General features: G+C 35.7%; 62 protein-coding genes, 1 tRNA gene, 1 other RNA gene and 1 other annotated feature. Of the genes, 10 read left to right on the plus strand and 54 right to left on the minus strand.

The window, feature by feature from the left end; all coding sequences use genetic code 11:
* Nucleotides 1-107: 107 nt before the first annotated feature.
* From ssrA to glmS, 11 genes are all read right to left on the minus strand, one after another.
* Nucleotides 108-475: a transfer-messenger RNA gene (ssrA, locus tag MOO47_RS00930) on the minus strand.
* Between the two features lie 76 nt (nucleotides 476-551).
* A complete protein-coding gene (locus MOO47_RS00935) occupies nucleotides 552-1,748 on the minus strand; it encodes an acetate/propionate family kinase (RefSeq protein ID WP_249512984.1) in 1,197 nt (398 codons plus the stop codon).
* A gap of 2 nt (nucleotides 1,749-1,750) precedes the next feature.
* A complete protein-coding gene (locus tag MOO47_RS00940; RefSeq protein ID WP_249512985.1) occupies nucleotides 1,751-2,779 on the minus strand; it encodes a class I SAM-dependent methyltransferase in 1,029 nt (342 codons plus the stop codon).
* A 216-nt stretch (nucleotides 2,780-2,995) separates the two neighbouring features.
* On the minus strand, nucleotides 2,996-3,433 hold the full coding sequence (locus MOO47_RS00945; RefSeq protein ID WP_249512986.1) for a ComGF family competence protein: 438 nt from the start codon (nucleotides 3,431-3,433) through the stop codon (nucleotides 2,996-2,998).
* Nucleotides 3,393-3,701, minus strand: a complete 309-nt coding sequence (locus tag MOO47_RS00950; RefSeq protein WP_249512987.1) for a hypothetical protein — start codon at nucleotides 3,699-3,701, stop codon at nucleotides 3,393-3,395. The genes MOO47_RS00945 and MOO47_RS00950 overlap by 41 nt, the downstream gene beginning before the upstream one ends.
* Nucleotides 3,685-4,158 (minus strand): hypothetical protein, encoded by a 474-nt coding sequence (locus tag MOO47_RS00955; protein ID WP_249512988.1) that lies wholly within the window; start codon nucleotides 4,156-4,158, stop codon nucleotides 3,685-3,687. The genes MOO47_RS00950 and MOO47_RS00955 overlap by 17 nt, the downstream gene beginning before the upstream one ends.
* Nucleotides 4,124-4,432, minus strand: a complete 309-nt coding sequence (gene comGC, locus MOO47_RS00960) for a competence type IV pilus major pilin ComGC (protein WP_249512989.1) — start codon at nucleotides 4,430-4,432, stop codon at nucleotides 4,124-4,126. Before comGC ends, MOO47_RS00955 begins: the two co-directional genes overlap by 35 nt.
* A 3-nt stretch (nucleotides 4,433-4,435) precedes the next feature.
* Nucleotides 4,436-5,437: a type II secretion system F family protein gene (locus tag MOO47_RS00965; RefSeq protein WP_249512990.1), complete on the minus strand. Its 1,002-nt coding sequence runs from the start codon at nucleotides 5,435-5,437 to the stop codon at nucleotides 4,436-4,438.
* Entirely contained in the window at nucleotides 5,403-6,374 is a 972-nt protein-coding gene (comGA, locus tag MOO47_RS00970) for a competence type IV pilus ATPase ComGA (protein ID WP_249512991.1), read from the minus strand. The genes MOO47_RS00965 and comGA overlap by 35 nt, the downstream gene beginning before the upstream one ends.
* Nucleotides 6,375-6,465: 91 nt before the next feature.
* A complete protein-coding gene (locus MOO47_RS00975; RefSeq protein ID WP_249512992.1) occupies nucleotides 6,466-7,197 on the minus strand; it encodes a YebC/PmpR family DNA-binding transcriptional regulator in 732 nt (243 codons plus the stop codon).
* 92 nt (nucleotides 7,198-7,289) lie between these two features.
* A complete protein-coding gene (gene glmS, locus MOO47_RS00980; RefSeq protein ID WP_249512993.1) occupies nucleotides 7,290-9,098 on the minus strand; it encodes a glutamine--fructose-6-phosphate transaminase (isomerizing) in 1,809 nt (602 codons plus the stop codon).
* A 220-nt stretch (nucleotides 9,099-9,318) separates the two neighbouring features.
* Between glmS and MOO47_RS00985 the strand changes: the two genes are divergently transcribed.
* Complete coding sequence (locus MOO47_RS00985) at nucleotides 9,319-10,140, plus strand: SPFH domain-containing protein (protein WP_249512994.1); 822 nt, start codon at nucleotides 9,319-9,321, stop codon at nucleotides 10,138-10,140.
* Between the two features lie 54 nt (nucleotides 10,141-10,194).
* Here MOO47_RS00985 and glmM read toward each other — a convergent pair whose 3' ends face one another.
* The 4 genes from glmM to murB are packed head-to-tail and all read right to left on the minus strand — an operon-like array spanning nucleotide 10,195 to nucleotide 14,304.
* A complete protein-coding gene (gene glmM, locus MOO47_RS00990; RefSeq protein WP_249512995.1) occupies nucleotides 10,195-11,556 on the minus strand; it encodes a phosphoglucosamine mutase in 1,362 nt (453 codons plus the stop codon).
* Between the two features lie 28 nt (nucleotides 11,557-11,584).
* Nucleotides 11,585-12,562, minus strand: a complete 978-nt coding sequence (locus MOO47_RS00995) for a CdaR family protein (RefSeq protein WP_249512996.1) — start codon at nucleotides 12,560-12,562, stop codon at nucleotides 11,585-11,587.
* A complete protein-coding gene (cdaA, locus tag MOO47_RS01000) occupies nucleotides 12,562-13,398 on the minus strand; it encodes a diadenylate cyclase CdaA (RefSeq protein ID WP_249512997.1) in 837 nt (278 codons plus the stop codon). Before cdaA ends, MOO47_RS00995 begins: the two co-directional genes overlap by 1 nt.
* Nucleotides 13,399-13,407: 9 nt before the next feature.
* Nucleotides 13,408-14,304, minus strand: a complete 897-nt coding sequence (murB, locus tag MOO47_RS01005; protein ID WP_249512998.1) for a UDP-N-acetylmuramate dehydrogenase — start codon at nucleotides 14,302-14,304, stop codon at nucleotides 13,408-13,410.
* Nucleotides 14,305-14,435: 131 nt separating this feature from the next.
* Between murB and MOO47_RS01010 the strand changes: the two genes are divergently transcribed.
* Nucleotides 14,436-14,972, plus strand: coding sequence for a 3'-5' exonuclease (locus MOO47_RS01010; RefSeq protein ID WP_249512999.1), 537 nt, complete (start codon nucleotides 14,436-14,438; stop codon nucleotides 14,970-14,972).
* A 17-nt stretch (nucleotides 14,973-14,989) separates the two neighbouring features.
* On the opposite strand, the gene tsaE is transcribed toward MOO47_RS01010, so the two are convergent.
* From tsaE to MOO47_RS01025, 3 genes are read right to left on the minus strand one after another with little or no spacing between them, the layout of a single operon-like run.
* Nucleotides 14,990-15,469 carry a tRNA (adenosine(37)-N6)-threonylcarbamoyltransferase complex ATPase subunit type 1 TsaE gene (gene tsaE / locus MOO47_RS01015; RefSeq protein WP_249513000.1) on the minus strand — a complete coding sequence of 160 codons (480 nt, stop codon included), beginning with the start codon at nucleotides 15,467-15,469 and terminating at the stop codon, nucleotides 14,990-14,992.
* Nucleotides 15,470-15,482: 13 nt separating this feature from the next.
* Nucleotides 15,483-16,451 carry a phosphate acetyltransferase gene (gene pta, locus MOO47_RS01020; RefSeq protein WP_249513001.1) on the minus strand — a complete coding sequence of 323 codons (969 nt, stop codon included), beginning with the start codon at nucleotides 16,449-16,451 and terminating at the stop codon, nucleotides 15,483-15,485.
* 18 nt (nucleotides 16,452-16,469) lie between these two features.
* Nucleotides 16,470-17,156, minus strand: a complete 687-nt coding sequence (locus MOO47_RS01025; protein ID WP_249513002.1) for a uracil-DNA glycosylase — start codon at nucleotides 17,154-17,156, stop codon at nucleotides 16,470-16,472.
* A gap of 50 nt (nucleotides 17,157-17,206) precedes the next feature.
* On the opposite strand from MOO47_RS01025, the gene MOO47_RS01030 reads away from it, so the two are divergent.
* Entirely contained in the window at nucleotides 17,207-18,079 is an 873-nt protein-coding gene (locus MOO47_RS01030; protein ID WP_249513003.1) for a Cof-type HAD-IIB family hydrolase, read from the plus strand.
* Nucleotides 18,080-18,088: 9 nt separating this feature from the next.
* Here MOO47_RS01030 and MOO47_RS01035 read toward each other — a convergent pair whose 3' ends face one another.
* The 14 genes from MOO47_RS01035 to MOO47_RS01100 all read right to left on the minus strand — a co-directional run bounded on the left by MOO47_RS01035 (nucleotide 18,089) and on the right by MOO47_RS01100 (nucleotide 33,540).
* Nucleotides 18,089-18,871, minus strand: a complete 783-nt coding sequence (locus tag MOO47_RS01035) for an amino acid ABC transporter substrate-binding protein (protein WP_249513004.1) — start codon at nucleotides 18,869-18,871, stop codon at nucleotides 18,089-18,091.
* The gene (locus MOO47_RS01040; protein ID WP_249513005.1) at nucleotides 18,868-19,515 is read right to left on the minus strand and encodes an amino acid ABC transporter ATP-binding protein; all 648 of its coding nucleotides are present in this window, start codon (nucleotides 19,513-19,515) and stop codon (nucleotides 18,868-18,870) included. Before MOO47_RS01040 ends, MOO47_RS01035 begins: the two co-directional genes overlap by 4 nt.
* Nucleotides 19,508-20,149 (minus strand): amino acid ABC transporter permease, encoded by a 642-nt coding sequence (locus MOO47_RS01045; protein WP_249513006.1) that lies wholly within the window; start codon nucleotides 20,147-20,149, stop codon nucleotides 19,508-19,510. Before MOO47_RS01045 ends, MOO47_RS01040 begins: the two co-directional genes overlap by 8 nt.
* A gap of 290 nt (nucleotides 20,150-20,439) precedes the next feature.
* Entirely contained in the window at nucleotides 20,440-21,249 is an 810-nt protein-coding gene (gene minD, locus MOO47_RS01050) for a septum site-determining protein MinD (protein ID WP_249513007.1), read from the minus strand.
* A 12-nt stretch (nucleotides 21,250-21,261) separates the two neighbouring features.
* A complete protein-coding gene (locus tag MOO47_RS01055; RefSeq protein ID WP_249513008.1) occupies nucleotides 21,262-21,918 on the minus strand; it encodes a septum site-determining protein MinC in 657 nt (218 codons plus the stop codon).
* 10 nt (nucleotides 21,919-21,928) lie between these two features.
* The gene (gene mreD / locus MOO47_RS01060; protein WP_249513009.1) at nucleotides 21,929-22,456 is read right to left on the minus strand and encodes a rod shape-determining protein MreD; all 528 of its coding nucleotides are present in this window, start codon (nucleotides 22,454-22,456) and stop codon (nucleotides 21,929-21,931) included.
* Nucleotides 22,449-23,309 (minus strand): rod shape-determining protein MreC, encoded by an 861-nt coding sequence (gene mreC / locus MOO47_RS01065; RefSeq protein ID WP_249513010.1) that lies wholly within the window; start codon nucleotides 23,307-23,309, stop codon nucleotides 22,449-22,451. Before mreC ends, mreD begins: the two co-directional genes overlap by 8 nt.
* Before the next feature lie 43 nt (nucleotides 23,310-23,352).
* Entirely contained in the window at nucleotides 23,353-24,354 is a 1,002-nt protein-coding gene (locus MOO47_RS01070) for a rod shape-determining protein (RefSeq protein WP_317617090.1), read from the minus strand.
* Between the two features lie 78 nt (nucleotides 24,355-24,432).
* On the minus strand, nucleotides 24,433-25,074 hold the full coding sequence (locus MOO47_RS01075) for a JAB domain-containing protein (protein WP_249513011.1): 642 nt from the start codon (nucleotides 25,072-25,074) through the stop codon (nucleotides 24,433-24,435).
* A gap of 40 nt (nucleotides 25,075-25,114) precedes the next feature.
* Nucleotides 25,115-26,380 (minus strand): bifunctional folylpolyglutamate synthase/dihydrofolate synthase, encoded by a 1,266-nt coding sequence (locus MOO47_RS01080; RefSeq protein WP_249513012.1) that lies wholly within the window; start codon nucleotides 26,378-26,380, stop codon nucleotides 25,115-25,117.
* Between the two features lie 63 nt (nucleotides 26,381-26,443).
* On the minus strand, nucleotides 26,444-29,083 hold the full coding sequence (locus tag MOO47_RS01085) for a valine--tRNA ligase (protein WP_249513506.1): 2,640 nt from the start codon (nucleotides 29,081-29,083) through the stop codon (nucleotides 26,444-26,446).
* 43 nt (nucleotides 29,084-29,126) lie between these two features.
* Nucleotides 29,127-29,326, minus strand: a binding site (T-box leader).
* 45 nt (nucleotides 29,327-29,371) lie between these two features.
* The gene (thiI, locus tag MOO47_RS01090; protein WP_249513013.1) at nucleotides 29,372-30,589 is read right to left on the minus strand and encodes a tRNA uracil 4-sulfurtransferase ThiI; all 1,218 of its coding nucleotides are present in this window, start codon (nucleotides 30,587-30,589) and stop codon (nucleotides 29,372-29,374) included.
* A gap of 10 nt (nucleotides 30,590-30,599) precedes the next feature.
* Nucleotides 30,600-31,745, minus strand: coding sequence for a cysteine desulfurase family protein (locus MOO47_RS01095; protein WP_249513014.1), 1,146 nt, complete (start codon nucleotides 31,743-31,745; stop codon nucleotides 30,600-30,602).
* A 97-nt stretch (nucleotides 31,746-31,842) separates the two neighbouring features.
* On the minus strand, nucleotides 31,843-33,540 hold the full coding sequence (locus MOO47_RS01100) for a septation ring formation regulator EzrA (protein ID WP_249513015.1): 1,698 nt from the start codon (nucleotides 33,538-33,540) through the stop codon (nucleotides 31,843-31,845).
* Between the two features lie 307 nt (nucleotides 33,541-33,847).
* On the opposite strand from MOO47_RS01100, the gene rpsD reads away from it, so the two are divergent.
* From rpsD to MOO47_RS01120, 4 genes are all read left to right on the plus strand, one after another.
* The gene (gene rpsD / locus MOO47_RS01105; RefSeq protein WP_249513016.1) at nucleotides 33,848-34,456 is read left to right on the plus strand and encodes a 30S ribosomal protein S4; all 609 of its coding nucleotides are present in this window, start codon (nucleotides 33,848-33,850) and stop codon (nucleotides 34,454-34,456) included.
* Nucleotides 34,457-34,545: 89 nt separating this feature from the next.
* Nucleotides 34,546-35,844, plus strand: a complete 1,299-nt coding sequence (locus tag MOO47_RS01110; RefSeq protein ID WP_249513017.1) for a replication-associated recombination protein A — start codon at nucleotides 34,546-34,548, stop codon at nucleotides 35,842-35,844.
* A complete protein-coding gene (locus MOO47_RS01115) occupies nucleotides 35,831-36,112 on the plus strand; it encodes a hypothetical protein (protein WP_249513018.1) in 282 nt (93 codons plus the stop codon). The genes MOO47_RS01110 and MOO47_RS01115 overlap by 14 nt, the downstream gene beginning before the upstream one ends.
* Before the next feature lie 26 nt (nucleotides 36,113-36,138).
* Nucleotides 36,139-36,591, plus strand: a complete 453-nt coding sequence (locus MOO47_RS01120) for a universal stress protein (protein ID WP_249513019.1) — start codon at nucleotides 36,139-36,141, stop codon at nucleotides 36,589-36,591.
* A 62-nt stretch (nucleotides 36,592-36,653) separates the two neighbouring features.
* Here the strand turns inward: MOO47_RS01120 and MOO47_RS01125 are convergent, their stop codons facing one another.
* From MOO47_RS01125 to MOO47_RS01215, 19 genes are all read right to left on the minus strand, one after another.
* Nucleotides 36,654-37,862, minus strand: a complete 1,209-nt coding sequence (locus MOO47_RS01125; protein WP_249513020.1) for an FtsW/RodA/SpoVE family cell cycle protein — start codon at nucleotides 37,860-37,862, stop codon at nucleotides 36,654-36,656.
* A 12-nt stretch (nucleotides 37,863-37,874) separates the two neighbouring features.
* Entirely contained in the window at nucleotides 37,875-38,111 is a 237-nt protein-coding gene (locus tag MOO47_RS01130) for a DUF2969 family protein (RefSeq protein WP_249513021.1), read from the minus strand.
* A gap of 17 nt (nucleotides 38,112-38,128) precedes the next feature.
* Nucleotides 38,129-38,413 carry a membrane protein insertion efficiency factor YidD gene (gene yidD / locus MOO47_RS01135; protein WP_249513022.1) on the minus strand — a complete coding sequence of 95 codons (285 nt, stop codon included), beginning with the start codon at nucleotides 38,411-38,413 and terminating at the stop codon, nucleotides 38,129-38,131.
* Nucleotides 38,413-38,583: a DNA-directed RNA polymerase subunit beta gene (locus tag MOO47_RS01140; protein ID WP_249513507.1), complete on the minus strand. Its 171-nt coding sequence runs from the start codon at nucleotides 38,581-38,583 to the stop codon at nucleotides 38,413-38,415. Before MOO47_RS01140 ends, yidD begins: the two co-directional genes overlap by 1 nt.
* A 15-nt stretch (nucleotides 38,584-38,598) precedes the next feature.
* Nucleotides 38,599-39,594, minus strand: coding sequence for a rod shape-determining protein (mreB, locus tag MOO47_RS01145; protein ID WP_249513023.1), 996 nt, complete (start codon nucleotides 39,592-39,594; stop codon nucleotides 38,599-38,601).
* 41 nt (nucleotides 39,595-39,635) lie between these two features.
* Nucleotides 39,636-39,866, minus strand: a complete 231-nt coding sequence (locus MOO47_RS01150) for a DUF1146 family protein (protein WP_249513024.1) — start codon at nucleotides 39,864-39,866, stop codon at nucleotides 39,636-39,638.
* A 99-nt stretch (nucleotides 39,867-39,965) separates the two neighbouring features.
* Nucleotides 39,966-40,394, minus strand: coding sequence for a F0F1 ATP synthase subunit epsilon (locus MOO47_RS01155; RefSeq protein WP_249513025.1), 429 nt, complete (start codon nucleotides 40,392-40,394; stop codon nucleotides 39,966-39,968).
* Between the two features lie 11 nt (nucleotides 40,395-40,405).
* The gene (atpD, locus tag MOO47_RS01160) at nucleotides 40,406-41,860 is read right to left on the minus strand and encodes a F0F1 ATP synthase subunit beta (protein ID WP_249513026.1); all 1,455 of its coding nucleotides are present in this window, start codon (nucleotides 41,858-41,860) and stop codon (nucleotides 40,406-40,408) included.
* A gap of 16 nt (nucleotides 41,861-41,876) precedes the next feature.
* Nucleotides 41,877-42,800 carry a F0F1 ATP synthase subunit gamma gene (locus tag MOO47_RS01165; RefSeq protein ID WP_249513027.1) on the minus strand — a complete coding sequence of 308 codons (924 nt, stop codon included), beginning with the start codon at nucleotides 42,798-42,800 and terminating at the stop codon, nucleotides 41,877-41,879.
* Nucleotides 42,801-42,815: 15 nt separating this feature from the next.
* Nucleotides 42,816-44,339 carry a F0F1 ATP synthase subunit alpha gene (atpA, locus tag MOO47_RS01170; RefSeq protein WP_249513028.1) on the minus strand — a complete coding sequence of 508 codons (1,524 nt, stop codon included), beginning with the start codon at nucleotides 44,337-44,339 and terminating at the stop codon, nucleotides 42,816-42,818.
* Between the two features lie 20 nt (nucleotides 44,340-44,359).
* The gene (gene atpH / locus MOO47_RS01175) at nucleotides 44,360-44,905 is read right to left on the minus strand and encodes an ATP synthase F1 subunit delta (RefSeq protein WP_249513029.1); all 546 of its coding nucleotides are present in this window, start codon (nucleotides 44,903-44,905) and stop codon (nucleotides 44,360-44,362) included.
* Entirely contained in the window at nucleotides 44,892-45,413 is a 522-nt protein-coding gene (atpF, locus tag MOO47_RS01180) for a F0F1 ATP synthase subunit B (protein WP_249513030.1), read from the minus strand. The genes atpH and atpF overlap by 14 nt, the downstream gene beginning before the upstream one ends.
* A 39-nt stretch (nucleotides 45,414-45,452) precedes the next feature.
* Nucleotides 45,453-45,662, minus strand: coding sequence for a F0F1 ATP synthase subunit C (gene atpE, locus MOO47_RS01185; RefSeq protein ID WP_249513031.1), 210 nt, complete (start codon nucleotides 45,660-45,662; stop codon nucleotides 45,453-45,455).
* Between the two features lie 18 nt (nucleotides 45,663-45,680).
* Nucleotides 45,681-46,394, minus strand: a complete 714-nt coding sequence (gene atpB / locus MOO47_RS01190) for a F0F1 ATP synthase subunit A (protein ID WP_249513032.1) — start codon at nucleotides 46,392-46,394, stop codon at nucleotides 45,681-45,683.
* A gap of 102 nt (nucleotides 46,395-46,496) precedes the next feature.
* Nucleotides 46,497-47,126, minus strand: a complete 630-nt coding sequence (gene upp / locus MOO47_RS01195) for a uracil phosphoribosyltransferase (protein WP_249513033.1) — start codon at nucleotides 47,124-47,126, stop codon at nucleotides 46,497-46,499.
* Nucleotides 47,126-48,154 (minus strand): L-threonylcarbamoyladenylate synthase, encoded by a 1,029-nt coding sequence (locus MOO47_RS01200; protein WP_249513034.1) that lies wholly within the window; start codon nucleotides 48,152-48,154, stop codon nucleotides 47,126-47,128. Before MOO47_RS01200 ends, upp begins: the two co-directional genes overlap by 1 nt.
* A gap of 5 nt (nucleotides 48,155-48,159) precedes the next feature.
* Complete coding sequence (prmC, locus tag MOO47_RS01205; RefSeq protein ID WP_249513035.1) at nucleotides 48,160-48,999, minus strand: peptide chain release factor N(5)-glutamine methyltransferase; 840 nt, start codon at nucleotides 48,997-48,999, stop codon at nucleotides 48,160-48,162.
* Nucleotides 48,977-50,074, minus strand: coding sequence for a peptide chain release factor 1 (gene prfA, locus MOO47_RS01210; protein WP_249513036.1), 1,098 nt, complete (start codon nucleotides 50,072-50,074; stop codon nucleotides 48,977-48,979). Before prfA ends, prmC begins: the two co-directional genes overlap by 23 nt.
* Entirely contained in the window at nucleotides 50,067-50,669 is a 603-nt protein-coding gene (locus tag MOO47_RS01215) for a thymidine kinase (RefSeq protein ID WP_249513037.1), read from the minus strand. The genes prfA and MOO47_RS01215 overlap by 8 nt, the downstream gene beginning before the upstream one ends.
* A gap of 149 nt (nucleotides 50,670-50,818) precedes the next feature.
* On the opposite strand from MOO47_RS01215, the gene MOO47_RS01220 reads away from it, so the two are divergent.
* A complete protein-coding gene (locus MOO47_RS01220) occupies nucleotides 50,819-52,174 on the plus strand; it encodes a Mur ligase family protein (RefSeq protein WP_249513038.1) in 1,356 nt (451 codons plus the stop codon).
* A gap of 30 nt (nucleotides 52,175-52,204) precedes the next feature.
* Here the strand turns inward: MOO47_RS01220 and MOO47_RS01225 are convergent, their stop codons facing one another.
* Together MOO47_RS01225 and MOO47_RS01230 are read right to left on the minus strand one after the other, a co-directional pair.
* Nucleotides 52,205-54,043, minus strand: coding sequence for an ABC transporter ATP-binding protein (locus tag MOO47_RS01225; RefSeq protein ID WP_249513039.1), 1,839 nt, complete (start codon nucleotides 54,041-54,043; stop codon nucleotides 52,205-52,207).
* Between the two features lies 1 nt (nucleotide 54,044).
* A complete protein-coding gene (locus tag MOO47_RS01230) occupies nucleotides 54,045-55,766 on the minus strand; it encodes an ABC transporter ATP-binding protein (RefSeq protein ID WP_249513040.1) in 1,722 nt (573 codons plus the stop codon).
* A 36-nt stretch (nucleotides 55,767-55,802) separates the two neighbouring features.
* Between MOO47_RS01230 and MOO47_RS01235 the strand changes: the two genes are divergently transcribed.
* Nucleotides 55,803-56,465, plus strand: a complete 663-nt coding sequence (locus MOO47_RS01235; protein ID WP_249513041.1) for a CPBP family intramembrane glutamic endopeptidase — start codon at nucleotides 55,803-55,805, stop codon at nucleotides 56,463-56,465.
* A gap of 50 nt (nucleotides 56,466-56,515) precedes the next feature.
* Nucleotides 56,516-56,587 (plus strand) — tRNA-Glu (locus MOO47_RS01240).
* A gap of 260 nt (nucleotides 56,588-56,847) precedes the next feature.
* Here the strand turns inward: MOO47_RS01240 and MOO47_RS01245 are convergent.
* A complete protein-coding gene (locus MOO47_RS01245) occupies nucleotides 56,848-57,663 on the minus strand; it encodes a Cof-type HAD-IIB family hydrolase (RefSeq protein ID WP_249513042.1) in 816 nt (271 codons plus the stop codon).
* Between the last annotated feature and the right edge of the window lie 8 nt (nucleotides 57,664-57,671).

Genomic DNA, 57,671 nt, shown 5'->3' on the forward strand with positions numbered 1-57,671 from the left:
GTGGATGTTTATTTTTTTGTCTACAAATTAAGTAATAATAAAAAAATACCTTTAAACACTAGGTTTAAAGGTATTTAAGAAATGAATGGAATTGTTTGGAAAATCCACAATGGAGATGAGGAGAATCGAACTCCTGTCCATACATACTGCCACACTAACATCTACATCCATAGTTGCACTATCTTTATTTTACTACTAAGAACGCCATGCAACGCAGCTAACCTCAGTAGCTAGCCTTAAAAACTCTTTTCAATTGCTAAGGTGGCACAATTAAACGTAGACCATTTTTTTAAGACCTGATTCAACCCATGGTCAAAATTGATCAGATCACACATTAGACTGTTATTAAGCAGCTAATGCGTAAGAATTGTTATTATTTTTTGCAGTTATAATTTAACTGTAACGTTTTAACGTAGACGTAACCTACGAGATGCAGTTAGCGTTCAACTATATATGTCGAATCCATAACATCCCCGAAAGCATTCATAGTATTTATTTTAACACAAAGCACAAAAAAAGCACTCATTTTATATAATAAGTGCTTAGACAATTTAATTATGATTTACTAAGCGATCAAATTCACGAGCAATCATTAATTCTTCATCGGTTGGCACGACTAAAGCTGTTACGCTTGAATCAGCAGTCGTTATTTTACGGATACCAGATCCATCAAAATCACTTTTTTCATCAACTTTTACGTCCATGAAAGCAAAACTATCTAAAATGACCTTCCGAATATATGGATTATTTTCACCCATGCCAGCTGTAAAAATCAAGACATCCAATCCTTGCATTTCAGCAACATAACTACCAATATATTTAATAATTCGATTTATGAAAACATCAATAGCTAATTGAGCTTTAGGATCAGTGTCTTTGGCGGCAATTAAATCACGCATATCAGGAGAAATCCCTGAAATACCCTTCAATCCTGATTCATTATTCAAAATATTAATCATTTCTTGAATATCTGTAACATTTAACTTTTTCATTAGGAAAGCAACCAACGAAATATCAATGTCACCAGCACGTGAACTCATTGTTACCCCCGAAATTGGAGTAAAGCCCATCGAAGTATCAAAAGACTTGCCATCTTTCACAGCCGTAACAGAAACACCACTGCCCATATGCAAACTAATCATTTTAAGTTTAGTATAATCTTTTTGTAAAAATTCCGCCGCACGATGCGTTACATAATCATGACTAGTACCATGAGCACCGTATTTATGGGTACCGTATTTTTCATCATATTCAGATGCAATTGAATAAACTTGATTCATCTTAGGCAAGTTCTTATGAAAAGTTGTATCAAAAACTGCAACTTGGGGCACATCAGGCAACATCTCAGCAAAAGCTTCAATTCCTTTGCGTTCAGCCGGGTTATGCAGCGGAGCATACTCATCAATACTTTGTAACTTAGCCATTTGTTCTTTGCCTAATAAAACGGAGTCATCAAAGTAAGGTCCACCTGAAACAACTCGATGTCCTACACCTGATAAATCTGAAACATCTTGAATGACTCCTAAATCTAATAATTTTTCAATCAAAAAATCTACTGCCTGCGTATGGGTTTTTAAGGGTTTTTGATAAGAATATTTGTGATCATCATAAGTAATTTCAAACACCGATTGATCACTACCTAGGCGATCTACCATTCCTTTAACAATTACTTCCTCATTTGTTAAATCAAACAACTTGAACTTTAATGTTGAACTTCCAGAATTGACCACCAAAATCTTATTAGTCATTTCTATGCCTCCCATGAAAAAGTTTGTTGACTCCAAGTAACTAATTGCCGCCTGAACAATGCTACGTCTTTAGTATTATCTAAGTTAGGAATTTGCCCCATCAAAACTTGTGGCGTTTGCTTAGCTTTATCGCCTTTCCTTTGCAAAACAACAATAGATTTAGCTGCTTCATTGCTCGAAAACAAGCTTTGGGGCAAACTAATAACGGCTTGCAAGTATACTTCTTTAACCATCCATTCTGCTAATGACTTAGCCTGATCTGTTTCAAAAATCTGCGCCGGAACGATAAAAACACCTATTCCATTGGGATGCACATTATTCATAGCTTGTTCCATTAATAGATGATGTGCATATGAGTGATCCTTTGCAGCACGTGTTTTAAAGTTTAGCGTATTATTATCCAATGGATAATATCCAACAGGTAAATCCGTCAATATTAGATCAAAATCATTAACAATCCAATCAGAAACTGCATCTTGATGATATAAATCAATTTCTGTTCGGATAGCTTGTGTTGTGGCATCCGCTAACGCTAGCATTGTATCATCATTGTCTATACCATATAATTGCAACTTTAATTTACTATTTAGCCCTAATTGCTGATCTGTTGTCAATAGTAAGTTACCCGTACCTACTGCTGGATCCATCAGTTTAAGATTTTGTTTGGTACTGTCAGCAAATATTTCCGTTAGCAACAAAGAACTGATTGTTCCAATGACATCTGGTGTCATTAAATGGTTAACATCAACTTTATCTGTATTTTGTGCCTTAATAATTGCTAAATCTATAGCATGCTTAACATCAGATACTGTATAATCTGTTAGATCAAATTTACGATATTGCTGATTTAAATTATCCGCTTGTTCTTTGGTGGGAAAGCCATCCTCTACATAAGTGTCTCGGTTAACAACGTTCAAAATATTCTCAGCAAGTGCTTCTTGATAATTAATATTTAAATATTTTTTTAAACTGAGTGCTGTTTGATCTATAAATTCAAAAATTTTATCAATTTGTTTATGATTATTAGTCAATTTACCATCTCCAATGATCCACTTTCATTAATATATTAACGAACACTAGCTCATTTGGCAAAATTTAAAATTTTCTCAGTATAGAATTGATCTAATTGCTGCTCAAATTTCATTTCTTGTTGATAAAAATTTAAATAAACTATTAAAAAGATACACTCTAAATTAAGAACGAATAGTGCTGTAAGTGAAACCATAGCTTTGTCTTTGTGCCTATTATTACTTGAAGTCAAGATAATATTCCCACTTTCGATTTAGCTGGTCAATAGTTGATATTTTTACAGTATTATTAACAACCATTAAATTAATGCTTTTTTGATTAATCAACACAGGCATATGTCCGTGAATTTGTCCGGTCATGCGTAGCATATCATGATAAATTTGCAAACGATAAATTTTATGTGGCTTCTTGTAATCATTATCAGTTACAAAAGTAACCCCATCAGTAGTTACATTTTGTAATGACGAATGCACGGTTAATTCTTCTAATTCCGACACAGAAATCAACCAGGAACTATTAGCATGAAATAATACTTTTTGTTGCTGATGATAAGTTTGAATTAAAAATAATAATATACTTAATGCTAAAATCATTATAAATAATGAAACAACTGCTTCACTTAGTAAGAATGCCGAACGTTTGCTTCTTTTGATCATAGCGCATCCCTTTATCATGATACCAAGATTCAATACAATCTCCCTTTTGTTCTACTACAAATAATTTATTATTTAAAGTTAGCTTATTGAGCGTCGAATGCTGTAATTTTTGATAAATTGCTACCTTAAAAAATGTCTTTTGTTGGACTTGTTTTAGCTTTTGTTGGGCAGGCATGATGCATATTGGAATAATTAATAATGCTTGCAGCGTAATAAAAAAACCCAAAATACTATCTGATAATAAAAAAGCCTTATGTTTTTTTCGCAATCAAACGCCCCCATCCCATTTGAATTGTATACGAGTAATACTTTTGTGAACTTTTGGAATATGCTTTGATTGTTTGTGGCATAACAGAATCAGCTGTTTTAAAACTAATACTATTTTTACTATTTTTTATATTTCCTATTTCAAATTCTAAATCAGTTGGAAATTTTTGAATTTGATTGTCATTTGTGCCAATTAGATGGTATCTAATTTGATGCTTAGTATTATCAAATTGAATATTACCACCTGTTTGTTTTAAAAAGGCACTTTTAAGTGTATTATTCCAATTATTCTCAAAATTAATCATTGTCAGTTGTTCTTGTTGTAAAGGTAATTGCTGTTTATAATTAATCGTCGGAATTAACAATACTGCACTAACTAGACCCAATGTAATAACTGCTTCTGCCAGTGTAAAACCATAATGCTTATTTCTTAGGTCCCACAACTGTACCATTTTCAATGGCATAACCTTCTTTTTGAGCTTTATTAACTTGTGCTGAAGATAAATAATTATCGCTTTGCAGTTTACCCCATGTTGGGTTATCACCATCATACATATCAACTTGTGTTTGCAAAGTTGTTTTAAAAGCCGCATCAGTTTTATTTTTTGCTGAATTTTTCTGTGAATTAATGTTTGGAATAATTATTAGCAACAATAAAGAAATAATAAAAAGTACGATGACCATTTCAATTAACGTAAATGCTGATTGCTTTTTTCTCCTAAGTGATTTCATAATTTATAGTCCTTTCATCATTGAATAAATAGGCAATAAGATACTAAGATAAGTACCAAAAATTAAACCCGCAACTAATATAAAAAAGATCGGTTGAATTTTATTAATTAACTTTTGAATCTTTCCTTGTAGATTTTGATGTTTTATTTCCGCAATTGTTTGTAATTCAATCGCTAATTGGGGTGCTTGATGCCCTAGTTGCAACGCCATATCAATTTCAGCAGGTAAAAATTTATTTGATTTGATGATTTGTGACAAAGACAAGCCCTTAATAATTTGCTTTTGAACAGTAATAGCTAATTGTTGTTGCAAAGATCCACTAGTTAATTGCCGTCCAGTATTTAAAATATCTTTTAAAGACAGACCACTTTTTAAAAAAGTTGCAGTGGCTGTCAAAATAACATAGTAATAATAATCCTGGTAAATATTACCAACAAAAGGCCAGCGTATTTGATGTAACGCTTTAACAAGATCACTAGCTTTGTATAAATACCATAATTCACCTATGACCAAGATAATTAGCAAACCCATAACTCCTGTTATAATAGCTTTAATAGTAAAATTCATATTAATTTTGGGTAATTGTTGCGCCAATTCTACTTTCAAAAAAATCAATAACATTCCTAAACTAAATAATAAAAAACAAGGATAAGCCAAAAGATCCAATATTTTTTTCATATTTTTACTAGTAGTTTTTAAAGTCATTGCATTTTCTTCTAAACATTGCACCAAATTACCATGAACATCAGCAATTGCAATTTGACTAATGATTGTTTTAGATAAACCCGTATTCAGTAATGATTGAGCTAAATTAACTCCTGAATGCAGTTGCTGCAATATTTGCACCAAAATAACTTTTTTATGCGGATAAATTAATTGCATAGAATCCAAAGCTACTTCTAATGAAAATCCATTTTTTATTAGTTGTGCCAGCGTGACTAAAAAATCTGCTTGCTGAGCTTTAGTGAATTTATCCTGCTTTGTATAAGCGATAAGTTTCTTCATCAATTAGTCCTTTACGCAAATCATTTTGTAGTAAAAGCTGCCAATCTTCATTGTTACTTTGTGGGATATGAATTGCATTACGTAAATCCTCACCGACTAACAAATCTTGATAAGTTTTCACAGTATTATTTTGTTGAGGCAACAGACGTTGATAAATAATACAAGTTAAAATAGACTCCAATTCACTTTGGTTAATACCTAATTCCATCATACGTCCTACCACAGCGTACTTATTTCGCGAATGTACTGTAGAAATAACCAAATGCCCACTTAAAGCTGCTCTCAAAGCCATACGAGCCGTTTCTTCATCCCTAATCTCGCCCAAGATTAAAATATCCGGTCGATGTCGCAACGATGTTCGAATTAAATCTGCATATCCCATCTGAGCCCGCTTATTAACCTGTACCTGTAAAAAATCTGGTTCAATAACCTCAACTGGATCTTCCACTGCTAAAACAAATTTATTTTGTGCATATTTTTTAGCCAAATAATACATAGAGGTCGTTTTACCTGATCCAGTGGGACCACTAAACAAGATTAAACCGGTTTGTTGCATAATTTGCGTAGCCACGTGCTCCAGTTGCTCGGCTTGCGCATTTTGTTTCAAAGGGTAAATCAAACGAATAACTAACGATTCTTGATTAGAAAAATCTCCTACACTAGACAATCTTAGATTAACAGTTTGTTGCTGCTGATAAAAACTCCGCGCACCTACTTGTGGGCGCCGATGTTCGCTAATATTCATATCAGCCGTAAACTTCAAGTAATTAACTACACCTTGCGCAAAAGCAAAATCTAAAATTTGATAATCATGTAGACCGTCCATTTCGCGCATTTTGATAATGGTTTCCGTACCTTTAGGTAAGAAAAATATATCGGATACTTCCCTTTGACAAGCAAATTGTAATAATTGTTGCGTATAAATTTCTGGTGGCATAATTTTCTCCCTTCAATATTAAAATACTGAAAAAAACAAAAAAACTTTCCCACAATGAGAAAGTTTTTTGAATTAATTTTTATTTTATTATTTAATCAGCAAAATCAGCTGCTGCTGTAAAGACTTCAGAAACATCTTCATCGTCTTCCAGTTGATCAATCATGTTAGCAAATTGCTCTTGCTTATCTTCCGGTACAGGCACTGTATTTTGTGGAATCATTGTCAAAGTAGCGTTAGCCAACTCATAACCCATCTCTTCCAAAGCATCACGAACTTCAGTGAATTCTTTCGCACCTGTATAAATTTCAAAGGCATCACCGGAAACTTGTAAATCATCAGCTCCAGCTTCCATAACAGCTTCTAACATCTTATCTTCATCAGAATCAGTAGTCGATCTATCAATGACAATATACCCTTTACGATCAAATAAATAAGCCACTGAGCCAGCTGCCCCCATACTACCACCGTTGCGCGTTACTGCCACACGGACAGAAGTAGCTGTGCGATTTTTATTATCAGTTAAAGTATGAATTAAAACAGCTACTCCACCAGGAGCATAGCCTTCATAAGTGATTTCTTCGTAATTTTCTCCACCAGCACCAGCAGCTTTTTCAACTGCCCGTTTAATATTATCTTTAGGCATATTAGCAGCACGCGCTTTATCTACTACCAAACGAAGGGCTGCGTTATTTGCAGGGTCAGGATCACCACCCTTTGCTGCCATATAAATTTCGCGCGAAAGCTTCTGGAAAATTTTACCACGTTTTGCATCTTGGGCATTTTTACGTCCTTGAATATTATGCCATTTGGAATGTCCTGACATACGCTAACTCCTTCTTCCTAAATTAGTATTATTGACAAAGCCGTATATTATCATACCAAAATATTAAGATAGCTTCAATCATTTTGAGGCAATTATTCAACAGTAACACTTTTAGCTAAATTACGCGGTTGGTCCACATTATTACCACGCTTTTTAGCAACATAATAAGCCAACAATTGAGCAGGTACAATCGCTGCTATTGGTAAAATATGCTCATCTAAATCAGCAATTACTAATTGATCTTGTTTTTGCTGCAACTTTTCTGTACTAATAATCAAAGTATTAGCACCTCGACTGGCAGCTTCTTGAATATTACCACGCGTCAACTCAGCCGTTTTTTCTTCAACGACAAAGCCAATCACCGGAGTATCTTGCTCGATCAAGGCAATTGTTCCGTGCTTTAGCTCACCCGCAGCAAAACCTTCTGAATGTACATAAGATACTTCCTTTAATTTTAAAGAGGCTTCCAAAGCTAAATAATAGCCGTTACCCCGACCTATAAAGAAAGCCGATTCTTGGTTATCAAAATAAGTTGCTGCTAATTGTTCTATTAAATCTTTTTTGTCAATTAATGTCTGAATAGCACTAGCAGCTAAAGAAAGTTGTTGCTGCACATCAAAAGATTGTGCAGTTGTCAAATGTAAATTTTCACCGACCGCTTTGGCTAAAATTGCTTCTACCGCAATTTGCGCAATATAAGCTTTCGTGGAAGCCACAGCAATTTCTGGACCAGCTTTTAAGGCTAAACTATAGTCGGCTTCTCTGGCCAAAGTCGAATTTTCCACATTAGTGATAGTTAGTGTAAGTTTATGCAATTTTTTAAGCTCCACCAAAACTTGCCGGCTATCTGCAGTTTCACCACTTTGGCTCAAGAAAATAAAGAACGGTTTAGCTGACAATTTGGGCAAATGATACCCGAATTCACTAGCTAACTGCACTTCCACCGGAATATCGGTCAAATCTTCAAATAATTGCTTTCCTACTAATCCAGCATGCCAACTAGTACCGGCAGCCACAATATAAATACGATCGCTAGCGGCTATTTGCTGTAATAATTGATTATTAATTTTTAATTGCTGATCTGGAAAATAATGCTTTAAAATCCGACGCAAAACAGCAGGTTGCTCATCAATTTCTTTTGACATATAGCTATCGTAAGCACCCAGTGATAGATCACTAGAATCTAATTTAACTTCATAAGTTTTGTGATTTACTTTTTGATCTTGGGCATCAAATAATTGAATCTTATCTTTCGTAATGACTCCGCGCTCACCATCTGCAATCGCCATAAAAGTATGTGTTTGCTCCAATACTGCCGCAGCATCAGAAGCAATAAAATTAGCTTTATCACCGACACCAATCAATAATGGGCTCTTATTTTTAGCAATCATAATTTGCTCAGGTTGCTGACGATCCATCAATGCTATCGCATATGAACCCTTGATTAAGGAAAGGACTTTTTCAAAAGCTACAAAAACTGCCAATTTTTCATGACAAACAAAATAATCAACTAATTGAACAATTACTTCAGTGTCTGTTGTACTGGCAAATGAAACATTGCTTAAATAAGTTTCTTTCAATGATTCTGTATTTTCTAAGACACCATTATGCACTAAATAAAAACGATGATCTTGTGAAAAATGAGGATGTGCATTGGCTTCACTAGGTTGACCATGAGTAGCCCAACGAGTATGACCAATTCCACTATTACCTAACTGCCGATCGTTAATAGCTTCTTTTAAATTGACAATCTTACCCGCTTTTTTAATTAAGGTGTCATGTTCACCGTCAGTAATATAAACTCCTGCTGAATCATAACCACGGTATTCTAATCTTTCTAAACCATTAATCAAGATGTTAGTTATGTCAGTTCCACTAACAGCTCCTACAATTCCACACATAAGTTGTATCCCCCCTAAAATTGGTATAGATAAGTACCGCGAAATGGGCGGTAGCTAACAACTGATATGATAATAACGTTATCAGCATATGTCAATAAATTTTGCGAAATGGTATATACCTAATTAGGAGCTATATATTTTACCCATATTACTTGCTATAATAAATTAGTGTTACTCTTTTTCATTAGTATTTAATCATAAAAATCAAAGGAGAATGATTATGCCCTTAGGATTTAAAATTGTGCCACAAAATTGTGAAGGCTTAGTGGCAACATTTGGTAAATATAAACATAAAGTAGAATCTGGATTACATTTTTATGTGCCTATTGCTCAAAGCATCAAAACAGTCAATTTAGCTATGCGTCCACTAGAATTACCCCATTATTCAATAATAACTAAAGATAATGCAGAAGTATCCACATCTGTAACCTTAAATTACCATGTTACAGATGCTGTTAAATATCAATATAATAATACAGATTCTATTGAATCAATGTCCCAGCTAGTTCGGGGACATTTGCGTGATATCATTGGACGAATGGATCTAAATGATGCCCTGGGTTCTACAGCACGGATTAATGCCGATTTAGCCGATGCAATCGGTGATCTAACAAGTACCTATGGGATTAACGTAGATCGTATTAATATTGACGAACTACTGCCTTCACAAGAAATCCAAAAAGCAATGGATAAGCAATTAACTGCTGATCGTGAGAGAATCGCAGCGATCGCCAAAGCAGAAGGTGAGGCAGAGTCAATTCGTCTGACTAACGATGCTAAAAATAATGCTTTAATTACTACTGCCCAAGCGCAAGCTCAAGCTACTAAAACTCAAGCAGATGCTGAGCGTTATCGAATTGATACAGTTCAGGCAGGTTTAGCCAAGGCTGACAATAAATACTTTCGTAATCAGTCAATCAACGCTTACGAAAAACTAGCCACATCAAATACTAATTTAGTAATTGTACCTAATGAAGCTAGCGATAATTTTGGTCAAAGTGCGATTTTAGCCCAAGCTATTAAAGACCAAAAAACAAAATAGAGATCCCACAATAAAAAAATCTCCAGACTAATTTAAATTAATCCGGAGATTTTTTTATTGATCTAAGCCCATTTCTACTTCAACAACTTGCGCAATTTGATTACTAAAACGATATGCAGCTTCCTCACTAGGTGCTTCCACCATGACACGTAGTAGTGCTTCTGTGCCACTAGGTCGTACTAAAATTCGACCATCACCATTCATTTCTTGTTCTGCAGCATCAATAGCGGCCGTAATTTTTGGATAGTTCTTCCAATTGTTTTTATCAGAAACTTTAACATTTACCAAGCGTTGTGGATAAGTCTTTACCGACTGGGCTAATTGTGACAAAGTCATTCCAGTCTGCTTGATAACATTCAACAATTGAATTCCTGTCAACATACCATCACCAGTATTATGAACATCAAAAATAATAATATGACCAGATTGTTCGCCGCCCAAATTATAACCATTTTTAACAATTTCTGCAGCCACATTACGATCACCAACATCAGTTTGCACCGATTTCATGTCATTAGCTTCAATGGCCTTGTAAAGACCCAAATTGCTCATCACTGTGGTAACAATAGTATCTTTTTTCAAGCGACCATGAGCCTTAAAGAAATTGCCTAAAATAAACATAATTTTATCGCCATCAACAATGTTACCTTTTTCATCAATAGCAATACAACGATCACCATCTCCATCAAAAGCCAGACCAATTTGAGCCCCTTGCTTCACAACTTCACGTGCCAATTTTTCAGGATGAGTGGAACCGACGCCATTATTGATATTTACACCATCTGGATTAGTAGCAATCGTTGTAAAATCAACATTCAAATCGGCAAATAATTTTGTTAATAAATTACTAGTGGAACCATTGGCACCATCTAGAACAACACGTAAATCTGATAGATCCTCTGAAATACTTTGCTTCAAAAACTCTAAATATTTTAGCGATCCCTCTTTGTAATCTTCAAAAGTGCCAATTCCTTCAGCTGATGGACGTGGTAGTTCATCGACTTCTTGATCTAGAAAATGCTCAATTTCTTCTTCAGTAGAATCCTTTAATTTGTAGCCATCAGGTCCAAAAAATTTAATACCATTATCACTAGCCGGATTATGGGAAGCTGAGATCATAATTCCAGCATCTGCGTCTTGAACCTTGACTAAATAAGCTACTGCGGGTGTTGTAATCACTCCTAAATTTAAAACTTCAATCCCAACAGACAATAATCCTGAAACTAGAGCCATTTGTAACATATGACCTGATTTACGAGTATCACGGGCTACTAAAACGGTTGCACGATCATCATCACTATCTTTTTGTTGCGATAAAACATATCCCCCAGCTCGTCCTAATTTGAATGCTAGTTCCGGTGTTAATTCCTTGTTCGCAATACCACGAACACCATCAGTACCAAAATATTTAACCATTGTTCTCCTCTTCAATTAAGCTGCCATATTAATTGTCAGCATCATTATTATTTTTGATAAAAACTTTTATCGTACGTGGACTAGAATCTATAATATCAGAATTCACTTGATTGATAGTAATAACAGTTGATTTCTTGGAACCAACTTTATTTATATCAATTGGAATTTCCAAATGATCAATCCGATCTAAAACAGACTGTTTCGCAAAAATTTTAACTTCTTTAACATCAGAAGTAAAACTATAATTAGTATAATTTTGATTGGCATTTTTAGCCACAAATTTTAAATTAACTTTTTTGCTTGGTACAAAAACACCAATCCTAACTTGCACAGTTTGCGGACTCAATAAAACAGACAGCGTTCGCCCTTGATCATCTAAAGCTTGCAACATTACTTCCTGATGAAAATTAGTGGAAGTATCTTTAGCCAATTTAGCACGTGCCACAACTTGATCAATCCTTTGTACTTCATCACGTGCACCTACCACATGCACCACCTGTGGAGTAACAGTTGCCTCACTAGCTTGATAACCATTAGCAATATTTTTCAAATTATATTTGACTTGGATTGGGAAAATACGCTCTGATCGTGGTTCAATATCAACATTAACATATCTCGGTTTGATAGAATACTTTAAATTATTATTCAAACCACTCTGCCGAACCAAAACACGATGATGACCAATACCTAAATTATGCAAATCTAAATAAGTCGTAAAATTTCTGGTATTTTTGGTAGCTGTTACCAAGGCTTCTGGGCCTTGTAATTTCACTGCTACTTTTTTAGGGTAACCCGTAATAAAATAATTTTTCGAATCCGAGTTTAACTCCAATTTCATATTCAAAGTCGTAGTGCGATTTGCATTCGTTGTGTTACCCATTGCAGAACCACTTCGCGTACTACCAATACTAGGCAAAGAGACGCTCCAATAAATCCAAATTGTAACTAAAAAAGATAACAAAATATAAAAATATTTAGAATTAGCAAATTTACGCCACTTTTTCATTAACGCTCTCCCTTCTTACGATGTGGTAACAAACTAGATAAAAAGGAATTAGTTTTAGTATTTTTTGGTTCTAATTGAGCCCTCAAGTAATTCAAATAATCTTCCTGACTTAAATCTAACATCATATGATTATTGTGCGTGATCATAATTTCGCCAGTTTCTTCAGATACAACAATGGTCAAGGCATCCGTAACCTCACTAATCCCTACTGCTGCTCGATGTCTGGTACCCAATTTTTTGGGAATTGCATTACTTTCTGATAAGGGTAAGTAAGCGGCAGCTGTAGCAATCTTATTATCATTAATGATTACTGCACCATCATGCAATGGCGTGTTAGGAATAAAAATATTAATTAACAATTCACCAGTAATATTAGCATCCATAGGAATTCCAGTTTCAATGTATTCTTCCAAACCTGTATCCATCTGCAAAGTAATTAAAGCACCAATTCGTCTTTTGGACATATATTGAATTGCTTTATCCAAAGCCGCAATTAAATTATCAGCAATATCTTTTTGTTCATTCCTAACTGGAAAAAAAATTGGCATCCGTCCTAATTTTTCTAAACCACGACGAATTTCGGGAGCAAAAATAATGATAATAACAATAACAGACCAATTAAAAATTTGATCAGTTAAATAAGCTAAAGTACGTAAATTGAAAAACCAACTCACTAACTTAATAACAATTATGATCAAAGAACCTTTAATCAGCTGGATCGCTTTGGTACCACGAATCATCATCAGAAGTTTGTAAATCAAGAACCAAACAAAAACAATATCAATAATATTAGTTAATGTGTTAATAGTAAATAAATGATTTAAAATGTTAGCCATGTAATCACCCTACTTACTCCGATCTTCACCAATAATCCGCACTTCCGTTTCTAGTTTGACATTAAATTTTTGTTGTACCGTTTTTTGAATTAATTGAATCAAAGTCAAATAATCCGTTGCCGTAGCAGTACCTAAATTAATAATAAATCCTGCATGTTTCATCGAAACTTGTGCGCCACCAATAATTTTACCTTGCAAACCAGCTTTAATAATTAAGGGTCCTGTAAAATAACCCGCTGGTCTTTTAAAAACACTCCCACAAGAAGGATATTCCAGCGGTTGTTTAGAAGCTCTTAAAGCATTCAATTCATCCATTTTATTTTGAATATCGGGCTGCTTGCCAGGTTGTAAAGTGAAAGTAACCGCGGTAACAATCCCTTGATTTTCTTGTACCACACTATGTCGATAAGCAAAATGTAAATCAGAACCTCTTAACGTAACCTCACGACCATCCGGCAAAATTTCGGTAATGGCAGTTATAACTTCAGCCACTTCGCCACCATATGCACCAGCATTCATAAAGGCTGCTCCACCAACACTTCCAGGAATTCCCGCAGCAAATTCCAATCCTGTTAATTGCGCTTTGCTAGCGGCTTTAGTAACATCAATCAGTGATGCTCCAGCTTGAGCTATAATCTGATTATTTTGTACTTTAATAACCATAAACTTAGTTAACATAATTACTAAACCACGAATTCCACCATCTTTGATGATTAAGTTACTGGAATTTCCCAAAGTTGTTATCGGCATTTTATCTAACGCATAATTTATTAACAGTTTCAATTCAGCGTCATTTTTAGGAAACGCTAAAAAATCCGCTGGTCCACCAGTTTTTGTAAAAGTATATTTACTTAAAGGTTCATTAACCTTGATTTCAACTGGTAACTTCAATATTTCAGTAGTCATTAATCACTAGTCCTTGCAAATTTGTCATGAATTAATTTTATCACAGTATTATTATTTTTAACGTTTCACCAATCATTATTATTTAGTATATAATTAAATTCTGAAATTATTTGCAAGAAAGAAGTGAGAATATGAATTTTATTGCAATGGATTTTGAAACAGCTAACTTTCAAGCTTCTAGCGCCTGTTCTTTAGCAATTGCGTTAATCAATAATAATCAAATTATTGATACTTTTTATACCCTAATTAATCCACAACAACCATTTAACCGTAAAAATATTGCTATTCATCATATTAGTCCGAAAGATGTTGAAGACGCACCAACTTTTGCCCAAATTTGGCCCCACATTGCACCATTATTTGATTTGAACCATTTAATTACCGCCCATAACGCAGCCTTTGATAATCGAGTCTTAAAAGCTACATTGACCGCTTCAAATATCAAAACACCAACCTATAACTGTATTGATACTTTGCGTACTTCACGACGTTTTTATCCTGATTTACCCAATCATAAATTAAATACCGTATCTCAGGCGTTGAATATTGATTTAAAGCAACATCATAATGCGCTTTTTGATACTGTGGCTTGCGCAGAAATCCTCTTAAAAACGCAAGCTGAATACGGCTGGGAACAAATCCAACCGTTAACCAAGATAGTCTCCTAAAAAAAGCATTCACTAAATTATCGTGAATGCTTTTGATACATAGCTATAAAATTATTTAACAGTGATTGATAATGTTCACCACGAGGTTTAAATGTGATAAAACGCTCTTCATCTTGATCATTATCGCGTGCAATTTGAACAAGCAAGTACTCCTCAGGTAATTGGTCAGCAACAAATTGTGCCCATTCCATTACTGTAACCCCATCACTACCCAAATATTCCTCTAACCCTAAGGCAGAATCCGCTGCATTTTCTAGGCGATACATATCCATATGATAAAGCGGGACACGACCATTTTGATACTCTCTAATTAAAGTAAAAGTTGGACTTTTAATTGAGCGATTAATACCTAATCCTTGAGCAATCCCTCGTGTTAAGGTTGTTTTACCAACACCTAAATCGCCATCTAATAGCAATACATCTCCAGCCTGCAATAATGTTCCTAAATATTGTCCTAAGGCAACTGTTTCTTGGTAACTACATGTTCTAATTATCATTGTAACCTCGTTGTTATATTGCTTGTGCAGCGGTAATTAAAGCTAATTTATAAACATCTTCACTATTGGCCCCACGTGATAAATCAGAAATTGGTTTATTTAAGCCTTGTAAAATCGGACCTGTAGCCTCAAAGCCACCTAATCTTTGAGCAATTTTATAGCCAATATTACCAGATTGCAATTCTGGGAAAACAAATACACTAGCTTGACCGGCAACTTTAGAACCAGGTGCTTTTTGCTCAGCTACACTAGGAACCAAAGCCGCATCAAATTGTAATTCACCATCTATCAAAATATCAGGTGCCAATTCTTGAGCTAATTGAGTGGCTCGGGCTACTTTATCAACTGCATCACCTTTAGCAGAACCCTTAGTAGAAAAGCTCAGTAACGCTACTTTTTGATCAATATCAAACAATTTAGCTGTTTGTGCAGACATCACAGCAATTTCAGCTAAATCTTCAGCACTAGGGTCAATATTAATAGCACAATCAGCAAATAAATAGCGTTTTTGACCTTTCTGCATAATAAAAGCTCCGCTTGTGCGTTTGATACCCGGTTTAGTTTTAATAATTTGTAAAGCTGGACGTACAGTATCACCAGTCGGGTGAATAATTCCTGAAACCATTCCATCAGCCTTTCCCAAATAAACTAACATTGTGCCAAAATAATTAAAATCGCGTAACATATTTTTCGCTTGTTCTGGGCTATTTTTCCCATTGCGCCGCTTCACGAAAGCTTCAACCATATATTCATAATCAGCATAATTGTTGGGATCAATGATTGAAATACCTTTAATCTCAATTCCTAATTCGCTGGCTTTTTGTGTAATATTAGTGGCATCACCTAAAAAGATCGGCTCCAACAAATTATCTTGTTTTAATTGCGCTGCCGCTTGCAAAATGCGCTGATCGCTGGCTTCTGGAAAAACAATTTTTTTATTTTTACCACTTATTTTTTGTTTTAAAGATTCAAATAATTCCATATGAAATTCCCCCTATAATTAATTATCTTGCGGTTGCTGTGGTAATTGCCAATCAATTGGCTGTTCATGATATTTCTGCAAAGCTTTATTAGTTTGCGAAAATGGTCTTGAACCAAAGAAGCCATAATTAGCTGAAAAAGGACTCGGATGCGTAGAACTAATAATTGTATTTTTACTAATATCAATTAAATTACTTTTGGCTTTAGCCGCTTTCCCCCACAAAATAAAGACTACACCACCCTTTTGGGACAACTTTTGGATAACTTGGTTCGTTAAAGTCTCCCAACCTTTTCCTTGGTGCGAAAATGCTTTACCTTGTCGTACTGTCAAAACCGAATTAAGTAATAATACACCTTGTTGTGCCCAGTATTTCAAATAACCGTGTTTAACTGGAGCAATGCCTAAATCAGCTTGTAATTCTTTATAAATATTTTGTAAAGAAGGTGGCACCTTATTGCCTGGTAAAACTGAAAAACTTAAACCATGGGCTTGATTGGGTCCATGATAAGGATCTTGTCCCAAAATAACCACTTTTGTATCATGATAAGATGTCCACTCAAAAGCTTGAAAAATGTGATACATATCAGGATAAATTGTCTGTGTTTGGTACTCATGTTTCAAAAATTGATGCAACTGGCGATAATATTCTTTATCAAACTCTGGACCAATAACTGTTTGCCAATCATTTTTTATTAATTGCTTCAACCCATCACCCACTTATTATGCTAAAATTTTCCTGTAAGAGGAGGCATGCTATGTCAATCAAAATCATTGCATCCGATATGGATGGAACGTTGTTAAACGATCAAGCCACTATCTCTCAAAATAACTTGGATGCTATTCAAAAAGCGACCAACGCAGGTATTCAATTTGTCATCGCAACTGGTAGAGGACTATCTGAAGTTAAACCATTAATCAAAAATTTAACTACTAAGCCAGCTATTATAACCTTAAATGGCGCACTCGTTTATGATTCCAACACTGTGCCAATCGTCAAAATCCCCTTAGAGAAAGCGACCCTATTTCAAAGTATCGCAGCTATCAAGAAAAAGCAACTGTATTTTGAAATCGTTACCGATCATGGGATTTATTCTACTAGTCGTTTTCAAAGATTAAAACATTTTACTAATTCACTACGTGCTGTTAATCTTAATTTATCATTTGATCAAGCCTTTAAAAAGGCTCAACAGCGGCCGGAAATTGTTAATATTAACTATGTTGCCGATTATGAATCCATTTTACAAAATCCCACTATTAGTGTGATGAAATTGTTAGTATTTGCCGATGAAAAAAATGATGCCTTGTCTGACTTACGCCACCAATTAGAACAGCTTCCAGAAATAATTATTACTTCTTCAGCAGCTAATAACTTAGAAATCAACAATAAAAAAGCACAAAAAGGAACTGCTTTGCAAGAATTTGCACAAAAAAATGCTGTCGACATGCAACAAGTAATGGCAATTGGCGATAATTTGAATGACGAATCAATGATTAAAGTGGCAGGCCTAGGAGTAGCCATGGATAATGCCGTCCCTGCCATCAAAGAATTGGCACAGTATCAAACCACCAGTAATAAAGAAGATGGTGTAGCAAAAGCGATTGATTATGCTTTAAATCTTAGCGTTTAAAACAAGCTTTTAGCTGGCAAACCATTTTTGTTGTAATTGTTGTAATTTGCCAATTTGCTTTAATTTATATAAAGCTTGATTGATTTCTTTTCTAGTTTTAGAGTCATCTTTGCGCATTCCAACAGCAAAATCTTCCCCAGTGAATTGTGTTTGCAAAATACGATATTGCTGGGGATTTTTGGTGTGTTTGACATAATAATCAGCAAAAACACTGTCAATCATAAATCCTTTGATACGTCCAGCATTCAAGTCTAGCATTCCTTGTTCTAAACTGTCATATTGTACAGGCGTTTTGTTTTTAATGAAATCTTTCAATAAACTAGGATTTTGTATAATTTTGGTGTAACTAGCTGATCCTGATTGCGTACCTACACTTTGATTTTGTAGATCCTTGACCTTTCGAATATTACTTTTTCTTTGTACTACAATAACTTGCTGATTGGTTAAATAAGGCTTGGAGAAAGCTACTTTTTTGGCGCGCGGTGGCGTTTTACTGTAGCCATTCCAAATCAAGTCAATAGTTCTATTCCGCAATTCCGTTTCTTTCATTGACCAATCAATCGGCTGAAAAACAATTTTTCGATGCATCGTCTGACCGACCATTTTTGCTAGATCAACATCAAAGCCTTCCAAATTGCCACTTTTAGTTTCATATCCCATTGGTACATACGAATCATCCAAACCAACAATTAAAGTGCTTTGTTTGGTACCTAAGCGCTGATTAGCTAAACTGCAACCACTTAGCAAAACCAACATTAAACTCCCCATGATCCAAGATAATATTCTTTTCATTGTGTTTGCTCCCCTAAGTTAAACATTCGATCAGATACTTCATGTGCAAACTCTAAATCATGCGTCACGACTAATTGTGTAATTTGTCGCTCCTTAAATGTCCGTAATAATTCAGATACTTGACTTTTATTTTGTGCATCAAGAGCACTAGTTGGTTCGTCATAACACAAAATTTGTGGACGTAAAATTAAAGCACGGGCAATGGCGACTCGCTGTTTTTGACCACCAGATAGTTGAAAAGGATAATAATCTTTTTGCTCTTCTAACTGCAATAAATTTAATAGTTGCTGCACATCTCCATCAACTTTATCATGTGGGACTTTTTGAACCCGTAAAGGAGCTAACATAATATTTTGTAAAACCGTTAAATTAGGAAACAGGCGAAAATCTTGAAAAACAATGCCAATTTTATTTTGGCTGTGATCCTTAGGGTTAAACGCTTGGTTATTTACCTTAAATTGTCCTTGATCAACGGTTTCCAATCCTAAAATAGTGCGTAATAACGTTGTTTTTCCAACGCCGCTAGGACCAACAATAGACAAAATTTCACCCACACCTACTTGTAAATTCACTCCATCTAATACCTTTTTATGTGCAAACGACTTGGTAACATCAATTAATTGCAATGCAGTTGGATTATTCATAATATGAGAAACCTCGCTCTATTTTATTTTGTATATACGTTAAAATACCTGTCAATAATAAATAAATAATACCTACTAAAACTAATGGAACTAACGTTACATCACGAGCAGTAGCAACATTACCAGCACGTAATAAGTCTCCAATACCCAAGACATAAACTAAAGATGAATCTTTAACTAGATTAATAACCTCATTTCCCATCGAAGGTAGAACAATTTTGACAACTTGAGGCATGATCACAAAGCGAAAGGCTTGTTGCTTGGATAATCCCAATAAGGCAGCTGCCTCACTTTGTTCTTGACTAACAGACTGCAAGCCACCACGAAATATTTCAGCAAAATAAGCAGCATAATTTAGTACAAAAGCAATCACTGCAGCTACAAAACGTTCAAAAACGATTCCAATTGTCGGTAAGCCATAGAAAATGAAAATTAATTGTAATAGCAATGGGGTTCCTCGCATTAACCAAACATATGCTTCCAAAATTATTTTCAATAATCGAAAACGGCTTCTTAATCCGAGTGCTAATAATATTCCTATTGGGATTGCCAACAATAAGGTGATTACAAACAATTCCACAGTCACTTTAGTTCCCGATAATAAGGACGGCATAATTTCACTAATATATTTCATAACTTTCAACCTCACTTTAAAATAAAAAAATCCTCCTAAGCATTATTTGCTTAAGAGGACGAATAATATTCGTGGTTCCACCTCAGTTCGTGCCTAATTCACATCAGACACCTCAACCAGTTAACCTAACTGCTGATAACGACTGTCATCCAGCCGGATAAACCAATATTATAATTCACAAGTGTGTTCTATGTTGTCACTAGTAACTGTTCACATCAACCACAGCTTCTCTGAACCAGCCCACATATCTATCTTGATCAAAATCATAATATTAATTTAACATTATAAAATCACTTGCTTTTAAACAAACGTTGCCAAAAACCACTTTTCTTAGTAGGCAAACGATTGTTGTCAATTTCATTTAGGGGAATATCTTTACCTAAAATACGATGTGCTAAATTAGTGTAGCCAATCGCTGCTGGATTACTATCTTGGATACCAACTACAGGATGTCCATCATTAGATGAAGCAATCACCTCATCGTCGTCGATAATAACACCAATTAAGGGTACTGACAACCTATTGACAATATTTTGTATATCCATAGATTTACCACTTTGGATCATTTGTAAACGCACTCGATTAATAACTAAGTGAATCCCATAAGTTAGATTAGCCGCTTCTAAAATACCAACAACCCGATCAGCATCACTAACAGCAGCAATTTCGGGCGTTGTCACAACAATAGCGCTATCAGCCACCGCAACAGCAGCTTGAAATCCCCTTTCAATACCTGCAGGACAGTCAATAATCACAAAATCAAAACTATTCTTCAGATCAAGCACAATTTGACTAATACGCTCAATATTCAAATTATCTTGACTGGCACTCTGCGACGCCGCTAGCATGCATAAGCCATTATACTGTGGATGTTGAACCAAAGCCCTTTGTACATCAATACGCCCACTTATCACATCAACAATATCGTAAATAACACGATCACTTAACCCTAAAATAGCATCTAAGTTGCGTAAACCAACATCCAAATCAATAACACAAATTTTTTTACCAGCTTGAACTAGAGCTAAGCTTAAATTAGCTGCCGTCGTTGTTTTACCGACGCCACCCTTACCTGAAGTAACAACTATTGACGTTCCCATCAAATTTCCCCCTTAACTTATAATAATCTCTTTTTGAGGTTTAATAGTTGCTAAATTATCAATTTTATCAATGGCTATTGTATGCAGATCATTAACATAAAAAAAGGAATCCATCTCTAAATTATCCATAGCTAGATCGGCTACAATTTGAAAAAGATCACTAATGCGAATTTGCCTGGCAGCACCTAAATTACCAGCTATAACGGCATCATCATTGTCAGGAAAACCAGCATGAATAATCCCTTCAACTACACCAACTACAAAAATACTCCCCGTAGCCCTGACTTGAGCACCAGCATGAACATCACCTAAAAGCAATAAATTGCCATTATAATCTAATATTTGCCCAGATCGAACAATATGTGATTCAATTTGAATTTGATTTTTTTTCAAAATATTATTTAAACTAGTTTTAGTGTCTACTGCACTAACAATTTGTTTCAAATCTAGCATGTGATAGGATTTAATTAACTGTTTTAATTCAGTAATCTGTTTTTCACCTAGTAAGCGCTGCTGAGTATCAACTATCAAAGTTAGCTTGTCGGTACTTTTAGCTAGGTCATCAAACAAAACTTTCATGTCTTCCAATGCAGCATTAAAGTCACAATAAGAAGAAATTTCTAAATAATACTCTTGACCCTTACCTTTTAATGCTACATTCTTCATCATTGACCTCCTGTTATATTAACCAATTAAGCAATTTAGCTAATGGAAAATATAAAATTACAAAAAATAATGAATTAACTAATAAAGTTGGTGCTAACCAATTGACAACAAAAACAGCAACATCCGTGGATGCCAAACTTAAAAATATTCCAATCAAGTACAAGTATACAATCGCTAATGTCAAAACAATAAAATAAGTACTCCATTCAAAAATAAAAGTTTCCGGGACATAAAAACGAATCCTTTGAATAATTAACAATGTCAATGGAAAAATAATTGTGTACAGTCCAAAAACATGCGAATAATAGGAATCATACAAGACGCCTAAAATCAAAGATTCCCAAAATAATTGCCGTGTATTTTGTGCATCACGCAAACTCATCATCACTAATATTAATAACAAAAATTGTGGTGAAGCCTTGAAAGAAGGTAAATTGAAAACTGGCACTACACCTTTAATTAAGCCATCACAAAAAAAGGCAACCAATAATAAACCAACTTGTACAATATACTTGGAAGTATTACTTTTTAAATTAATCATCTTCAACATCTCGGCTAATCACAGTAACAACCGTGAAATTATTTAAATCAGTCGCTGGCTTAATATAGATAGAAGAAACTAAACCATAATCATCTTTTTTGATATGTGCCACAGTTCCTACAAATAAGCCACGTGGTGTCAAACCACCTAAACCAGAAGTAACAACTTGCTGACCTTTTTTAACACCTGTCGTCGACGTTACATTGGTCATTACTAACATATTGTCATTTTTGTCGTAACTACCAATAATTCCACTAGCATCATTACCGTCTTTTTTCAAAACTTCCACTGCAAATTTATTACTTAGCGACTTATCAGTGGAAATTAAACTTACCTTGGAATTAGTCTTATTAACTTCCACAACTCGACCAATTAAGCCAGATTCTGAAACTACTGGCATATTTTTTTTGATACCAGATAAGGAACCACGATTAATAATCAAATAATCTTGCCATTCATTAGGTGATCGCGAAATAACACTAGCCGATAATTTATGATAATCAGTTAATGTTTTATTTAATTTGACTTGCTTTTTCAAAGCATGGTTTTCCTTTTTTAAAGTACCATTTTGTGCTTTAGTTTGTGCTAAATCATCGATACGTGTTTTTAAACGCCGATTTTCTTGATAGGTATTAAATAAACTTGTCACATTGTTACCAATATTTTTAATTCCATTGACAGGATAAGCAACAACATCACCCACAATGCCGATCGTATCATTACCCACCTGATGTATAAACGCCGGTTGATCTCTTTTATTACTTAAAGTAACAGAAGCAGAGATCAAACCAAAAGTAGCAATTACTACGACCATGATAATAATTAACTTTTTATTAGAAAAAAAGTTCCGCATTAAACTCCTCCACTAAATTAAAAAAGTGGCTCCAACCACTCTTTTATCTATGTCGTTTCATTACATCAAGATTTTTTAGTGATTCGCCTGTTCCAACAGCTACACAATCCAGCGGATCTTGTGCCACAAATACGGGAACCTTGGTAGAATCAGAAATAACTTCTGGTAAATTCTTTAATAAAGCACCACCACCTGTTAAAACAATACCATGATCAATCACATCAGCAGCAATTTCAGGGGAAGTTGATTCTAGAGTTTCTTTAATTGCTACTACAATTTCTTCAATATCTTCATGGATAGCTTGAGCAATATCAACAGCTTTTAAATCTACAGTCTTAGGCAATCCCTTTAACAAATCACGTCCGCGCACACTAATATCTGCCAATTCAGCAGCTTTTTCAACTGAAGCCGAGCCAACTTCCATCTTTAATTGCTCAGCTGTTCGTTCACCAATTAACAAATTATATTTTTGGCGAATATAATCAATAATTGATTCATCGAACTTATCGCCTGCCATTCTAATTGAGCGACTAGAAACAATTCCACCTAAAGAAATTGTTGCTACATCGGTTGTTCCACCACCAATATCAACAACCATACTACCAGTTGGATCCATTACTGGAAGCCCTGCACCAATCGCTGCAGCAAAAGGTTCTTCAATCAAATAGGCATCATGGGCACCCGCATTTTGGGTAGCTTCAATAACAGCTCTTTTTTCAACTTCTGTAACACCACTAGGCACACAAACCATCACATCAGTTTTTGAATTGCCCACGGCTTTTTCAAAGAAATACTTCATCATGGCAGCTGTAGTATCATAATCAGCAATAACGCCATCTTTCATCGGTCTAATCGTTTTAATGCTACCAGGAGTCCGACCAATCATTGCTCGGGCTTCTTCACCAACAGCGACAACTTCGCCAGTTTCTACTCTTTTAGCTACCACTGAGGGCTCGCGCAAAACAATTCCCTGACCATCAACATAAACAATCGTATTGGCAGTTCCTAAATCTATTCCAATATTTCGTGAACGCATTCCAAACAAAGCATTATCTCCCTTATATAACAGTACTTAAACTTTCTTTTAAAGTATATCATACAAAAAATTAATTCAAAATATTTATTATAATAATCCATTTTGCGCATAACTAAAATAATCTCGTTGGCCGACAATTATATGATCATTTAATTTGATTTCAAATAAATTAGTGCAAGTTTGCAACCTTTGTGTAAATGTAACATCAGCATTAGAAGGTTTTAGCAAACCACTGGGATGATTATGCGCAATTAAAAGGCTAGTACACGGTAAAAGTAACGCTCGGCGAACAATATCTCGTGGTGCAACCATAGCTTTAGTTAACGTACCTTGAAAAATAATTTGTTCCCGTAATAAGCGTTGCTGGTTATCAAAAAACATACCTAAAAGTGTTTCTTGCTGACACATTCCTAATTTATCAATTAAATGTTGATAAATGAAGCGCAATTCATGAAATTTTTTAGTAGCTAATAATTGTTCTTTTTGCCATAAATAACTTAACTTGACAGCCGCTAAAAGACCACTGATTTGGTGATCATTCAATAACCCAATTTGCTGCAAATTAGGATAATCTAGCGCAGCTAAATCAGTAAAATTACTTGTTAACTTTTTTATTTTATCAATTATCTTTTGACGTATTTCCGTATTTAAAGTCATTGAACATAAAATATCATCTAATAACTTAGTACCAGTTGCATAGGAATTAAATTCATAATCTTGTACTTGCAATTTATCCACCTCAATAAATTAAAGTACGTAAAAATATTTTTTATTCCAAAAAATTTAGTATTTCACCTGCAAAGTGTAAGGACCCACAAATCACTAATATACTTTCTCCATCTAGAGATTGCAATGCTTGTGCAAAAGCCACTTGCCAAGGCGTAACCAAATTTACTGATGAATCATAATCCGAATTTTTTGCTCCTCTAGCTTCGCTTAAACTAGTCACAATTAATTCCTGTGCAAAACTGCGTAACAACTTTAAGATTGTTTTACGATCTTTATCAACCATTGCTGCATACAAAACAACTACTCGCCGATTTTTCGCCAATGGTTGTAAATTAGCAACTAATGCTTTGATTGCAGGTTCATTGTGTGCTCCATCGACAACAATTAATGGATCAGTTGCTAATAATTGCAAACGAGCAGGTAGTCCTGGCAATTGAGCAACTTGATGAACTACTTTAGTGTTCAGGTGATTTTCTTGCAACAAACTAAATGCTTCTAAAGCTATCGCAAAGTCTAATAGTTGCGTATGTGCCCAAGAATTAAAAGTAATATTACGGAATTGATAGTTTTTATTATGCCAAGTAAACTTCAATTTTCTACCATGTACAGGCTTAATATTTCCCAAGAAATAATCTTCATCAAAAAAGTAAGCTGGTGCGGTTAATTTAGCAGCTTCTTGCTTTAAAAAAGTTTTAATTGGTGTGTCGACTTGCCCTACAACAACCGGACGATTAGACTTTATAACTCCAGCTTTTTCATTAGCAATATCTAAAAGTGTTGGTCCAATTAAATCAACATGGTCTAAACCAACGTTGGTAATAATCGATAATTCTGGGGTGAAAACATTTGTTTTATCATGTTGTCCTCCGATACCCACTTCAATAATGCCGTAATCTACATTTTCTTGTACACAAAATAAGAACATCATCACTACTAAAAATTCAAATTCTACCAAACAAAAACTGGAATCTTGCGTTTTAATTTGCTGTACGACGGTGATTACTTGCTTTGCCAAAGACACAATTTGTTCATCGCTAATTTCTTGACCGTCAAGCAAAAAACGCTCATTAAACTTTTGCACATATGGCGAAGCAAAAGTTGCCACATGTGCACCATTTTTCACCAATAACTGCGTTAAATAATAGCCAGTCGTTCCTTTACCATTGGTCCCAGTAATATGAACTAACTTTGCCTTATTTTGTGGGTCATCTAAAGCAGTCAGTACTTTTTTTACATAAAATAAACTATTATCTGCATGTAAATGTGGTAAATGATGGATATATTGTAAAGTTTCTTGATAATTCACAATATCACTCCTTTATTTAATAAAACTGCAGTGAATAGTCACTACAGTTTAAAAGTCATGTTTTTAAGCATTTTTCAATTCAATAATCCGTTGTTCAATACTTTGCTGGCGAGCTTGATATTCCGCCAACTTAGTTTTTTGCTTAGCTACCAATTCTGCCGGTGCGTTCTTTACAAAACCAGCATTATTAAGTTTGTTATTTACAAAATCAATATCTTTTTGCAATTTATTTAATTCTTTTTCTTGTCGCTTAACTTCTTCATCTAAATCTATTAATTCTGACAAAGGCATATAAACTTCTGCATTATCAACAACTTGCGTCATAGCTAATTTTGGAGCTACCAAATCCAATTGCATTACTAAATCTTTCGGATGACCTAAACGATTTAGGTATTCCTGATTATTTTGCAAAATAGTTAGCATCTCTTGATTTTTAGGTCGAATTAAAATATCCACTGGACTAGATAAGGGTGCATTGGCTTCCGAACGAATTTGACGAATAGCTTTGATCGTTTGAATTAAAGCTGTCATTTGTTTAACAGCTTTCTCATCCTCTAATTCCAAATTAACTGTAGGATATTCAGCAGTTACTAAAGATTCTCCGCTATGAGGCATGGTTAGCCAAATTTTTTCAGTAACAAAAGGCATAATTGGGTGCAATAATCGTAAAATCTGATCCAAAACATAAACTAAAACAGTCCGCTTATTATTCTTAGATTGCTCATCATCACCGGTCAAAGTGGCTTTACTTAATTCAATATACCAATCACAAAATTCATCCCAGATAAAGTTATACAATAAACGACCAACTTCACCAAATTCATATTTTTCAAATAGTTGCAATACTTTAGCAATCGTAGTATTTAACCGTGCCAAGATCCACTTATCAGCCAAATCTAAATTATCTTGCGGGAAAGTTGTAGGGGCTTTAACATCTTCCAGATTCATAATTACAAAACGACTAGCATTCCAAATCTTGTTGATGAAGTTCCAAGCGGCCCCGACCTTTTCGTAACTAAAGCGCGTATCTTGCCCTGGAGCTGATCCAGTTACTAAAAACCAGCGTAAAGCATCTACACCATATTTATCAATTACATCCATTGGATCAATTCCGTTCCCCAGCGATTTACTCATTTTGCGACCTTGTTCATCTCGCATTAAGCCATGCAAAATTACATCTTTGAAAGGTCTTTGTCCAGTAAATTCCAAACCTTGGAAAATCATCCTAGCAACCCAGAAAAAGATAATATCATAACCTGTAACTAATGCATTCGTAGGAAAATAACGTTTAAAGTCAGGATTTTCTTCATCAGGCCAACCTAATGTCGAAAAAGGCCACAAAGCACTGGAAAACCAAGTATCTAACACATCAGGATCCTGTTCCCAATTTTGTTCATCCTCTGGAGCTTGTTCACCAACGTACATTTCACCAGTTTGTTTATTATACCAAGCTGGAATCCGATGTCCCCACCATAATTGCCGTGAAATAACCCAATCATGAACATCATTCATCCATTGTTCAAAGGTATGTTCAAAACGTGTGGGCACAAAATTAACCTTGTCAGCAGTTTGCTGATTTTTCAAAGTCATTTCAGCTAAAGGTTGCATTTTGACAAACCATTGCGTCGACAAACGTGGCTCAACTTGCGCTCCAGAACGTTCCGAATGACCAACACTATGTGTAATCGGATCAGCTGATAACAAATAACCTTGTTCTTTTAAATCTGCTACAATTTTCTTTCGTGCTACAAAACGATCTAATCCTTGATAAATACCAGCATTTTCATTCATAGTACCATCAGCATTCATAACATTTAATCGTGCTAAATTGTGACGATTACCGACTTTAAAATCGTTAGGATCATGCGCTGGCGTAATTTTGACCATCCCAGTTCCAAACTCTGGATCAACATAATGATCTTCAATAATCGGTATTTTACGATCAAATAGTGGCAAAATAACTTCTTTACCAACTAAATCTTGATAACGCTCATCACCCGGATGTATTGCGATCGCCACATCTCCGGGCATTGTTTCAGGACGCGTCGTAGCAATTTCGATATCACCTGAACCATCAGCTAGCGGATAACGTACGTGGTAAAAAGCACCTTGATCATCTTGATGCTCTACTTCAATATCTGACAAAGCTGTTTGCAACTCTGGATCCCAGTTAATAATATATTCACCACGATAAATCAAGCCTTTGTTATACAATTGAACAAAAACCTTCCGAACCGCTTTAGATAAGCCTTCATCTAATGTAAAACGTTCGCGCGAATAATCTAAAGAAAGACCCATTTTTGCCCATTGTGACCGAATAATTTGTGCATAATCTTCTTTCCATTTCCAAACTTCTGCTTCAAATCTTGTACGACCTAAATCAAAACGAGTCTTATTTTCTGCTCGTAGTTTGGCTTCAACCTTTGCTTGTGTGGCAATTCCAGCATGATCCATTCCTGGCAAGTACAGAGTATCAAAACCTTGCATACGCTTTTCTCGAATTAAAATATCCTGAATTGTCGTATCCCAAGCATGTCCTAAATGCAATTTTCCCGTCACATTAGGTGGTGGAATAACAATTGCGTAGGGTTTAGCATTTTGGTCACCACTTGGTTTAAATAAACCAGCATCAACCCATTCTTGATAACGTCCCGCTTCAACTTCAATGTGATTATATTTTGTATCCATTGTTGTCGCACTCATTTGATCACTTACTTTCTTCAAAATAAAAAACGCCCTAATTCATGATTAGGACGAATGTGGGCATACGCGGTACCACCTAAATTAGAGTAATGCTACTCCAGCTCAATCGGTAACGGTTTCCCGGTCATTAAATAACTTAACGACAGCTCCCAAGCTACTACTATTAAATATTTTGACTAACTCTCAGCACCTTAGTCTTTCTGTAAAAAGTTCCTTAATAGCTCTCTTGTTCAACGCTTAATTATTACTTCATATCATAGAAAAAATATTCGTTGCCGTCAACTAAAATCACAGTAAAGAACTAATTTGTTCGTCAACAGGCGCTAGATAACTATCAAAAGGAGTAATATTTGTGACTTCAATTTCCTTTAAAGCTCGCTCCATTAAACCAGCCACATCTAACTGGGCTTCAAATTGTTGCGCCTTGTCCACTCTCGGCTTGGTTTTAGGTCGCGGTGGCGCAAAAATCGTACAGCAATCTTCAAAGGGTTTAATTGATAAATCAAAAGTATCAATTTTCTCGGCAATTTTAATAATATCCGTTTTATCCATTGTCGCTACAGGGCGCAAAATTGGTGTCGTGGTCACATCATTGATAGCCACCATACTTTCTAAAGTCTGTGAAGCTACTTGACCAACCGCTTCCCCATTAAAAATAGCTAAAGCTTGCCGTTGTTGCCTAATAGCATCTGTTAAGCGTAGCATGAAACGACGTTGGATAGTCATTAAATAGCCTTCGGGCACATTTTGTTTGATTGTTTCTTGAATTTCGGTAAAAGGAACTTGGATAAATTGGATATTTCCCGCATATTTAGCTAATTTAACAGTTAAATCCTTTGCCTTTTGCAAAGCATGCTCGCTAGTATAAGGGGGACTATAAAAATGAACCATTTCAATATCCACCCCCCGCTTCATTGCTAAATATCCAGCAACCGGCGAGTCAATGCCCCCTGATAACATTAGTTCAGCTTTGCCAGCTGTGCCCACTGGCAATCCACCGGCACCTTTAAAAGTTTTACTGGATAAATAAGCTCCATCTTGCCGTATTTCAACTTGAATTTTAATATCAGGCTGGCGCATTTCTGCTTGAATATCCGGAATATTATCACTGACATAATCGCCTACAGCTAAATTGATTTGATTAGTGTCATATTCAAACTGGTGATCAGCCCGCTTAGTAGTAATTTTAAAAGTTTTTCCCGGTTGATACTGTTCCAAAACTAACTGGAAAGCCAATTCCTTAATAGCTGTCAAATCTTTATCAATGCGAATACTTGGCGAAAAATTTTGAATTCCAAAAATAACTTTTAAATGATTCATAATTGTAGTAGCATCTGTACCATTTAAAATGATATGCATACGATCGCGTTTTGGATGGATTCGTAAATCTGGATATTTATATAAAACTTTCTCAACATTACCGTGTAGGCGATCAATGAAATTCCGCCGATTTTTGCCTTTCGTCGATAATTCACCGTAGCGCACCATTATTTCTGTATATTCCATACCAAACTCCTTAATTTAAAACTTGAAAATGCTGGTAAATCTTATCTAAAGTTGCTATAAATTCTTGCATTTCTTCAACTGTATTAGTTTCATCTAAACTGACTCGAATTGCACTTGTAGCAATTTTATCAGGTACATGCATTGCTTTGAGCGTAATGGATTTAGTGCCCTTCTTAGATGAACAAGCACTAGTTGTGGATAAATAAATATCATATTGCTCAAAAGCGTGTACGATAGTTTCACCACGCACACCATTAATAGCAAAACATACAATATGGGGTGCAAAATCGGGCGTTTCTTGAGAAAAAATAGCCACATTTGCTAAAGTTTTTAAATGTTGTAATAACATATGCCGCAATTCTTGTTGTTGCTGTGCCTTGTTTATTTCATCGGTCGTAGCTACTCTGAGCGCCTTTGCCATGGCAACAATGGCAGGCACATTTTCTGTGCTACTGCGCCAGTTATTTTCTTGCCCACCGCCATTAATTAAAGGTGCAATCTTACGTCCTTGCTTAGCATAAATAAAACCAACACCCCGAGGAGCATGAAATTTATGACCTGAAAAAGTCATAAAATCAATCCGTGGATCAAAGATCTGCTCACCTAGGTTCTTGCCAATTGCCTGCACAGCATCAACATGGAAATGGATATTTGGATAATTTTGCAAAATAGTAGCAATTTGTTGCAATGGCTGAATAGCCCCAACTTCATTATTAACAGCCATAATAGACACCAAAATAGTATCCGGACGAATAGCTTCCTTAACGTCCATTGGATTGATATGTCCTGTCTTATCAACAGGCAAGTAAGTTACTTCAAAACCTAGTTTTTCTAATTGCTGCAAAGAATTCGTTACTGCAGGATGTTCAATACTAGAAGTAACGATATGCTTGCCAAAAGTACTTTTTTCCAGTGCTGTACCTTTCAAAACCCAATTATCACCTTCTGAACCACTACTGGTAAAATAAATCTCTTCTGGGCGACAATGTAAAATAGTGGCAATCTGGTTACGTGCTGACTCCAAAATTTGATCAGCTTTATCGCCTAACCGATGTAAGCTAGAGGGGTTGCCCCAAAATTCTTGACTAACCTTATCATAAGTTTCTAAAACCGCCGGGGTAATTTTAGTTGTTGCACTGTTATCAAAATATATCATTTCCACACTCCAACATAATATTGTAACTGATTAATCGGCTTTCAAAAAGTCAACTACTCAATATTTTCAATTAAAAAACTCCCCCAAGGAGAGTTTTTTAAACTGGTGTTTCTTGATCCGTTATATAAAGTTGCTTAATACGCTCTACCGCACCAGGTTCCACTTGCTCTAAAGCATGCTCAATTGTAGCCAGCGCCTTAGCATAATCAAATTGCTGATCAAACAAAGCCTGCGTTTGCTCAATAGCCTTTTCCATAGCAGGAACAGTTTCCAAATAACGGTTTGAATACTGCAATAATTGCGTTGTTAATACGATATCATTAATTAATTGCTCCACAAGTGATTCCAAATTATTTAAAGCTTCATTGGTTGTTGCTACTTGCTTAGTCAACTCTTCTACGTTCAACGGATTACTATTTATCAACGTATGAACTCGTTTAATATTTGCTTCTGCAATTTGATAACTTTTTAGATAACTCTTAGGCAACCCTTTCAAACGCATGGCAGTTACTCGATGTTTAATTTGATCTAATTTCATGGTCAGATCATTGAAACTATTTTGAGCAACTTTTTCGCCTTCTACCAACCCATTTAAACTATTGTCAATTTTAACTTGTTCTTGTTCAATATTTTGTAATTGTTGATTTAGCTGTTGAAAGCTATGCAAAACATCTGAGTAAACAGCGACATTATTACGAATGGTCTTTAATTGTTTTTGATATTGTTGATTAATCTCTTGTAATTTGTGTTCAAAAGAATTAACTAGCTGACGATCATACTCATTTAAAGCAAACTGCTTGCTCAAACGCTCCATTCGCTGTCTCAAAAAGCGATTTTGATGATTTGCATGATTTATAAAATCATTCAAAATCAACTGATTTTTTTGTACTTTTTTCTTAGCACGCCATTCTTTGGCTACACGTTCATACAAATAATCAATTTGTTCAGCAATTTGCTTTTCTAATTTGTCAAACTGTTCAAAATCTAACGCCACTAAACTTTTATTTAAGTCTAACAACTGCGGCTGAAGCTTAACTAAAACCTCACTTAGTTGAGGATCTGGAAAATGAATTCCTGCACCACGCATCTTTTTATTGGCAACTTGTAATTCAGCAACTTGTGCCTGAAAATCAACTTGTAAACGCTGTTCTACTGATTGCAATAGGTCTTGATACTCTTTTAAATCATCTGTCAACTTTTGTAAAGCTTGTTGAGCAGCCAGTGCATCCCCATTATTGATTAATATAATAATACGATCAAAGTTATCATTTATTTCGTTTAAAGCTGCCTGTAAACTAACTTTCACGGCGCCTAATTTGTCAGCAGAATTGACTAGAAACTGTTGATTTTTCTCTACTTTACCTTGCAATTCATGCAAACGTACTTGATTTTGTTGGATGCTTGTAAATAACGACTTTAAGCCTACAGTTGCTTGTTCTAAATTTTGTAAGCATTGCGCAACTTGTTCTTGCAATTGCTGTAATTTTTTATGTGCCGACCAAATTTTAAAACTAGAATTACTTTCTGAAGCTGTTATTAAAGAGGTTTGTAATTGTGGCACTAAATCGCGTTTAATCTGTTGATACTGCTTGCAATCTTGCTCGAATCTAGCCAAGCTAGCACCTGCTAGTTTCATATTCGAAACTTGTTGAATCGTACTATCAAAATTAATCTGATTTAATTGATCTAGTTCAGATGTTATTTGATCGATCGCTTTGAGGTTTTTTTGATAAAAATAAAATATTCCTAAAATTATAGCAATGATAACTATAATTAGAACAATAATAATTGCCACAATTCACACTCCTCAACTTCAAAAATATAATTCAAATTAGATTATAGCAAATAAATGTATTATTAGTCGGAAAAACAGTAAAATTTATTTAGTTTCATTGACTTAAATCATAAAAATCGCTAAAATAGCAAGCGTGTAAAATAATTGCAGCGTTGAGTGACAGGCTCGGGCAACAGTTTATAGCAGATAGTGTTCAATTGTGTAACCTGCGGCTGCAAGGGGTGAAGATTGTAATATAAACTGTCCAAATGTTGAACTCAAGAATTAATTATTTTACTCCAACAAATTTATTGGAGGATTTATTTATATGCGTTATACAGGTCCAACATGGAAAAAATCACGTCGTTTAGGTATTTCTTTATCTGGTACAGGTAAAGAATTGGCTCGTCGGCCGTATGCTCCTGGACAACATGGTCCTAACAATCGGAGTAAGTTGTCTGAATATGGTACTCAACTACAAGAAAAGCAAAAATTACGTTTGATGTATGGTTTAAATGAACGTCAATTCCGTAATGCCTTCTTGAAAGCCGGTAAGATTCGTCAAGGTAAACATGGTGAAAACTTTATGATCTTATTGGAAACACGTTTAGATAACATCGTTTATCGCTTAGGTTTGGCTACCACTCGTGCTCAAGCACGTCAATTAGTTAACCATGGTCATATCACTGTTGATGGAAAACGCGTTGATATTCCTTCTTACAGTGTTAAACCTGGTCAAACAATTTCTTTGCGTGAACGTTCTAAGAATTTGCAAGTTGTCAAAGATTCTTTGGAAGCTAATGTTGCTCGCTTATCATTTGTAGAATTTGACGATAACAAACTTGAAGGGCAATTAATCCGTTTACCACAACGTGATGAATTAGCACCTGAAATTGATGAATCATTAGTTGTTGAATTTTACAACCAAATTCTTTAACATCTTCACCAACAAAAGGCAACCCTTTGGTTGCTTTTTTATTTTAGCCAATTATTATAGTTAGTATAATAAGAAAGGTAATAAATCTCATGCAAGAACCTTTAGCTTTTCGGATGCGTCCTAAATCTATTGCTGAAATAGTCGGTCAACAGCATCTGGTGGGACCTAATAAAATTATTGCGCGCATGGTCAAAGCTAAGATGCTTTCATCAATGATCTTGTACGGTCCCCCTGGTACAGGTAAAACTAGTATTGCTAGTGCTATTGCCGGCAGTACCAAATATGCTTTTCGCCAGTTAAATGCTTCGATTGACTCTAAAAAACAATTACAAATTGTTGCTGAAGAAGCTAAAATGAGCGGGACTGTTGTTTTATTGTTAGATGAAATCCATCGCCTAGATAAAGCTAAACAAGATTTTCTGCTACCTTTATTAGAGAGTGGACAAATTATTTTGGTAGGCGCTACAACAGAAAATCCATATATGTCAATTAACCCAGCGATCCGCAGCCGTACCCAAATTTTTGAAGTTTATCCTCTACAACCGGCTGACATCAAAAAAGCTCTGCAACAAGCTCTTACTAATGAAAAAAGAGGACTTGGCAAATATCATGTTAATTTAGCTGAGGATGCCCTAACTTTTCTAGCCACAACAACTAGTGGAGATTTGCGCAGTGCTTTAAACGGTCTAGAATTGGCTGTTAAATCCACATCACCTGATGAAACGGGCACAATCAAAATCAGCTTAGCTACTGTGGAAGAATCTTTGCAGCAAAAACGCCTAGTCGCCGACAAAGATGGCGATAGCCATTATGACACTATTTCTGCTTTCCAAAAATCAATTCGTGGCAGTGATACTGACGCTGCTTTACATTATTTGGCACGTCTTTTAGTCGCCGGCGATTTAAAAACCGTTATTCGGCGTTTATTAATTTGTGCCTATGAAGATATAGGTTTAGCTAACCCAACAGCTTGTCAACATGCCGTTTTAGCTTGCCAGGTAGCGGAAAAAGTCGGTTTACCTGAAGCGCGAATTCCTTTAGCTGATGCTATTATTGAATTATGCTTGAGTCCCAAATCGAATTCGGGGATTACAGCCATTGATGCTGCTTTAAAAGATGTCAATAGTGGTCATAGTGGTCAAATTCCTGCTAAATTAAAAGATGCCCACTATCAAGGTGCCAAAGCTTTAAGACATGGCCTTGATTATCGTTATCCTCATGATTACGATAACGACTGGGTTGCCCAGCAGTATCTCCCCGATCAATTATTGGGAATTCACTATTATCAACCTAAAACCAACAGCAAATATGAAATTGGTCTCAAACAGACTTATGAGCAATTAAGTAAATTGCAAAATACCAAAAATAACGAGGATGCCAATGGTTAAAATACTCATTTTATTTTTTATTGCTGTATTAATAAGTTTAAGTATTTTTTTGCTCAAAACAATTCCAAATCCTTTTATCCAAGTGGACCAGCAAAAACTGACAGCCTTGCAGCATTTACTAAAAACTACGGCGTGGTTGCTTATAGTCACTGCAATATTAGGGATAGTTATCTTGCTCTTAGCACCATTAACGTGGAATTTAATAACATTAGTCGTCGGTAGCTTAATTACAGGGGGATTTGCACTAACACTAGCTCAATTAAGTTAATGTATAGATTAATTTAGGGGGAAATAATGACTCAACCATATCAAAATATTTTAGTGGCTGTTGATGGTTCTTACGCTGCCGAAGTAGCTTTTAACAAAGCTTTGAAGATTGCTCATAATAATCAAGCACATTTGCATATTGTTCAAGTTCTCGACACAAGATCTTTTCAGCAAGTATCTAGTTTTGATTCACAAAAGGTTCAACAAGTCACTGATAAAAGCAAACAAAATCTGGATGAATATCAAAAAACAGCTTTGCAACGAGGAATTAAACATGTAAGTGCTACTTTAAAATATGGTGCACCTAAAACTACAATTGCCTTAACTTACCCTAAAGAATGTAATATTGATCTAATCATTGTTGGTGCAACAGGGTTGAATGCTGTGGAGCGCTTGCTTATAGGTTCAGTAACTGAGTTCACCATCCAACATGCTGCGTGTGATGTTATGGTTGTTCGTACTAAATTAAGTGATGAGTAAGTAAGGAATTAAAAAAGCATACAATAACTCAAAATAGAGTTATCGTATGCTTTTTTAGCAAATTATTGAAAATCATTGCCACTAAACATATAACTTTTATAGTGATAGCGCATCGACATGATCATTCCAACACCAATCATATTAGCCAAGAGCGACGATCCACCTTGCGAGATAAATGGCAGCGGAATTCCCGTCATTGGTAATAAACCAATGCTCATCCCAATATTTTCAAAAACATGGAACAAAATCATCATGATAATGCCGGTGGACACATAAGCATAAAATTCATTACGAGTATCAAAAGTCACTTTAATCATCTGTGAAATCAACATAAAATACACGATAATTAAAAAACAAGAACCAATGAAACCGAAATTTTCAGCAATAACGGAAAAAATCATATCTGATTCACGAACGGGAACATAAACATTAGAATGATTAAATCCCTTACCAAATAACTTACCAGAACCAATTGCCTTCAAGTTTTGCCATAGTTGATAACTATTATTAGAAGTATCTCGCGAAGGATCCAACCAAGAATCAATTCGCTCAAACTGATAGGCATGAAAGCCAATATGACTTAAAACTTCACGTCCGCCATCCGTTGCCACTAGAGATATTGCTAATGTCCCCAATAAAACAACAATCAAACATAAACTGACTAAGATTCGCCAATCAATACCTGAAACCAACATAACACCAGCTAAAATAGCTAAAAACACCAGCATTGTCCCAAAGTCTTTTTGTAATAACATCAAAACAACCACAGGCAAAGACCACAAAATCATCCGACTAATCAAAATTCGATCACTGCTCAAAGTATGATGTCGGTATTCATGATTATGCGTGGTAACTACCCGACCAAGCATTAAAATAAATGCTGGTTTCATGATTTCCGAAGGCTGAAAAGACAGCGGTCCTAAGGCAAACCAACTCTTTGCCCCAGTCTTAATAGCATAATCACGACTATAAAAAAAGAGTACAGCAATCAAAAGCGCTATCCCAAACCAATAGGCATATGGAGCAATATTCCAAAGTTGCTGGGTATCAAAATGCATAATAATAATCACGCCAATTGCGCCCACTACGTACCACGCCAACTGCGAAATCACAGCATGCCAAGGTCCAACTGATCGCAAATCATGTGAAGCAGCTACATAAATGGAAACTAAACCGATTAAGGCTAATAACATTACCGAAAAAATAACTCCATAATCAATACGAGAATTTTCATCTTTATTTTGATTACTTCTCTTATTTGCTACGTTCATTCAATTAAACTCCTAGTGTAGGTGCAGATTAAAAGTCATCAAAGCGCTATTAACAGCTTCTTCTAAACTGGAAACCGTATTTTTGGTAGCATTCACATCATCTACCAAGACAACTTCAAAATGTTTGGTATCAAGTTGTTTAATGTTAGCGATAACCTGCTCTTGATATTTAAGATTAACAACCAACTGCCAAGAATTACTATCTTTTTCTAATAGATCAATGTTAAATTTTCGTTCTTTTGTTTTCATAAAGTCCTCTTAATTGTTTATGGATGAAACTTACGTGCTATAATATCATCTTCATAATTCTCAGGGTGCTTATTACGCAAAACAGTAAAATTATCTGGCACCGGATCAACACCACCGCGCACAAAAGGGTTACACCGCAAAATACGGCTACACCCCATTATTGTTCCCTTCAACCAACCATGCTTTTTTAAAGCATCAATCATATAAGTCGAACAAGTTGGATAATAACGACAACTAGGTGGCAACCCTGGAGAAATGTATTTTTGATAGCCACGCACTAACTTAATAAATAAAAACTTCATTAACTTGCAAATTTAATAATATGTGACCAAGTACTGGGCAATAGTGGTGTTAACAAATTGCCACCGCCCATGACAGAACCAATCATCATACCAATAATAAATAAAATCAAAAAAGCAATAATTATTTTAAAAATATTTTTTAGTAACTTATTACCATAGGAACCGTTCATCAAAGTCTACCTTCACTAACGCTTTTGTTGTTTATTAACATCCATTTGATCCAATAAAATAGCCGTTCCTTTGGCTACAGTATCTAAAGGATCTTCAGCAATTATTACTGGCACTTGAAGTTCACGGGCAAATAAACGATCAACTCCGTTCACTAAAGCACCACCACCAGTTAACATGATGCCATGATCAATAATATCCGCTGATAATTCTGGAGCTGTTTGTTCCAACACTTTCTTAGCGCGATCAATAATTGTATACATAATATCACGTAAAGCTACTTCTGTGTCAACCGCTGAAATAGTCACCGCCGTTGGTAAGCCTGTTTGCATATCACGACCACGAATTTGCATTTGTTCATTAGGATCAGGCTCAAATACAGTACCTATTTGTTTTTTAATTTCTTCTGAAGTACTTTCACCAATAATAATATTATACTGATCTTTTACGTAATTTCTAATGGCTGTACTCATCTTATCACCGGCCAAGCGCAACGAACTACTGGTTGCAATATCACCCATTGATAAAATAGCAATATCACTGGTACCACCACCAATATCAATAACCATGTTCCCTTGGGGTTTAAAAATATCCATTCCCGCGCCTACTGCAGCAACTTTAGGTTCTAATTCCAAATAAACATCCTTACCACCGACTTGTTGAGCAGCTTCAATAATTGCTTTTTGTTCAATTGCCGTAATATTTGTAGGACAACAAATCATAATCCGAGCCTTAGAAAACATTTTACCAGTATTTATTTTCTTGATGAAATATTCTAGCATCTTTTCTGTCACATCAAAGTCTGCAATCACACCATCTTTTAAAGGACGAATAGCTGTAATATTTTCTGGTGTACGCCCCACCATCTTATAAGCTTCCTCACCGACAGCTACTACTTGATGATCATCCGTGTTAATTGCTACAACGGAAGGTTCATTGACTACAATCCCTTCACCCTTGACATTAATTAAAACATTGGCTGTTCCCAAATCAATTCCAATCGATCTTACCATACTCATCCTCCACACCCAGCATATCTGTACAATTTAATTACCTAAAACATAAAAATCAAGTTTTGAAATGATTGCAAAATATTAATAAAACACGAACTTACTGTATAGCCAATAGTAACAGCCAGCAAAACAATTAATACCTTGCTCCAATTATTGGCTCTATTATGAAAAAATTTATTCCAATCTAAAGTTTGTACCGCCAAAAAGGCCATCCAAATAAAAAATAAATGACTACAAATTATCAAAATACTTTGAAAACCTAGCTGCTTCACTAAAATTCCCCTTCATGTCATATTAATATAATTATACTACCATTACTAATACAAAAAGTGGCAGGAATATAAAATATTCCTGCCGCTTTTATAAAAATACTAACGATGTCCCGAAACATTAATCCGATTAATAGCTCGTGCTAAAGCCACTTGTGCACGTTTAGTTTCATTAGCATCATGCTCAGTTTGGGCATGTTCTAAGCGTTCTTGCGCCTTCTGTCTAGCATAACGCGCTCGACGCAAATCAATATCACGCGCTCTTTCAGCACTATTAGCAACAATGCTAGCCACATTATCGGTAAATTCTAGATAACCACCATTAACTGCAATAGCGTCTTCGTGATTCTCATCATCAGCTCTTAAAACTCGCACTTCAGCAATCTTAAGTGTAGCAATAATTGGTATGTGATTAGGTAAAATCCCTAAATCGCCATCACTAGCACGTACTATTAACCTTTTACCATGATGATGGTATACAATTCCTTCAGGAGTAATAATATCAACTGTTAGAATATGATCGTCAGCCATCAAACTCCCCCTTAATTAACCGCAGCAGTAGAATCACTGTCGGAGTCAGCTACGGAGGAAGAAGCTTGGTAACCCATTTGTTCAGCTTTTTTCAAAACATCTTCAATTGGACCAACACTCCGAAAAGCATCTTCGGGAACATCATCATACTTACCATCTAAAATACCCTTAAATCCCTTAATTGTGTCAGCAATTGGCACATAAGAACCAGGTTGACCTGTAAATTGCTCTGCAACATGGAAGTTTTGAGATAAGAAGAATTGAATACGCCGAGCACGTGCTACAATTTGTTTTTCTTCATCAGATAATTCATCCATACCCAAAATGGAAATAATATCTTGTAATTCATGATAACGTTGCAAAACATGTTGGACTTCCGTCGCTACTTCATAATGCTCATTACCAACAATATCCGGTGACAAAGCACTAGAAGTAGAAGCCAATGGATCAACGGCTGGATAAATACCTTGCTGGGTTAAACTACGCTCCAGATTAGTTGTTGCATCCAAATGTGCAAACTCAGTAGCCGGAGCTGGATCAGTATAATCATCAGCAGGAACATAAACAGCTTGAATTGAAGTAATCGAACCTTTCTTAGTAGAAGTAATTCGCTCTTGCAATTGACCCATTTCAGTTGCTAGAGTCGGCTGATAACCAACAGCTGATGGCATTCGACCTAATAAAGCCGAAACTTCTGATCCGGCTTGTGTAAATCGGAAGATATTGTCAATAAATAACAAGACATCCTGTCCTTCAACATCCCGAAAGTATTCAGCCATCGTAACACCAGTTAAAGCTACACGCATTCGTACGCCGGGAGATTCATTCATTTGACCAAAAACCATAGCAGTTTTTGCTAGAACACCTGAATCTTTCATTTCATAATACAAGTCGTTACCTTCACGTGTTCTTTCACCAACACCTGTAAAGACTGAAATACCATTGTGCTCTTGAGCAATATTATGAATTAATTCTTGAATGAGCACCGTTTTACCAACACCGGCACCACCAAAAAGTCCAACTTTACCACCGCGTAAATAAGGTGCCAAAAGATCAATAACCTTAATACCTGTTTCTAAAACTTCAGACGTCGTATTTAAATCCTCATATTTAGGGGCTTGTCGGTGAATACTAGCTTTTTGCACATCAGCTGCTAAGGGTTCGCCATTATCAATGACTTCTCCCAGCACATTAAAAACTCTTCCTAGCGTGACATCACCTACAGGAACTGAAATTGGATAACCACTGTCTACAACAGTAGCTCCTCGTTGCAAACCATCAGTACCAGACATTGCAATAGTACGCATAACTCCATCGCCTAATTCCAAGGAAACCTCTAAAACAATCACTTGACCTTGGTGATTATGCACAGTCAATGAATTATTAATATCTGGCAAAGTTCCATCTAAAGGGAACTCAACGTCAACCACTGGACCAATTACTTGAACCACTTTACCTTGACTCATGAAAGTAACACCTTCTTTATTCTAATGCTGAAGCACCACTGATAATTTCAGTGATTTCAGTTGTGATTTGTGCTTGCCGAGCACGATTATATTGTAATGATAAAGTAGAAATCAGATCATCTGCGTTATCGGTTGCCGTCTTCATCGCTGTCATTGAAGCAGCATGCTCAGCAGTTTTAGCATCCATAATGGAACCAAAAACTACACTTTCAATATATTGTGGCACAATTTTTTCTAAGACTTGATCTACTGACGGATCTGCAATATATTCTTGTGTCGTATGCGGATTATCCAGATCATTTTTATTAGCCACTAATTGGGAAATTGGCAACAAACGATCTGCCACAAAATTAGAAGTTAAAGAATTGATGTGATGGTTGTGACACATATATAACTCATCATAAGCACCCGCATCAAACAATTCTACACAAGTTTTAACTAATTTAGCGATAGCTTCAAAAGTAGGAATATCATCTACTCCACGATATTCATAAGCTACGTTATAGCCGCGATTTTTGAAAAAGTCCGCACCAGTTCCACCGATCGCAATAATCGTAAATTGCGAACGATCATCGTGATGATTTTTTTGCAACAAATCCAAAAGTGCCTTCAAGACAACTGAATTATAGCTACCTACCAAACCTCGATCTGAGGTTACCACCATATAAGCCGTTTTCTTGATCGGACGTACTTTTAAAAGATTATCTAGTGAGAGTTCACCAGCATTATGGGAACCACTTTGATATTGTTTTAAAATTTTACTAGCTACCAAATGACCCATGGTAGTCTTAACTTTGTCTTCATAAATTTGGTAAGCATTGGATTTTTTTTCAATCCGCGACAGCTTAGAACCAGATACCATCTGCATTGCATGCGTAATTTGACCAGTTTTTTTAGTTGAAGCAATTCGCCGCTTAATCTCCATTAAAGATTGTGCCATGATTCAACCTCCTAACTATTGCGCCTGCTTTTTCAACGATGTAGTAAAACCATCAGTAAAATCAGAAACTGCTTGCTGTAATTTTTGTTCATCAGGTAAATTACCAGTTTGCTTAATTTCTTTCAATAAGTCAGCATGATTACTATCAAAATAATCAAATAATTGATTTTGATAAGCGGCAACTTGCTCTAATGGAACATTATCAATAAAACCATTCGTCAAAGAATAAAAAATAACAACTTGCTTTTCTACCGGAATAGGATCATGCAGTGGCTGCTTCAAAATTTCAATTGTAACTTTCCCACGATTCAACTTGGCCTGTGTAGCTTCATCCAAATCCGAGCCAAACTGGGCAAAAGAAGCCAACTCATTATAGGAAGCAATATCCAGGCGTAAAGTACCGACAACTTTTTTCATCGCCTTAATTTGCGCATCACCACCGACACGCGATACAGAAGTACCAGCATCAACAGCTGGTCGATTTCCCGCATAAAACATATCACTCTGTAGGAAAATCTGACCATCAGTAATCGAAATAACATTAGTTGGAATATAAGCCGAAATATCGCCAGCTTGTGTTTCAATAATCGGCAATGCTGTCATCGAACCACCACCAAGTTCATCGTTTAACTTAGCTGCTCTCTCCAATAAACGAGAATGCAAATAAAAAACATCACCAGGGTAAGCTTCACGCCCAGGTGGACGACGTAACAACAAAGATATTTCACGATAAGCAGCTGCTTGTTTGCTCAAATCATCATAAACAATCAAAACATGCTTGCCGTTATACATAAATTCTTCACCCATCGCTGCACCCGCATAAGGTGCAATATATAGCAATGGCGCTGGTTCACTAGGGCCAGCTTCAACCACGATAGTATAGTCCATGGCACCTAATTTACGCAGTGTTTCTACTTGCGCTCTGATGGTCGATTCTTTTTGACCGATGGCAACATAAATACAGATCATATTTTGATCTTTTTGGTTCAAAATAGTATCAATGGCAACGGATGTCTTACCAGTTTTACGATCACCGATAATCAGCTCTCTTTGTCCACGCCCAATCGGCACCAGAGAATCAATTGCTTTTAAACCAGTTTGTAATGGTTCAGATACTGATTGTCTGGCCATTACTCCTGGGGCAGGAAATTCAATGGGACGTGTTTTATCAGTGTCTAATTTACCTAAACCATCAACTGGTTGCCCTAGCGGATTAACCACGCGACCAATCAAAGCTTCACCAACTGGCACTTCCATAATCTTTTTAGTACGTTTTACTTTGTCGCCTTCACGAATATCGTCATATTTACCCAAAATAATGATCCCAACATCATTGGTCTCCAAATTTTGGGCAATACCGAAAGAACCATTAGTGAACTCCAGTAATTCGTTAGACATCACGTTATCTAAACCGTGCGCACGAGCAATACCATCACCGATGTAAGTTACCGTTCCAATTTCTGCAACTGACAAATCATCGTGATAATTATCCAACTGCGCTTTAATCAAAGAGCTAATCTCTTCAGACTTGATGCTCACTAATATCACCTCTATTTATATTAGTCTTGCAATAAAACTCGACTAATTTGTTGCAATTTTTTTTGAACACTGCCGTCAATAATCACATTATTAAATTGAATAATTAAGCCACCTAAAATTTCAGGTACAACCTGGATTTGCAAACTGACTTGTTGTAAATTAAAGCGTTTTTTGAGAGCTTGCTTTAATGCTTGTTGTTGCTCATTACTCAAGGCTAATGCCGTTTGAACTTTCACATGACCAACACCAGATTTTTTATCATACAGTACAGTATAAGCATGCATAATAGCCGTAAAATCTTCTAATCTGCGATAATCAAATAGCATTTGTAAAAAGTTTTGCATCAATGAACTGGCATTTTTCTTTATTAAATCTAAAATTGCTTGTTTATCGCTAAGTGCCAATTCATTACTAGTTAAGACAACCCCTAAATTAGGAATTTCTTGATAAACTTGACTTATACCTACTAATTCTTGTAAGATATCTTCTTGTTGTTTATTTTTGCTTGCTACTTCAAATAAAGCACGGGCATAGCGCTGCCCTACTTCTAAATTACTCAGCTTCATGACTTGACTTCAACTCCTTAATATATGAGTCAATCAAATCTTTTTGATCTTCTGACGACAATTCCCGACCAATAACTTTGGACGCAATATTCAAAGACAATTCGGCAACATCATTTTGAACAGATTTCATCGCATCTGCCTTGGCTTGTTTGGCATCTTCTCGTGCCTTTTTTTGAATATCTTGCGCTTGGTCATGGGCTTTGGACACAATTGAATCACGCTGCTGATTACCAGCTTCTTTAGCATTAGCAACGATTTGCACTGCTTCTGCTTGTGAATTATTTAATGCCTCTTCACGTTTTTGTTTCAAATCAGAAGCTTTCTTGCGTTCCTGATCAGCATAATCTAAATCACCAGTAATTTTGTCTGCCCGTTGATTCATCATTTTAGTTATTGGACCCCAAGCGAAATGTTTCACTAACAAAACTAAAATAATGAACGAAACCAAAACAAATAGTGTGTCACCCAAGGATGAAGATTGCGCCGTCAACAATAATGCGGGTTGCATAAACACTCATCCCTTTCTCTTCAACAACTTGTATTATTTTTAAAAAACTAAGATAAGTGCAATAATAATCGCAATAATAGGAACAGCTTCAATCAAACCAACACCGATAAACATCAAAGACTGTAATTTACTACTCATTTCTGGCTGGCGAGCAATACTTTCAATTGTCTTAGAAATAACATGACCATTACCATAAGAAGCAGCTAAAGCAGCTAAACCAGCTGCAATTCCGGCACCAATTTCTTTCATTATAAGACGACCTCCAAATTATTCACTTTCAATTTTGTGTGAGATATAAACACTCGACAATGTTACAAAAACATAAGCTTGAATTGCACCGATGAAAACAGAAAATCCTTGCCAAATTATACTCAATGGCATTGCACCCACAAAGGTCAACCAACCATGGGAGGCTGCTACTTGCATAATTAAACTTAATAACACTTCACCAGCAAAAATATTGCCGTAGAGTCGCAATGATAATGTTAAAAAGTTAGTAAACTCTTCCAGCAAATTGATTGGAAACAAAAAGCCAACTGGTTTAATATAAGTTCCCAAATAACCTTTCAGGCCTAACTTTTGAACACCATAGTAATGTGACAAAACTAGAGCAATAAGACCTAGACTCATAGCAACAATGGGATCGGCTGTGGGCGATTTCACAAAGGTTTTGCCACCAATAGCAACTTGTAAAATAAGACCCAGCTGATTTGAGACAAAGATAAAAGCAAACATCACAAATACATATAACATAATTGGACTAGCTTCTCTTTTCTCAGGAATCGCATTTTTAACAATGCCATTAGTGAAATCAACTATCCATTCTAATAGATTTTGCGCTTTTCCTGGTCGCAAAGAAATTTTCCGAGACAGAAAAAAGAATAAACCAAAAACTATTAAGACTGTAATTATAGTTGATAAACAATTAGCAACGTTAAAAGTCAACCCATAGAACGAAATATATTGGTAGGATTCATTCAACTGGCACCACTCCTTTCCGCAATTATTTTAGCGTTTGATTTAATTCAAACATAAGGCTAGGGTACCACCATCAAACCATAATTTCAAAGTAAATTATTAAAATTATTTTGTGCCAAACAAGCGATCGCCAGCATCACCCAAACCAGGGAAGATATAACCATTTTCATTGATTTTTTCATCTAGTGAGGCAGCATAAATATCAACATCGGGGTGAGCTTCTTGTACACTCTTGACACCCTCTGGGGCTGCCACTAAGACTACTAAACGCATTTTCTTAGCACCGCGTTTTTTCAAAGCTTCAATAGCCATATTTGCTGAACCACCGGTTGCAAGCATCGGATCAACAATAAATAATTCACGTTGATCAATATCTGATGGCAATTTGACAAAATATTCATGCGGTTTTAACGTTTTTTCATCACGATACATCCCAATATGTCCCACTTTGGCTGCCGGAATCAAACGCAATACCCCATCAACCATGCCTAATCCGGCGCGTAAAATCGGAATAACTGCCAATTTTTTGCCCGTTAAAGTTTTTTGCGTAGATTTGCCCATCGGAGTAGTTACTTCCACATCTTCTAATGGCAGATCGCGCGTCATTTCATAAACCATCAATTCTGCAATTTCGTTAGCAACTTCTCGGAAAACACGGGTTCCAGTTCTTTCGTTACGAATAATAGTTAACTTGTGCTGTATTAAGGGATGATTTAAAACTGTAAATTTAGACATTATTGTTCCTCCAATTTAAAATGCTGCTGACCAGCTGCTTTATTTAAGCGATTCATATAGGCTTTGCCCAATTCTAAATCGCTGGTACCTTGTGCCAAAATATATTCAATGCTGCTATCCATATCAAAACGGCGCAAACCAGCAAACAAGCGCTTACTAGCAGATACAACCGAATCGCCTAATGAAAAGGTGGGTAAATTTGAACTTAAATTGAGGTTATTCAAAACATCATCAGTTGCCATTACCGCAAAAGATGTTTTCTTATCTTGCAACTGCTTTATTGCTGTTAAAAAATCTTCTTTTCGATCAATCACTACAACCTGGGCATTAGGAGCGTAATGCTTATATTTCATTCCCGGAGCCTTAGGGATTTCATCATTTTGAACTTGATGATGACTATCTTGAACTTGTCCGATGACTGCTTGAATTTGTTCCCTAGTTAAAGCCCCAGGACGCAAAATCGTTGGTATTGAACTAGTCAAATCTAAAACGGTTGATTCTAAACCAACTAGCGTCGGTCCATCATCCACAATACCCGCTATTTTGCCATTTAAATCATGATAAACATGCATTGCTTCAGTCGGGCTGGGTTTACCTGAGGTATTAGCAGAAGGACCTACTAAAGGACGATTAAGCTGTGTAATTAACTGCAAAGTCAACGCATTATCCGGCATCCGAAAAGCAGCAGTTTTTAATCCACCGGTAACAGTTGTTGATAACTTTTGATCCTGGATCGGCAAAATAATTGTCAATGGACCAGGCCAAAAGGCTTGCATTAATTTTTGTGCTAAAGATCGCCAATTCAAATCAGCATAATTCCAAACCATTTCTGGATCATTCACATGAACAATCAGTGGATTATCACTGGGGCGTCCCTTAGCAACATACACTTGCTTGACCGCCAATTCATTAGTAGCATCAGCCCCTAAACCGTAAACAGTTTCCGTGGGAAAAGCGACAAGTTGCCCATTAGCTAAAAGTTCACTAGCTGTCGTTAAGTCATTTCGTGTAAAAATTTCAGTTTTCAATTGTCTCACCTCTTTCTTTGAATACGCATAAAGCGTGGATTGTTAGCAACATCGCGGAAAAATTCAGCTTGAAAACCAGTTGCTAGATCATGAAACATTTTACTAATTTTAGCTTGTTGTTGGAAGCCAAATTCCAAATAAATTTTGCCATCAGGTTTTAAAAAATGTTCCATAGTTTTAAAAATACGCTGATAGAACGCTAAGCCATCTTGTGAGGCAAATAAAGCTTTTTGTGGTTCGTATTTTAAAACAGATTGATCCATGATATTTTTTTCTTGCTCACTGATGTAAGGCGGATTAAAAACAATAACATCAAATTGTTCAGTAGCCACTGGAGCAAACAAATCACCTTGGCGCAATACAATATTTTGTTGATAATGACGAACATTTTCTTGTGCCACTCGCAAAGCACCTGTGGAAATATCAGTGGCTACAATACGGTTATATTCATGCTCTAAAGCTAATGTTAAAACCAAAGCTCCTGATCCAGTGCCTAATTCCAGTAGATCACCATGCACATTATCACGCAAAATCTGAGCAATCATTGCTTCACTGTCTTGACGCGGAATCAAAGTGTGTTCATTTACTTGAAATTGACGTCCATAAAACCACGCTTTACCTAAAATATATTGTGGTGGCTGACCTGTTGTAGCAATTTCAATATAGTGTTGATATTGTTGCCATTGTTGCTCGGGCATTTCACTTTGTTGACGCAAACTTAATTGTGTCGGTGTCCAGCCCAACATTTCAATCAACAAATAACGTGCAATATCAGGATCTTGCTGTGCTTTTTTCAGCACTAAAAAAGCCCAATTTAGGGCATTAGTATAACTTAGTTTCGCCATTTTGGATCTGCTCCAATTTAGCAGTTTGATCGGACAAAATTAAAGCATCAATAATTTCATCCAATTGACCACTGATAATCCGATCTAATTGATTAATTGACAAACCGATCCGATGATCTGTCACCCGATTTTGAGGATAATTATAAGTCCGAATTCGTTCCGAACGATCGCCAGTACCAACAGCAGATTTACGTTCAGCGTCATATTCACTTTGATTTTGCGACTCATAATAGTCATAAACCCGCGTCCGCAAAATTTGCATTGCTTTTTCCCGATTCTGCTGTTGCGAACGCTGATCTTGCATAGCAACCACGATGCCTGTAGGCAAATGGGTCATCCGCACCGCTGAAGAAGTCTTGTTAATGTGTTGACCACCAGCACCAGAAGCACGATAAACATCAACTCGAATATCTTTAGGGTCTAATTCTAAATCTACTTCATCATATTCTGGCATAACAGCAACTGTGGCAGTAGAAGTATGCACACGTCCAGCTGATTCTGTTGATGGAATACGTTGCACGCGATGAGCACCATTTTCAAATTTCAATTTAGAATAAACATTACTACCACTAATCATGACAGCTACTTCTTTAAAACCACCGACTTCAGTTTTAGTTTCATCAATAATTTCAAAATGCCAACCTTGACTATCAGCATACCGCTCATACATATTCAATAAGTTACCAGCAAATAAACTAGCTTCGTCACCACCAGCTGCGCCACGAATTTCCATGATGATATTTTTATCGTCATTGGGGTCCTTAGGGATCATTAAAACTTTAATTTGTTGCTCTACTTGTGCTAGTTGCGGTTCTAATTGCTCTAATTCTTCCTTGGCTAAATCAATTAAATCTGCGTCATTACTATCACTGAGCAATTCTTTATTGTCTGCAATATCATTTTTTAACTGCTGATATTGATGAAAGGCTGTCACAATGGCACTTAAATCAGCTGCTTCTTTAGAAATTTTTAAATAGCGTTGCGTGTCATTAATCACTTCAGGATCACTCATCAACTCTTGAAGTTCTTCGTAATGTTCCACTAAACCTTCTAATTGATCAAAAATTTTATCCATTAGCATCATCACTTTCTAACTGTTTTAATGGTGGGTTGAAATAGTCTTTACGACAAACAGGGTAATACGCATCATGCCCGTCATCAATCTGAATTTGTGAACCACCATAATTAGGTTGCCCATGGCTAACCCGTAAGTTCATTGTAGCTTTTTTAGAACAAAACCAACAAATAGTTTTCATTTCTTCAATTTTATCAGCAAACAATAACATGGCTTCCGATCCCGGAAAAAGCTGATTGCGGGAGTCATTTTTCAAACCAAAGCCCATGACCGGGATCTCTAACTCATCGACTACGTGGGCTAATTGTTGCACTTGCTGGTTGCTTAAAAATTGTACCTCATCTACTAAAACACAGTCTACTTGAGGATCAGTAGCGTCTACTACTGCAAATAAATCATCCTTATCATCAATAGCCACAGCAGCACGCTCTAAGCCAATGCGACTAGCGATTTTACCTACACCACTACGAGTGTCTAACTTACTAGTTAGCAGCAAAACATGTTTTCCTTGCTCTTCATAATTATGAGCAACTTTAATAACTTCAATGGATTTACCAGCATTCATGGCTCCATATCGAAAAAATAGCTGTGCCATTGTTAGAGTACCTCTTTGTCTAAATATTCACTGCTTTCCATTATACCTAATTAACTTTAAAGTTCCATCAATAAATTTGCACAATAAAAATTCCTGCCTTATCTATTTTATGGTATGATTTTTCTATTAAAGAAAAGGGTGTTTAATCAATGAGTTTGAAATCCCGATTAGCAGTTATTTTAGGTCGTACTACTTATAAAATTTTGCATGATATTTTTCATCGCGGTAGTTCTTTACCTGGAAAATTAGCTTATCAGTTTGATCCGCAAGTTTTAAAAGAGTTAAGTCGCGACTATCAAGTCATTATCGTAACTGGCACTAATGGTAAAACTTTAACAACATCATTAACCACTAAAGTATTACAGCAAAAATATGATCATATTTTGACTAATCCCACCGGATCTAATATGGTTCAAGGTATTACTTCTGCCTTTTTGGCACAGAAAAAAGTCCCCAAAAAAGCTACTAGATTAGCCGTTTTAGAAGTTGATGAAGCTAATGTCGAGACTATTTGTCAAGCCATGACGCCGAGCGCTTTTGTTTTAACCAATATTTTTCGCGACCAAATGGATCGCTATGGCGAAATTTACACTACTTTGAACAAAATTTTAGCTGGTGTCAAATTAGCCCCTCAAGCTAAATTAATGGTTAACGGTGACGCCGCTATTTTTGATTTACAAGATCTTCCCAATCCAAAAGTCTATTATGGGTTTCAAAGTGACGATCAGGATGCTGATTTACGTGCCAATTTCAACGTTGATGGCGTTTTATGCCCTAATTGTCAAAATATTATCCATTATCATATGATAACTTATGCTAATTTAGGTGATTATTTCTGCCCGCATTGTGGTTTCAAAAGACCTAACTTAGATTACCAAGTCACTTCCATCAACAAACTGACACCTAGCACTTCGCAGTTTACCATTGATCAAAATGATTTAACTATTAATATTGGCGGCACTTATAACATTTATAACGCCTTAGCTGCCTACACTGTTGGTCGAGAATTGTCTTTAAATACTGCGCAAATTATGCGAGCTTTTGCGCAAAACGAACAAGTCTTTGGTCGACAAGAAGTCATTGATCTGGACGGCAAACAGTTAACGATCATTCTAGTTAAAAATCCGGTTGGACTAAATGAAGTTCTGGCAACCCTTAAACATGACTCAAAAAATTATGCACTAGGTTTTGCACTCAACGCTAATTATGCTGATGGCATTGATACTAGCTGGATTTGGGATGGTGATTTTGAACATCTACCTTTCCAAAAAATCGATCGGGTCATCACTGGTGGCGAGCGCTGGCAAGATATCAATTTTCGCTTTAAAGTTGCTGAGATGCCACCTGACAAACTTAGTCACCAAGCTGATTTGGATGATTTTTTGGCAGAATTACAGCAACAGTCATCACCAAAAATATATGTCTTAGCTACGTATACTGCTATGTTGCAATTACGTAAAAAATTAACTGATAAAGGTTACATTAAACAAAAAACGCTAGCTTAAAATACAGCTAGCGTTTTTTTTACATATCAATCAAAATTGCCCTTGCTCAGCAAATTGTGCGTTATATAGTTCAGCGTAAAAACCATTTTGCGCTAACAATTCTTGATGCTTACCCGTTTCTACAATGGATCCTTGTTGCATAACAATAATTTTATCGGCATTTTGAATGGTTGATAAACGATGGGCGATCACAAAACTGGTGCGTCCATTCAACAATTTAGTCATTGCCTGTTGGATTTGTAACTCAGTTCGTGTGTCTACGGATGACGTGGCTTCATCTAAAATCAAAATTTCTGGGTTGGCTACAAAAGCCCGCGCAATTGTTAACAATTGTCGTTGTCCTTGCGAAATATTAGACGATTCCTCATTTAAAATAGTAGCATAACCTGCTGGCAATTGGCATACAAAATCATCCACATGAGCAGCTTTAGCCGCATTAATAATTTGTTGTTTAGTAGCTTTTTCATTACCATATTTCAGATTATCATAAATACTCCCAGTAAATAACCAAGTATCCTGCAGCACCATTGCCATGTGCGAGCGCACTTGCTCACGATGCAAATCACGAATATCTTGCCCAGCCAACTTGATGGAACCGCCGAAAACATCGTAAAAACGCTCTAACAAATTGATAATTGTTGTTTTGCCGGCGCCTGTCGGACCTACAATCGCTACCATTTCGCCAGGTTTAACTGTCAAAGAATAATCTCGTAATAATAAATCTTTGCCTTGATAACCAAATTGCACATGATCAAATTCAATTAAATTAGCTGTTTCTTGCTTAGCAATTGATACCTTAGTATTAGTCATTTCTGGTTCATCTAAAATAGCAAAAATTCGCTCTGCAGAAGCCACCGTTGCTTGAATGGTATTTGCTAAATTAGTCAATTGTGTAATCGGCTGCGAAAATTGTTGTGTATATTGTAAAAAAGCCTGGATATCTCCCAATGGCAAGCGACCGTTAATAACTTGTATAGCACCATAAACTGCTACTGCTACATAACCTAAATTATTAATCAATGTCATCAAGGGCATTAACAACCCCGATAAAAGTTGTGCCTTTAAAGATGACTTATATAAGCGCTCATTTTCCGCAGTAAAATCAGCCAAAGTTGATGCTTCATGATTAAAACTTTTCACAACCACATGACCAGCATAATTTTCTTCAACTTGATTGTTCAACAAACCTAAGGACTTTTGTTGTGCAGCAAAAGCTTTTTGAGATTTCGGCGCTACCAAAGATAAGGTAAAGATACTTAAAGGTATCGTCAAAAAAACTATCAAAGTCAATTGCCAACTAATAGAAAACATCATCCAAGTAGTTCCTACAAATAAAACTAGACTAGTCACAACTTGTGTCAAACTTTGCTGCAACGTTCCAGCAATATTATCCATATCATTAATTGCCCGCGACATAATATCGCCATTATCGTGGGTGTCATAAAACGAGATCGGTAGAAGTTTCATCTTGTATTTCAAGTCGCGTCGCAGCTTATAAACAGTTTGTTGTGAAGCGCGCGTCATCAAAAATTGTTGCAAGAAGTTAAAAATAGCTGCGAAAACGTACATGGATGCAACAACAACCAAAATATGAAAAACTTTATCAAAATCGATTGGCAAATTAGCAATATCCATTCCTGCTTTTTGCTGCTTCATGCCCTTAGTAACACCAGCAAAAATAACTGTTGTTGCTTCCCCTAAAATTTTAGGCGTCACAATTTGAAAGATCGTAGCACCAACTGCAAGTACCAAAACAACAATAATTGTAATAGCATAATTAGACATATAAGAGAATAAACGCAATGTAGTAGCCCAAAAATTTTGCGGCTTTTGCGCAGTAGCTGCTGTTTTTTTATCATTAGCTGCCATTCTATTTATCCCCCTTAATTTGCGAATTAATAATTTCTTGATAAGTCGAATTGTTAGCTTTTAACTGTTCATGCGTGCCACAACCTACCATTTGACCTTGATCTAAAACAACAATCACATCAGCACTAGCAATCGTTGAGATGCGCTGACCAACAATAACACAAATTTTATTTTTCATTTGTGGATCATTTTTTAAAGCCTGGCGCAATAAAGCATCAGTTTTAAAATCCAAAGCTGAAAAAGAATCATCAAAAATATAAATAGCTGCTTGTTTGACTAAAGTTCGTGCAATAGCAAGGCGTTGTTTTTGTCCACCAGAAAAATTATTGCCACCTTGTTCTACAACAGTCTCTAACCCATGATCTGCCTGCACAAATTCTGCTGCTTGTGCTACTTTTAATGCATGCCACAACATTGCATCGTTAGCCTTAGGATTGCCATATAATAAATTTTCGCGAATCGTTCCTTTAAATAAAAAAGCTTTTTGTTGTGTTAAAGCAACTTGTTCATTTAAAGTTGACAGCTTAACCTGACAGACATCTTGCCCATTAACTAATATCTTGCCACTATCAGCATCATAAAAGCGATTGATTAAATTAACTAGCGTCGTTTTACCAGCACCAGTGCTCCCTATAATTCCGACAGTTTGACCTGCTTGTGCTGTGAAATTAATATTTTGTAAAGTCGGTTGCTGAGCACTTTGGTAACTAAAATAAACATTTTCAAAAGACAATTGAGCCGCTACATTAGCATTGAGTGACTTTTGTCCAGCATCCACAATTGTATTTTGCAATTGCAGTATTTCTTGAATTCGCGTACTGGAAGCTTGCGCTCGTGGAATAACTACAAAAATCATTGTAAGCATCATACAACTTATCAAAATTTGGTTAGCATAAGTCATAAATGCCAGTAAATTACCCACCGGCATTTGTTGCGCAGCAATATATTTAGCACCAATCCAAGTAATTGCAATATTGGTGCCACTCATAATTAACGTGGTTATCGGTGACATCAAAGCCATTATTGAAAAAACTTTTTGCGCATTATTCGTATAATCTTTATTAGCTTTAACAAAACGCTCTTGTTCCCAATTATCTTGACGAAACGCACGAATGACGCGCACACCTGTTAAACCCTCGCGAAATATTAAATTTAAGCGATCCGTCTTTTTTTGCATGGCTTTAAAAAGCGGATCAGCAAAATAAAGTGTAATTGCCATTACTAGCAATAAAAGCGGTAAAACTACCACAAAAATTTTAGTTAGTCGCGGATCTTTTTGATAAGCCATTAAACTGGCACCAACCATCATGATTGGTGCCATAATCATCATCCGTAAAAACATGATAGTAACATTTTGGATTTGCATAACGTCGTTGGTCGTTCGCGTAATTAATGAAGAAGTACCAATTTTATCAAATTCATCATTATCTAAATACAAAACTTTTTGGTAAATGTCATTACGTAAATCACGTCCTAATTTTTGTGAAGCTTGCGCTGCGAACCAAACATTAAAATAAGCAGCCGCCATAACTAGTACCGCAATTATTGTCATTTTAATACCTGCAAATATGATATAATCAACATTGCTTTTAGCAATCCCGTTATTAACAATATTTGCTGTTATATTGGGTAAATATAATGTTCCAATAACTTGGAGCACCATAAAAAACAAGGCACCTAGCACCGTCTTATAAGAAATTCTGTGCCATAAGAGTCGCAACATTAGTTTAATTACTCCCTTGAAGATAGGTTTTAATTTATGAAAATTAATTTCAAAAATAATGATTATCTTAGCATAATTATCAAAATAATAGCGCTAATCTTTTTTTATTTTTTCCAGCAAGTACCTAATTTAATTTTGCAATTGGCAATCCTCCATAAAATGCAATATCAATTTAAAACGCAACTACTTACTACCGGCATCTTTATCATAACAATAATTTTAACCGTGGGTATTTTGTGGTTAGTATTAAAAAAAAGTCAAGTCTTCCAATCACAACAGCTCACTAAAAAATCATGGACAATTATCATCTTGGGAATTATAGCAACTGTCATAGTGAATTTATTGTTGGTCAACTTCATGCAACCATCTAATGGCAATGACAATATCAGTGCGTTAACTACGATAATGAAAGCTTTTCCGCTGATTTTTGTGATTTATGTTGTTTTCATAGCACCAATTTCAGAAGAAATTTTATTCCGCGGATTATTTATTAATTGGTTTTTTGCTGACCATTTATATTTGGGAACTGTTTGCAGTTCTTTATTATTTGGTATTTTGCACACTTCTAGTGATCCAATTTATTTTCTGTCCAAATGTTTATTAGGTTTTGTCTTAAGTTTAGTTTATTTACGCACTAAAAATATCAAAGCTAGCATTTTAGTCCATTTTGGTAATAATTTATTAGCCTTATTTATTTAATTATTGGTTGACGTTGAGTTGAAATTCCAGTATTATAGTTCTTGTTTGATTGCCCGTTGGTCAAATGGTTAAGACGCCACCCTCTCAAGGTGGAGTTACGGGTCCGATTCCCGTACGGGTGATAATAGTACCTATTTGTAAGCTTCTTGTACAAAACGCTATAAAATAAAAATATATTGTTTCAGTTCATTAAGTTTCATGGCTTAAATTAAATATAAATCATAAAAAAGTGATGTTCTCGCATCACTTTTTTTGTACAACGTTGATCTATAAAATTAAAAAACCGCTCATTAACAGTTAAAATGAAATATAAGGACTAAGTTTAGCTATAGTAATCAAATATGCCAGTAAACCAACAACAAAATACCCAAAATAGCTACTATTATTTTTCAAGTACATATTTTTTGAAAGCCTGCGCAATTCCTGCTTCATCATTAGTCAATGTCACATAATCAGCTTGCCTTTTGACAAAATCTGATCCATTGCCCATCGCTACTGCAACACCAGCAAAATCAAACATTGCTAAATCATTTTTTTCATCACCAATGGCTAAAACTTCTTGATCACTCAACTGCAATTTAGCAGCTAACATGCGTAAGGCTGCTCCTTTACTAACATCAGGATGCATAATTTCCAAAAAATTATCCGCAGCTCGTACTATATAATTATCTTGACCAAATTGTGCTTTTACTTGTGCTTCTTGCTTGTCTAATTGCATTTTGTCACCTACAAAAGCGCCCTTAATTAAATCGACATTATCAGACAGTTCTTGTGGCGTTCTAATTTTAATACCTGCTTGATTCTCAAAAGCCTGTAAAACCGTAATCCGATTAACATCATGATTACTGGTATAAATAATACTTTGATTATCTAAAACATTATAAGCTAGATGGTTTTGCTTAGAATAATCATCTATTTGTTGATAAGTAGCCTTGGTAATACCATTTTGTGCCAAGATTTTACCGCTAGCTGTAGCAATTGTCCCACCATTAAAAGTAATAACATATTGCTCCAAACCTTGGATAGCCAACTCCTGCAAAAAAATTTTAATGCCGGCCCATGGTCGGCCAGAACAAATAACTACCTTAATACCTTGTTGCAAAGCCTGCTTAATAACTTGTTTGGTCGAATTTAAAATTTCTCCTTGTGAATTTAGCAATGTATCATCCACATCAATTGCTACCAATTTAATTGTCATATTTATCT

The organism is Bombilactobacillus thymidiniphilus, assembly GCF_023380245.1.
GTDB lineage: Bacteria > Bacillota > Bacilli > Lactobacillales > Lactobacillaceae > Bombilactobacillus > Bombilactobacillus thymidiniphilus.

Coding starts and splice junctions, on each gene's coding strand:
- MOO47_RS00935 (WP_249512984.1), bottom strand. CDS start 1,748: ATGACTAATAAGATTTTGGTGGTCAATTCTGGAAGTTCAACATTAAAG.
- MOO47_RS00945 (WP_249512986.1), bottom strand. CDS start 3,433: ATGATCAAAAGAAGCAAACGTTCGGCATTCTTACTAAGTGAAGCAGTT.
- comGC (WP_249512989.1), bottom strand. CDS start 4,432: ATGAAATCACTTAGGAGAAAAAAGCAATCAGCATTTACGTTAATTGAA.
- MOO47_RS00965 (WP_249512990.1), bottom strand. CDS start 5,437: ATGAAGAAACTTATCGCTTATACAAAGCAGGATAAATTCACTAAAGCT.
- comGA (WP_249512991.1), bottom strand. CDS start 6,374: ATGCCACCAGAAATTTATACGCAACAATTATTACAATTTGCTTGTCAA.
- MOO47_RS00975 (WP_249512992.1), bottom strand. CDS start 7,197: ATGTCAGGACATTCCAAATGGCATAATATTCAAGGACGTAAAAATGCC.
- glmS (WP_249512993.1), bottom strand. CDS start 9,098: ATGTGTGGAATTGTAGGAGCTGTTAGTGGAACTGACATAACTAACATC.
- MOO47_RS00985 (WP_249512994.1), top strand. CDS start 9,319: ATGCCCTTAGGATTTAAAATTGTGCCACAAAATTGTGAAGGCTTAGTG.
- glmM (WP_249512995.1), bottom strand. CDS start 11,556: ATGGTTAAATATTTTGGTACTGATGGTGTTCGTGGTATTGCGAACAAG.
- MOO47_RS00995 (WP_249512996.1), bottom strand. CDS start 12,562: ATGAAAAAGTGGCGTAAATTTGCTAATTCTAAATATTTTTATATTTTG.
- cdaA (WP_249512997.1), bottom strand. CDS start 13,398: ATGGCTAACATTTTAAATCATTTATTTACTATTAACACATTAACTAAT.
- murB (WP_249512998.1), bottom strand. CDS start 14,304: ATGACTACTGAAATATTGAAGTTACCAGTTGAAATCAAGGTTAATGAA.
- MOO47_RS01010 (WP_249512999.1), top strand. CDS start 14,436: ATGAATTTTATTGCAATGGATTTTGAAACAGCTAACTTTCAAGCTTCT.
- tsaE (WP_249513000.1), bottom strand. CDS start 15,469: ATGATAATTAGAACATGTAGTTACCAAGAAACAGTTGCCTTAGGACAA.
- pta (WP_249513001.1), bottom strand. CDS start 16,451: ATGGAATTATTTGAATCTTTAAAACAAAAAATAAGTGGTAAAAATAAA.
- MOO47_RS01030 (WP_249513003.1), top strand. CDS start 17,207: ATGTCAATCAAAATCATTGCATCCGATATGGATGGAACGTTGTTAAAC.
- MOO47_RS01035 (WP_249513004.1), bottom strand. CDS start 18,871: ATGAAAAGAATATTATCTTGGATCATGGGGAGTTTAATGTTGGTTTTG.
- MOO47_RS01040 (WP_249513005.1), bottom strand. CDS start 19,515: ATGAATAATCCAACTGCATTGCAATTAATTGATGTTACCAAGTCGTTT.
- MOO47_RS01045 (WP_249513006.1), bottom strand. CDS start 20,149: ATGAAATATATTAGTGAAATTATGCCGTCCTTATTATCGGGAACTAAA.
- minD (WP_249513007.1), bottom strand. CDS start 21,249: ATGGGAACGTCAATAGTTGTTACTTCAGGTAAGGGTGGCGTCGGTAAA.
- MOO47_RS01055 (WP_249513008.1), bottom strand. CDS start 21,918: ATGATGAAGAATGTAGCATTAAAAGGTAAGGGTCAAGAGTATTATTTA.
- mreD (WP_249513009.1), bottom strand. CDS start 22,456: ATGATTAATTTAAAAAGTAATACTTCCAAGTATATTGTACAAGTTGGT.
- mreC (WP_249513010.1), bottom strand. CDS start 23,309: ATGCGGAACTTTTTTTCTAATAAAAAGTTAATTATTATCATGGTCGTA.
- MOO47_RS01085 (WP_249513506.1), bottom strand. CDS start 29,083: ATGAGTGCGACAACAATGGATACAAAATATAATCACATTGAAGTTGAA.
- thiI (WP_249513013.1), bottom strand. CDS start 30,589: ATGGAATATACAGAAATAATGGTGCGCTACGGTGAATTATCGACGAAA.
- MOO47_RS01095 (WP_249513014.1), bottom strand. CDS start 31,745: ATGATATATTTTGATAACAGTGCAACAACTAAAATTACCCCGGCGGTT.
- rpsD (WP_249513016.1), top strand. CDS start 33,848: ATGCGTTATACAGGTCCAACATGGAAAAAATCACGTCGTTTAGGTATT.
- MOO47_RS01110 (WP_249513017.1), top strand. CDS start 34,546: ATGCAAGAACCTTTAGCTTTTCGGATGCGTCCTAAATCTATTGCTGAA.
- MOO47_RS01115 (WP_249513018.1), top strand. CDS start 35,831: ATGCCAATGGTTAAAATACTCATTTTATTTTTTATTGCTGTATTAATA.
- MOO47_RS01120 (WP_249513019.1), top strand. CDS start 36,139: ATGACTCAACCATATCAAAATATTTTAGTGGCTGTTGATGGTTCTTAC.
- MOO47_RS01125 (WP_249513020.1), bottom strand. CDS start 37,862: ATGAACGTAGCAAATAAGAGAAGTAATCAAAATAAAGATGAAAATTCT.
- MOO47_RS01130 (WP_249513021.1), bottom strand. CDS start 38,111: ATGAAAACAAAAGAACGAAAATTTAACATTGATCTATTAGAAAAAGAT.
- yidD (WP_249513022.1), bottom strand. CDS start 38,413: ATGAAGTTTTTATTTATTAAGTTAGTGCGTGGCTATCAAAAATACATT.
- MOO47_RS01140 (WP_249513507.1), bottom strand. CDS start 38,583: ATGAACGGTTCCTATGGTAATAAGTTACTAAAAAATATTTTTAAAATA.
- mreB (WP_249513023.1), bottom strand. CDS start 39,594: ATGGTAAGATCGATTGGAATTGATTTGGGAACAGCCAATGTTTTAATT.
- MOO47_RS01155 (WP_249513025.1), bottom strand. CDS start 40,394: ATGGCTGACGATCATATTCTAACAGTTGATATTATTACTCCTGAAGGA.
- atpD (WP_249513026.1), bottom strand. CDS start 41,860: ATGAGTCAAGGTAAAGTGGTTCAAGTAATTGGTCCAGTGGTTGACGTT.
- MOO47_RS01165 (WP_249513027.1), bottom strand. CDS start 42,800: ATGGCACAATCTTTAATGGAGATTAAGCGGCGAATTGCTTCAACTAAA.
- atpH (WP_249513029.1), bottom strand. CDS start 44,905: ATGAAGCTGAGTAATTTAGAAGTAGGGCAGCGCTATGCCCGTGCTTTA.
- atpF (WP_249513030.1), bottom strand. CDS start 45,413: ATGCAACCCGCATTATTGTTGACGGCGCAATCTTCATCCTTGGGTGAC.
- atpE (WP_249513031.1), bottom strand. CDS start 45,662: ATGAAAGAAATTGGTGCCGGAATTGCAGCTGGTTTAGCTGCTTTAGCT.
- upp (WP_249513033.1), bottom strand. CDS start 47,126: ATGTCTAAATTTACAGTTTTAAATCATCCCTTAATACAGCACAAGTTA.
- prmC (WP_249513035.1), bottom strand. CDS start 48,999: ATGGCGAAACTAAGTTATACTAATGCCCTAAATTGGGCTTTTTTAGTG.
- prfA (WP_249513036.1), bottom strand. CDS start 50,074: ATGGATAAAATTTTTGATCAATTAGAAGGTTTAGTGGAACATTACGAA.
- MOO47_RS01215 (WP_249513037.1), bottom strand. CDS start 50,669: ATGGCACAGCTATTTTTTCGATATGGAGCCATGAATGCTGGTAAATCC.
- MOO47_RS01220 (WP_249513038.1), top strand. CDS start 50,819: ATGAGTTTGAAATCCCGATTAGCAGTTATTTTAGGTCGTACTACTTAT.
- MOO47_RS01225 (WP_249513039.1), bottom strand. CDS start 54,043: ATGGCAGCTAATGATAAAAAAACAGCAGCTACTGCGCAAAAGCCGCAA.
- MOO47_RS01230 (WP_249513040.1), bottom strand. CDS start 55,766: ATGTTGCGACTCTTATGGCACAGAATTTCTTATAAGACGGTGCTAGGT.
- MOO47_RS01235 (WP_249513041.1), top strand. CDS start 55,803: ATGAAAATTAATTTCAAAAATAATGATTATCTTAGCATAATTATCAAA.
- MOO47_RS01245 (WP_249513042.1), bottom strand. CDS start 57,663: ATGACAATTAAATTGGTAGCAATTGATGTGGATGATACATTGCTAAAT.